55 protein-coding genes and 3 pseudogenes (1 of these 58 running past the window's edge) are annotated in these 55,463 nt (G+C 63.0%); 25 read left to right on the top strand and 33 right to left on the bottom strand.

Features of this window, described 5'->3' with window-relative positions; genetic code table 11:
• The 3 genes and pseudogenes from NKI61_RS13090 to NKI61_RS13080 form a co-directional block, all read left to right on the top strand.
• Nucleotides 1-1,223, top strand: partial view of a GMC family oxidoreductase gene (locus NKI61_RS13090; RefSeq protein ID WP_023740945.1) — the 3' portion only. It extends 406 nt beyond the left edge of the window; only the last 1,223 of its 1,629 coding nucleotides appear in the window; its start codon lies off the left edge, out of view; it ends in the stop codon at nucleotides 1,221-1,223.
• Nucleotides 1,224-1,243: 20 nt separating this feature from the next.
• Nucleotides 1,244-1,561 (top strand): Dabb family protein, encoded by a 318-nt coding sequence (locus tag NKI61_RS13085; RefSeq protein WP_352839708.1) that lies wholly within the window; start codon nucleotides 1,244-1,246, stop codon nucleotides 1,559-1,561.
• An 89-nt stretch (nucleotides 1,562-1,650) separates the two neighbouring features.
• Nucleotides 1,651-2,867, top strand: a pseudogene (locus NKI61_RS13080) (MFS transporter).
• Nucleotides 2,868-2,879: 12 nt separating this feature from the next.
• Here the strand turns inward: NKI61_RS13080 and NKI61_RS13075 are convergent.
• The 15 genes from NKI61_RS13075 to NKI61_RS13005 form a co-directional block, all read right to left on the bottom strand.
• Nucleotides 2,880-3,725 carry an EamA family transporter gene (locus tag NKI61_RS13075; RefSeq protein WP_023701015.1) on the bottom strand — a complete coding sequence of 282 codons (846 nt, stop codon included), beginning with the start codon at nucleotides 3,723-3,725 and terminating at the stop codon, nucleotides 2,880-2,882.
• Between the two features lie 7 nt (nucleotides 3,726-3,732).
• Nucleotides 3,733-4,641: an endonuclease/exonuclease/phosphatase family protein gene (locus NKI61_RS13070; RefSeq protein ID WP_023740943.1), complete on the bottom strand. Its 909-nt coding sequence runs from the start codon at nucleotides 4,639-4,641 to the stop codon at nucleotides 3,733-3,735.
• An 88-nt stretch (nucleotides 4,642-4,729) separates the two neighbouring features.
• Nucleotides 4,730-6,283 (bottom strand): cation:proton antiporter, encoded by a 1,554-nt coding sequence (locus tag NKI61_RS13065; protein WP_352536519.1) that lies wholly within the window; start codon nucleotides 6,281-6,283, stop codon nucleotides 4,730-4,732.
• Nucleotides 6,284-6,431: 148 nt separating this feature from the next.
• Nucleotides 6,432-7,496 carry an ABC transporter ATP-binding protein gene (locus NKI61_RS13060; RefSeq protein WP_352536518.1) on the bottom strand — a complete coding sequence of 355 codons (1,065 nt, stop codon included), beginning with the start codon at nucleotides 7,494-7,496 and terminating at the stop codon, nucleotides 6,432-6,434.
• 30 nt (nucleotides 7,497-7,526) lie between these two features.
• Entirely contained in the window at nucleotides 7,527-8,318 is a 792-nt protein-coding gene (locus NKI61_RS13055; RefSeq protein WP_023671171.1) for an ABC transporter permease, read from the bottom strand.
• Nucleotides 8,315-9,229: an ABC transporter permease gene (locus NKI61_RS13050; RefSeq protein WP_352839705.1), complete on the bottom strand. Its 915-nt coding sequence runs from the start codon at nucleotides 9,227-9,229 to the stop codon at nucleotides 8,315-8,317. The genes NKI61_RS13055 and NKI61_RS13050 overlap by 4 nt, the downstream gene beginning before the upstream one ends.
• 63 nt (nucleotides 9,230-9,292) lie before the next feature.
• Nucleotides 9,293-10,399 (bottom strand): ABC transporter substrate-binding protein, encoded by a 1,107-nt coding sequence (locus NKI61_RS13045; RefSeq protein ID WP_023671169.1) that lies wholly within the window; start codon nucleotides 10,397-10,399, stop codon nucleotides 9,293-9,295.
• A gap of 239 nt (nucleotides 10,400-10,638) precedes the next feature.
• Nucleotides 10,639-11,811, bottom strand: coding sequence for an iron-containing alcohol dehydrogenase (locus NKI61_RS13040; RefSeq protein ID WP_352536516.1), 1,173 nt, complete (start codon nucleotides 11,809-11,811; stop codon nucleotides 10,639-10,641).
• 18 nt (nucleotides 11,812-11,829) lie between these two features.
• Entirely contained in the window at nucleotides 11,830-13,215 is a 1,386-nt protein-coding gene (locus NKI61_RS13035) for an aldehyde dehydrogenase family protein (RefSeq protein WP_352536515.1), read from the bottom strand.
• Between the two features lie 13 nt (nucleotides 13,216-13,228).
• Nucleotides 13,229-13,648: a type II toxin-antitoxin system VapC family toxin gene (locus tag NKI61_RS13030; protein ID WP_031253200.1), complete on the bottom strand. Its 420-nt coding sequence runs from the start codon at nucleotides 13,646-13,648 to the stop codon at nucleotides 13,229-13,231.
• Nucleotides 13,645-14,100: a DUF7662 domain-containing protein gene (locus NKI61_RS13025; protein WP_352536514.1), complete on the bottom strand. Its 456-nt coding sequence runs from the start codon at nucleotides 14,098-14,100 to the stop codon at nucleotides 13,645-13,647. Before NKI61_RS13025 ends, NKI61_RS13030 begins: the two co-directional genes overlap by 4 nt.
• A gap of 90 nt (nucleotides 14,101-14,190) precedes the next feature.
• The gene (locus NKI61_RS13020; protein ID WP_023701008.1) at nucleotides 14,191-15,561 is read right to left on the bottom strand and encodes a glutamine synthetase family protein; all 1,371 of its coding nucleotides are present in this window, start codon (nucleotides 15,559-15,561) and stop codon (nucleotides 14,191-14,193) included.
• 78 nt (nucleotides 15,562-15,639) lie between these two features.
• Entirely contained in the window at nucleotides 15,640-17,196 is a 1,557-nt protein-coding gene (locus NKI61_RS13015) for an amino acid permease (protein WP_023691841.1), read from the bottom strand.
• Nucleotides 17,197-17,273: 77 nt separating this feature from the next.
• On the bottom strand, nucleotides 17,274-18,818 hold the full coding sequence (locus NKI61_RS13010) for an amino acid permease (RefSeq protein WP_023740938.1): 1,545 nt from the start codon (nucleotides 18,816-18,818) through the stop codon (nucleotides 17,274-17,276).
• Nucleotides 18,819-18,834: 16 nt separating this feature from the next.
• Entirely contained in the window at nucleotides 18,835-19,653 is an 819-nt protein-coding gene (locus NKI61_RS13005; protein ID WP_352536513.1) for an N-formylglutamate amidohydrolase, read from the bottom strand.
• Between the two features lie 147 nt (nucleotides 19,654-19,800).
• Here NKI61_RS13005 and NKI61_RS13000 point away from each other — a divergent pair, with 147 nt between their 5' ends.
• The 3 genes from NKI61_RS13000 to NKI61_RS12990 all read left to right on the top strand — a co-directional run bounded on the left by NKI61_RS13000 (nucleotide 19,801) and on the right by NKI61_RS12990 (nucleotide 25,088).
• A complete protein-coding gene (locus NKI61_RS13000; RefSeq protein WP_023671160.1) occupies nucleotides 19,801-20,625 on the top strand; it encodes a MurR/RpiR family transcriptional regulator in 825 nt (274 codons plus the stop codon).
• 171 nt (nucleotides 20,626-20,796) lie between these two features.
• Entirely contained in the window at nucleotides 20,797-21,960 is a 1,164-nt protein-coding gene (locus tag NKI61_RS12995; RefSeq protein ID WP_352839702.1) for an efflux RND transporter periplasmic adaptor subunit, read from the top strand.
• Entirely contained in the window at nucleotides 21,957-25,088 is a 3,132-nt protein-coding gene (locus tag NKI61_RS12990; RefSeq protein ID WP_023704042.1) for an efflux RND transporter permease subunit, read from the top strand. The genes NKI61_RS12995 and NKI61_RS12990 overlap by 4 nt, the downstream gene beginning before the upstream one ends.
• A 181-nt stretch (nucleotides 25,089-25,269) precedes the next feature.
• Here the strand turns inward: NKI61_RS12990 and NKI61_RS12985 are convergent, their stop codons facing one another.
• The 4 genes from NKI61_RS12985 to NKI61_RS12970 form a co-directional block, all read right to left on the bottom strand.
• Nucleotides 25,270-26,307, bottom strand: coding sequence for a zinc-binding dehydrogenase (locus tag NKI61_RS12985; RefSeq protein WP_023691846.1), 1,038 nt, complete (start codon nucleotides 26,305-26,307; stop codon nucleotides 25,270-25,272).
• Between the two features lie 11 nt (nucleotides 26,308-26,318).
• Nucleotides 26,319-26,621, bottom strand: a complete 303-nt coding sequence (locus NKI61_RS12980; protein WP_352839720.1) for a zinc-binding dehydrogenase — start codon at nucleotides 26,619-26,621, stop codon at nucleotides 26,319-26,321.
• Entirely contained in the window at nucleotides 26,524-27,765 is a 1,242-nt protein-coding gene (locus NKI61_RS12975; RefSeq protein ID WP_352560369.1) for an acyl-CoA dehydrogenase family protein, read from the bottom strand. The genes NKI61_RS12980 and NKI61_RS12975 overlap by 98 nt, the downstream gene beginning before the upstream one ends.
• 621 nt (nucleotides 27,766-28,386) lie before the next feature.
• Complete coding sequence (locus NKI61_RS12970) at nucleotides 28,387-28,554, bottom strand: YegP family protein (protein WP_352560367.1); 168 nt, start codon at nucleotides 28,552-28,554, stop codon at nucleotides 28,387-28,389.
• Between NKI61_RS12970 and NKI61_RS12965 the strand changes: the two genes are divergently transcribed.
• Nucleotides 28,553-28,786, top strand: coding sequence for a hypothetical protein (locus NKI61_RS12965; protein WP_352560365.1), 234 nt, complete (start codon nucleotides 28,553-28,555; stop codon nucleotides 28,784-28,786). The two genes, NKI61_RS12970 and NKI61_RS12965, sit on opposite strands and share 2 nt — an antisense overlap.
• A 7-nt stretch (nucleotides 28,787-28,793) precedes the next feature.
• On the opposite strand, the gene NKI61_RS12960 is transcribed toward NKI61_RS12965, so the two are convergent.
• The 3 genes and pseudogenes from NKI61_RS12960 to NKI61_RS12950 all read right to left on the bottom strand — a co-directional run.
• Nucleotides 28,794-29,186 (bottom strand): helix-turn-helix domain-containing protein, encoded by a 393-nt coding sequence (locus NKI61_RS12960; RefSeq protein WP_352560363.1) that lies wholly within the window; start codon nucleotides 29,184-29,186, stop codon nucleotides 28,794-28,796.
• Nucleotides 29,173-29,559 carry a type II toxin-antitoxin system RelE/ParE family toxin gene (locus tag NKI61_RS12955; protein ID WP_352560361.1) on the bottom strand — a complete coding sequence of 129 codons (387 nt, stop codon included), beginning with the start codon at nucleotides 29,557-29,559 and terminating at the stop codon, nucleotides 29,173-29,175. The genes NKI61_RS12960 and NKI61_RS12955 overlap by 14 nt, the downstream gene beginning before the upstream one ends.
• A 146-nt stretch (nucleotides 29,560-29,705) precedes the next feature.
• Nucleotides 29,706-30,142: pseudogene (locus NKI61_RS12950) on the bottom strand (transposase); the annotation flags it as partial.
• On the opposite strand from NKI61_RS12950, the gene NKI61_RS12945 reads away from it, so the two are divergent.
• The 5 genes from NKI61_RS12945 to NKI61_RS12925 all read left to right on the top strand — a co-directional run bounded on the left by NKI61_RS12945 (nucleotide 30,083) and on the right by NKI61_RS12925 (nucleotide 33,808).
• Complete coding sequence (locus tag NKI61_RS12945; RefSeq protein WP_352560359.1) at nucleotides 30,083-30,352, top strand: DUF6471 domain-containing protein; 270 nt, start codon at nucleotides 30,083-30,085, stop codon at nucleotides 30,350-30,352. The pseudogene NKI61_RS12950 and the gene NKI61_RS12945 sit on opposite strands and share 60 nt — an antisense overlap.
• A gap of 289 nt (nucleotides 30,353-30,641) precedes the next feature.
• Nucleotides 30,642-31,280 carry a hypothetical protein gene (locus NKI61_RS12940; protein WP_352560357.1) on the top strand — a complete coding sequence of 213 codons (639 nt, stop codon included), beginning with the start codon at nucleotides 30,642-30,644 and terminating at the stop codon, nucleotides 31,278-31,280.
• A gap of 169 nt (nucleotides 31,281-31,449) precedes the next feature.
• On the top strand, nucleotides 31,450-32,265 hold the full coding sequence (locus NKI61_RS12935) for an SDR family oxidoreductase (RefSeq protein ID WP_352758850.1): 816 nt from the start codon (nucleotides 31,450-31,452) through the stop codon (nucleotides 32,263-32,265).
• Complete coding sequence (locus NKI61_RS12930) at nucleotides 32,262-32,777, top strand: MaoC family dehydratase (RefSeq protein ID WP_280790513.1); 516 nt, start codon at nucleotides 32,262-32,264, stop codon at nucleotides 32,775-32,777. The genes NKI61_RS12935 and NKI61_RS12930 overlap by 4 nt, the downstream gene beginning before the upstream one ends.
• Nucleotides 32,774-33,808: a phosphotransferase family protein gene (locus NKI61_RS12925; protein ID WP_023686454.1), complete on the top strand. Its 1,035-nt coding sequence runs from the start codon at nucleotides 32,774-32,776 to the stop codon at nucleotides 33,806-33,808. The genes NKI61_RS12930 and NKI61_RS12925 overlap by 4 nt, the downstream gene beginning before the upstream one ends.
• A 249-nt stretch (nucleotides 33,809-34,057) precedes the next feature.
• Here the strand turns inward: NKI61_RS12925 and NKI61_RS12920 are convergent, their stop codons facing one another.
• On the bottom strand, nucleotides 34,058-34,555 hold the full coding sequence (locus tag NKI61_RS12920) for a hypothetical protein (protein WP_352762533.1): 498 nt from the start codon (nucleotides 34,553-34,555) through the stop codon (nucleotides 34,058-34,060).
• 452 nt (nucleotides 34,556-35,007) lie between these two features.
• Between NKI61_RS12920 and NKI61_RS12915 the strand changes: the two genes are divergently transcribed.
• Together NKI61_RS12915 and NKI61_RS12910 are read left to right on the top strand one after the other, a co-directional pair.
• Entirely contained in the window at nucleotides 35,008-35,652 is a 645-nt protein-coding gene (locus NKI61_RS12915) for a TetR/AcrR family transcriptional regulator (protein ID WP_352560355.1), read from the top strand.
• A gap of 186 nt (nucleotides 35,653-35,838) precedes the next feature.
• Nucleotides 35,839-36,072 (top strand): DUF680 domain-containing protein, encoded by a 234-nt coding sequence (locus NKI61_RS12910; protein ID WP_352560353.1) that lies wholly within the window; start codon nucleotides 35,839-35,841, stop codon nucleotides 36,070-36,072.
• Between the two features lie 140 nt (nucleotides 36,073-36,212).
• On the opposite strand, the gene NKI61_RS12905 is transcribed toward NKI61_RS12910, so the two are convergent.
• The 6 genes from NKI61_RS12905 to NKI61_RS12880 are packed head-to-tail and all read right to left on the bottom strand — an operon-like array spanning nucleotide 36,213 to nucleotide 42,059.
• Complete coding sequence (locus NKI61_RS12905; RefSeq protein ID WP_023671147.1) at nucleotides 36,213-36,440, bottom strand: hypothetical protein; 228 nt, start codon at nucleotides 36,438-36,440, stop codon at nucleotides 36,213-36,215.
• Between the two features lie 52 nt (nucleotides 36,441-36,492).
• On the bottom strand, nucleotides 36,493-37,077 hold the full coding sequence (locus NKI61_RS12900; RefSeq protein ID WP_023691852.1) for a sarcosine oxidase subunit gamma: 585 nt from the start codon (nucleotides 37,075-37,077) through the stop codon (nucleotides 36,493-36,495).
• On the bottom strand, nucleotides 37,070-40,063 hold the full coding sequence (locus NKI61_RS12895; protein ID WP_352560352.1) for a sarcosine oxidase subunit alpha: 2,994 nt from the start codon (nucleotides 40,061-40,063) through the stop codon (nucleotides 37,070-37,072). Before NKI61_RS12895 ends, NKI61_RS12900 begins: the two co-directional genes overlap by 8 nt.
• Nucleotides 40,060-40,371, bottom strand: a complete 312-nt coding sequence (locus NKI61_RS12890) for a sarcosine oxidase subunit delta (RefSeq protein WP_023683197.1) — start codon at nucleotides 40,369-40,371, stop codon at nucleotides 40,060-40,062. The genes NKI61_RS12895 and NKI61_RS12890 overlap by 4 nt, the downstream gene beginning before the upstream one ends.
• A 12-nt stretch (nucleotides 40,372-40,383) precedes the next feature.
• On the bottom strand, nucleotides 40,384-40,806 hold the full coding sequence (locus NKI61_RS12885; RefSeq protein WP_023671143.1) for a hypothetical protein: 423 nt from the start codon (nucleotides 40,804-40,806) through the stop codon (nucleotides 40,384-40,386).
• Nucleotides 40,806-42,059 (bottom strand): sarcosine oxidase subunit beta, encoded by a 1,254-nt coding sequence (locus NKI61_RS12880; RefSeq protein ID WP_023725217.1) that lies wholly within the window; start codon nucleotides 42,057-42,059, stop codon nucleotides 40,806-40,808. Before NKI61_RS12880 ends, NKI61_RS12885 begins: the two co-directional genes overlap by 1 nt.
• A gap of 202 nt (nucleotides 42,060-42,261) precedes the next feature.
• Here NKI61_RS12880 and NKI61_RS12875 point away from each other — a divergent pair, with 202 nt between their 5' ends.
• From NKI61_RS12875 to NKI61_RS12840, 8 genes are all read left to right on the top strand, one after another.
• A complete protein-coding gene (locus tag NKI61_RS12875) occupies nucleotides 42,262-42,630 on the top strand; it encodes a YrdB family protein (protein ID WP_023671141.1) in 369 nt (122 codons plus the stop codon).
• A gap of 133 nt (nucleotides 42,631-42,763) precedes the next feature.
• Entirely contained in the window at nucleotides 42,764-43,522 is a 759-nt protein-coding gene (locus tag NKI61_RS12870) for an SDR family oxidoreductase (protein ID WP_023671140.1), read from the top strand.
• 106 nt (nucleotides 43,523-43,628) lie between these two features.
• Complete coding sequence (locus tag NKI61_RS12865; protein WP_023740928.1) at nucleotides 43,629-44,015, top strand: SET domain-containing protein; 387 nt, start codon at nucleotides 43,629-43,631, stop codon at nucleotides 44,013-44,015.
• 176 nt (nucleotides 44,016-44,191) lie between these two features.
• On the top strand, nucleotides 44,192-44,470 hold the full coding sequence (rpsU, locus tag NKI61_RS12860; RefSeq protein WP_023671138.1) for a 30S ribosomal protein S21: 279 nt from the start codon (nucleotides 44,192-44,194) through the stop codon (nucleotides 44,468-44,470).
• A 203-nt stretch (nucleotides 44,471-44,673) separates the two neighbouring features.
• A complete protein-coding gene (locus NKI61_RS12855) occupies nucleotides 44,674-45,528 on the top strand; it encodes a tetratricopeptide repeat protein (RefSeq protein WP_023686462.1) in 855 nt (284 codons plus the stop codon).
• Nucleotides 45,529-45,785: 257 nt separating this feature from the next.
• Complete coding sequence (locus tag NKI61_RS12850; RefSeq protein ID WP_023671136.1) at nucleotides 45,786-46,259, top strand: DUF992 domain-containing protein; 474 nt, start codon at nucleotides 45,786-45,788, stop codon at nucleotides 46,257-46,259.
• Between the two features lie 89 nt (nucleotides 46,260-46,348).
• Nucleotides 46,349-46,828: a DUF992 domain-containing protein gene (locus NKI61_RS12845; RefSeq protein ID WP_023671135.1), complete on the top strand. Its 480-nt coding sequence runs from the start codon at nucleotides 46,349-46,351 to the stop codon at nucleotides 46,826-46,828.
• A 193-nt stretch (nucleotides 46,829-47,021) separates the two neighbouring features.
• A complete protein-coding gene (locus NKI61_RS12840; RefSeq protein ID WP_023740927.1) occupies nucleotides 47,022-48,458 on the top strand; it encodes an MFS transporter in 1,437 nt (478 codons plus the stop codon).
• 120 nt (nucleotides 48,459-48,578) lie between these two features.
• On the opposite strand, the gene coaBC is transcribed toward NKI61_RS12840, so the two are convergent.
• From coaBC to ubiE, 3 genes are all read right to left on the bottom strand, one after another.
• Nucleotides 48,579-50,045, bottom strand: a complete 1,467-nt coding sequence (gene coaBC / locus NKI61_RS12835) for a bifunctional phosphopantothenoylcysteine decarboxylase/phosphopantothenate--cysteine ligase CoaBC (protein WP_023744160.1) — start codon at nucleotides 50,043-50,045, stop codon at nucleotides 48,579-48,581.
• A 67-nt stretch (nucleotides 50,046-50,112) separates the two neighbouring features.
• On the bottom strand, nucleotides 50,113-51,687 hold the full coding sequence (gene ubiB, locus NKI61_RS12830; protein WP_023683189.1) for a 2-polyprenylphenol 6-hydroxylase: 1,575 nt from the start codon (nucleotides 51,685-51,687) through the stop codon (nucleotides 50,113-50,115).
• Between the two features lie 31 nt (nucleotides 51,688-51,718).
• Nucleotides 51,719-52,495: a bifunctional demethylmenaquinone methyltransferase/2-methoxy-6-polyprenyl-1,4-benzoquinol methylase UbiE gene (gene ubiE, locus NKI61_RS12825; protein ID WP_023747104.1), complete on the bottom strand. Its 777-nt coding sequence runs from the start codon at nucleotides 52,493-52,495 to the stop codon at nucleotides 51,719-51,721.
• 134 nt (nucleotides 52,496-52,629) lie between these two features.
• Here ubiE and NKI61_RS12820 point away from each other — a divergent pair, with 134 nt between their 5' ends.
• From NKI61_RS12820 to NKI61_RS12810, 3 genes are all read left to right on the top strand, one after another.
• Nucleotides 52,630-53,601 carry an adenosine deaminase gene (locus NKI61_RS12820; protein ID WP_023671130.1) on the top strand — a complete coding sequence of 324 codons (972 nt, stop codon included), beginning with the start codon at nucleotides 52,630-52,632 and terminating at the stop codon, nucleotides 53,599-53,601.
• 128 nt (nucleotides 53,602-53,729) lie between these two features.
• Nucleotides 53,730-54,359 carry a uracil phosphoribosyltransferase gene (upp, locus tag NKI61_RS12815; protein ID WP_023747103.1) on the top strand — a complete coding sequence of 210 codons (630 nt, stop codon included), beginning with the start codon at nucleotides 53,730-53,732 and terminating at the stop codon, nucleotides 54,357-54,359.
• 129 nt (nucleotides 54,360-54,488) lie between these two features.
• Nucleotides 54,489-55,052 carry a TIGR02281 family clan AA aspartic protease gene (locus NKI61_RS12810; RefSeq protein WP_023747102.1) on the top strand — a complete coding sequence of 188 codons (564 nt, stop codon included), beginning with the start codon at nucleotides 54,489-54,491 and terminating at the stop codon, nucleotides 55,050-55,052.
• A 9-nt stretch (nucleotides 55,053-55,061) separates the two neighbouring features.
• On the opposite strand, the pseudogene NKI61_RS12805 reads toward NKI61_RS12810, so the two are convergent.
• Nucleotides 55,062-55,463: pseudogene (locus NKI61_RS12805) on the bottom strand (thymidine phosphorylase); the annotation flags it as partial.

Here is a 55,463-nt window from a genome sequence, read left to right as displayed (position 1 = left end):
GCGACCAGGGGCCGCTCGGCGTGTCGAACCCGATTTCGCCGCTGCCGATTTGCGAGGCCTATTTCCGCGCCGGCCAAGAGATGGGCATCCCCTTCAACCCGGATTTCAACGGCGCTAGCCAGGAAGGCGTCGGCTACTACCAGCTCACCCAGAAGGACGCCCGGCGCTCATCCGCTTCGGTCGCCTATTTGAAGCCCATCCGCGCGCGCAAGAACCTGACGGTCCGAACCGATGTGCTGGTCACCCGCATCGTCGTCGAGAAAGGCCGCGCCATCGGCGTCGAGATCGCCGACAAACCCGGCGGCGAGAAGACCATCATGCGCGCCGAGCGCGAAGTGATCGTCTCGTCCGGCGCCATCGGTTCGCCGAAGCTGTTGATGCAGTCGGGCATCGGCCCGGCTGATCACCTGAAATCGGTCGGCGTGACGCCGGTGCATGATCTGCCCGGTGTCGGCTCCAACATGCAGGACCATCTCGATTTGTTCGTCATCGCCGAATGCACCGGCGACCACACCTATGACAACTACGCCAAGCTGCACCGCACCGCGTGGGCCGGCTTGCAGTATCTGCTGCTGAAGAAAGGGCCGGTCGCCTCCAGCCTGTTCGAGACCGGCGGCTTCTGGTACGCCGATCCGACCGCCGCCTCGCCCGACATCCAGTTCCATCTGGGACTCGGCTCCGGCATCGAGGCCGGCGTCGAGAGGTTGAAGAACCCCGGCGTGACCTTGAACTCGGCCTTCCTGCGCCCGCGCTCGCGCGGCACGGTGCGGCTGAGCAGCGCCGACCCGGCCGACCACCCGCTGATCGATCCCAACTATTGGTCGGACCCTTATGACCGCGCCATGTCGATCAAGGGCCTCAGGCTTGCGCGCGAGATCATGCGGCAGAAGGCGCTTGCACCTTACGTGTTGCGCGAGGTGCTGCCCGGACCATCGCTCGCCAGCGACGACGAGCTGATCGACTATGCCTGCCGCACCGCCAAGACCGACCATCACCCCGTAGGCACCTGCCGCATGGGCCATGACGATATGGCGGTGGTCACACCGGACCTGCGCCTGCGCGGCATCGAGGGCCTGCGCGTCTGCGATGCCTCGGTGATGCCGCGCGTGCCTTCTTCCAACACCAATGCGCCGACCATCATGGTCGGCGAAAAAGGCGCCGACATCATCCTCGGCCGCGAGCCGCTTCCGCCGGCGGTGTTCTCCGGCAATCGGGCCGCATAGCCACTTAGGAGAACGAACCAATGATCAGACACTGCGTCTTCGTACGCCTCCGCAGCGATGTGCCCGCCACGGAGCGCACGGCAATCCACGCCGATCTCGAAGCACTGCGCTCCGTTGTCGACGGCATGGACGCGGTCCACTTCAGCGCCAATGTCAGCCCGGAGCCGTTCGCGCGCGGCTTCAGCCATGCCTTCACCATCGACTTCCGCGATGCCGCCGCCCGCGACGCCTATCTCGTGCATGAAGCGCATCAGCGCGCCGGCGCCCGATTGGTCGCAGCGCTCGAAGGCGGCACCGACGGGCTGATGGTGTTCGATCTCGACATTACGAAAAAGTGACCGCGCTTCTTTCGAAAGCCGGCTGACGCCTGTTCTCTTTTGCGCCCCAAGGAACATATCGTTCCCCGGGGGCGTTTAGGAGGAACGTCGTGGCTCTCACCGCGCAGCAGAAGAAAACCGTCCTTGCCTCCTTCCTCGGCTGGACCCTCGACGCTTTTGATTTCTTCATTCTGACGTTCCTGCTCACCGATATCGCAACCGAATTCAACACTGACGTCCCGCAGTCTCCAAAGCGTTGTTCCTGACGCTGGCGACACGCTTCATCGGCGCCTTCTTCTTCGGCAGGCTGGCCGACAAATATGGCCGCAAGCCCATTCTGATGCTCAACATCGTCAGCTATTCGGTGGTCGGCGCGCTGGCTGCCTTCTCGCCCAATCTCGGCATTTTCCTGGCGCTGCGCGCTCTGTTCGGCATCGCCATGGGCGGCGAATGGGGGCTGGGCAGTTCGCTCGCCATGGAGTCCATTCCGCCCAGTGCCCGCGGCATGGTCTCGGGCATCCTGCAATGCGGCTATCCCACCGGCTACCTTCTGGCGGCCGTGGTTTACGGCGTGCTTTACGAGCAGACGATCGGTGGTTACACGATCGGCTGGCGCGCCATGTTCCTGCTCTCCTTCCTGCCGGCACTGATCGTGCTCTTCATCCGCTCGCATGTGCCGGAATCGCCGGCCTTCGTCGAGGCGCAGAAGTCCGTCAGACCTGGCGTTCTTGAAACGCTGCGGAAGCACTGGGGCGTCGCCGTCTATGCGGTCGTGCTGATGATGTTCTTCAATTTCTTCAGCCACGGCACGCAGGACCTCTACCCGACCTTCCTCAAGAAGCAGCATGGCTTCGACCCGCACACGGTGAGTTGGATCACCATCGTCGCCAATATCGGCGCCATCGTCGGCGGGTTGGCGTTCGGCGCACTGTCGGAGAAGATCGGCCGCGTCAGCGCGATAACGCTCGCCTGCCTGATTGCCTTGCCCTCGATTCCGCTCTGGGCCTTCAGCTCGACACCGTTCATGCTGGCCATCGGCGCCTTCGTCATGCAGGTCGCGGTGCAGGGCGCCTGGGGCGTCATCCCGGTGCATCTTAACGAGCTGTCGCCCGGCGCCGTGCGGGCAACCTTGCCCGGCTTCATCTACCAGGCCGGCAATCTCGCGGCGTCCTATGGCGGTCCCTACCAGGCCGGCATCGCCGAGACGTCTGGAGGCAGCTATGGCTACGCGCTGGCGCTGTTTGCCGGCGTGGTCGCCGTCTGCATCATCGTCGTCATCCGCTTCAGTCCGGAACGGCGCGGACAGGTGATGACGGTGCTCGGCTGAAGTATCAGGCTCTCAGCCCAGTCTGAGGGCCACGACACCGGCGACGATGCTGAGCGCGGCGGCGCCGCGCCAGCCTGTCATCTTCTCGCCGAGCGCGAAAACCGAGATCATCATGGCAAACAGGATCGACGTCTCGCGCAACGACGCCACCGAGGCGATCGGCGCCTTGGTCATCGCCCACATGACGATCCAGTAGGCCGCGCCGCTAAGCACGCCGGTGAACAGGCCTGCCTTCCAGTCGCGCGCCAGCACGGGCAGCGCCTTGGGCCCGCGAAAGATGAGGCACAGCACCAGCGCCCACGTGGCATCGCAGATGAACAGCCATGCGGCATAGCTCGTTGCCGTTGCGGCCAGCCGCGCGCCGCTGCCGTCGGAGAGCGTGTAGCTGGATATGAAGATCGAAGTGCCGAGCGCAAAGCCGACCGCCCGCACATTGATCCGCTCCAGATGCGCGCCGCCGCGAAACGACATCACCAACGTGCCGGCCGACAGCAGCAGGATGCCGAGGATGGCGAAAGGCGCCGGCATCTCCTGCACCACGACAACGCCGCCGAGGGCGGTCAAAAGCGGCGCCGTGCCGCGCGCCAGCGGATAGGTTTGGGCGAAATCGCCGGCCTTGTAGGCGCCGATCAGGAAAGTCCGGTAGCCCATGTGGAAAATCACCGAGGCGATGATGAAAGGCCACACTTCGGCCTTCGGAAACTCGACGAAGGGCAGCACGAAAAGCGCGGCAAACCCCATGCCCAGTGTCATCAGCGTGATCGACAGGAAGCGATCGAGATGGACCTTGACCAGCGCGTTCCAGATCGCGTGCATGGCGGCGGCGGCAAGCACCGCGAAGAAGACGAAAAGCGTCATCGAGGGCTCACCGATCTCCCGAGCTCAAAGGCGTTTCGAGATCGATATCGATCCGGACCGGAAAATGGTCTGAAGCGATCTCGCCTATATCGGCACTGACCGAGCGCACACGGTCGGCGAACATACCGCCGACGAAGCAATGGTCGAGCCGGCGTTTTGCCACTTTCCCGTCGATAGTTTTCACATGGGTGTGGTAATCGGCAGCCGGCTCGCTAGCGACGGCAGCGGCATCAACAAAGCCGTCGAGATAGGCCGCCCCGCGATGATAGGGCGTGCTGCCGACGATGCGGCTGTATTCGGCGCTGCCAGGCTCCATGTTGAAATCGCCCATCCAGATCGCCGCCGTCGGGTTCTCCGGCTCGGCCTCGCCGCTGGTCCAGTTGCGCGAAGGCTCATCGTCCGCGCCGCTCCACGGGCCGCCCTCGGACGGCGCGCGGCGATGCTCGGCCAAGAGATAGTCGATCTGCTCCAGACGCTCCTCCGCCGCGATATGGGCGAGATGCAGCGACAGGACCCTTACCGGTCCGGCCGGCGTGCGGATCATGCATTCGAGCGCGGCGTTACGCGTGTTGAGCGGCCGCAGCGTGCGGCGCATGGGCAGCGCGTGCAGCCGCGACCAGGCGATCGGCAGCTTCGACAGCAGCATGGTGCCGAACTGGCGGCGGCGGTTGACGACCCGGCCGTCGCGCTGCTCACTGGCGTCCATGTCGAAGGCCGGGCCATAGACCCAGTAATAGCTAGGCAGCAGCTTGGACAGGACCTCCGGCTGGTCGTCCTCATTGGTGCGCTGCCAATGCCGCTCGACCTCCTGCAGCGCGATGATATCGGCGCCGTCGACCAGCTTGGTGCAGCGCGAAAGATCGTAACGGCCATCGCCGCCGAACCCGTACTGGATGTTGTAGCTGACCAGCTTCATTGCTTATCCGGCTCAATTTCGCTTTGGCAGTAGCGGTTCGGCAGACGGGTTGCAATGTACCGGCACGACGGCGGAACTGGGCCAGCGTCTATGATGTGGTCAGCGGCTGGAACCGGCCCGCCGGCGATGCCGCCAGTTCGGCCCAGTCGATCTCTTCCTCCAGCCGGTGGTAGGCTTCGTCGCCGATCGTGCCGTTGCTGCGCAACTCCTCGAGCGTGTCGCGCTGGCGGTTGATGGCATAGAGGCGCAGCCGGTCGTATTCGGTCGCGGCCTGAGCGTCCTCCGGGTTTTCCGCAATCAGGCGCTGCGCTTCATACTGTTCGCGCACGACGGCGGCGGCCGCAGATGTCTTGCGGCTCAGCACGTCCAGTGCTGCCTGCATGATGGCGACGCGCGCCTGCGCCACCTCATTGTCGACGGTTCTATCGGGGTCGAAGTTGATCCAGCGCAGCAGCGGCTTCAGCGTCATGCCTTGCAGCACCAGCGTGCCCAGCACCACCGCGAAGGCGGCAAGCACGATCGGGTCGCGGCCGGGAAAATCGGCCGGCAGCGCAATGGCCACCACCAGCGTCACCAACCCACGCATGCCGCACCAGCCGACAATGACGGCGCCGCCGAACGTCGGCAATTCCCGCCTTGCCTCTTGGCTGCCGAAGCGGGCAAGCCACCGGATGATCGCGACGTAACTCGCCACCCAGACAAGGCGCGCGACGATAACGACGACCAGCACCGTTGCGGCGAAAAGGAATGCTTCGCCTTGCCCGTCGCCGGCCAGCCTGCCAACGATCGTGCGTGCCTGCAGGCCCATCAGCACGAAAGCCAGCACGTTGAGCACGAACACCGCCGACTCCCAGACCGAATAGGTGCTGACGCGGCGTCTCGCCGACGACTGGCGCGGCGCCCTGCGCGCAATGGTTATGGCATAGACGACGATGGTGATGATGGCGGAAAGGCCGAGCCTGTCGGCGATGATCCACACGGCGAAGGTTCCGGCAAACTGCACCACCGTGCTGCTCGCCGCATCCTCGATGCGGCCGAGCGCCAGCAGCGAGACGCGGCCAAACAGATAGCCCGCGATCACACTGCCGATCGTTGCCAGCAGGATCACCGGAACGGCGTTGCTGAGCATGATCGTGCCAAGCGCGGCCGAAACCGCCAGCCGGTAGATCAGCAGCGCCGTGGCATCGTTGAGCAGGCTCTCGCCCTGCAGGATGGCGGTGATGCGGTGCGGTACCTTGAACTGGCTGAGCACGGCGGATGCGGCCACCGCATCCGGCGGCGCGACGATGGCGCCAAGCGCGATTGCCGCCGCGATCGGCAGGCCGGCCATCTTCCAGCCGACCAAGGCAACCACCACGGTGGTGAAGACCACGGCGCCCAGCGCGAGCAACGCGAGCGACAGCCGGTAGCGCTTGAGGTCGCGCAGCGACGTGTCATAGGCGGCGTCGAGAAGCACCGGCGCGATGAACAGGGCAAGCGCCAGCTCCGGATCGATCTCGATCGTCGGCGCACCGGGTACGAAGGCAATCGCGACGCCGGCCAGAGCCAGCAGGGACGGATAGGGAATTTCCAGCCGCCGCGACAGCGCCGTCAGCGCGACGGCAGCCAGAAGCAGGATGAGGGTAAGTTCGAATAGCGCCATGGCCCATCGTAGCGGCGAAGCGGCATCATGGGCAGTGGCTGGATGGCAAGATGCTGTTGATTATCCAGCACTCGGGGTCCGGCAATGATACGGCCGTTCATCGCGCCAGCTCGAATCGACCGCCTCGGTCGCGCCAAAATGCTGCTTGCTAGTGCAGCACCAGCATATCGCTTGATGAGAACGATATGTCGGCCTTCTCGCCGACCGCGGGCGGTGGCGTTGCCGGGCTGTTGAAGGTGTCGAGCGACACTGTGTTGCCGCCGATGCCGACGCGAACGCGAATGACTGAGCCGAGGAAGTGCACTTCGGAGATTTCGCCCGACAGGCTTGAATCGCGCCCGGGTTGGCGTCCGAGCGAAATCGCCTCCGGTCGCAGCGCCAGCGACAGCGTGTCACCGGACTTCGAGCCGTTGAGCTTGCCCATTAGCGAGACTTCCTGCGTGTTGACGCGCACCTTGCCGGACGCGGCATCGGTGACAGTGCCTTCGAGCACGTTCAGCGTGCCGACGAAATTGGCGACGAACTTGGTCGCCGGCCGGTTGTAGATCTCGAACGGGGTGCCGACCTGCTCGGCCTTGCCGCCATACATCACCGCGATGCGGTCCGAGATCGACAGCGCCTCTTCCTGGTCATGTGTGACGAAGATGGTAGTGATGCCGAGCTTCTTCTGGATCGAGCGGATTTCCTCGCGCAGCGAGACGCGCACCTTGGCGTCGAGCGCCGACAGCGGCTCGTCGAGCAAAAGCAGCTTCGGCTTCGGCGCGATGGCGCGGGCCAGCGCGATGCGCTGTTGCTGGCCGCCGGAGAGCTGGTAGGGATAGCGGGCGGCCATCTGCGGCAGCTTGATGATGTCGAGCATCTCGGCGACCCGGGAATCGATCTCTGCCCTTGCCATGCCGGCGACCTTCAGGCCGAAGCCGATATTTTGCGCCACGGTCAGGTTCGGGAACAGCGCGTAAGCCTGGAACACCATACCGACATTGCGCTGGTTGGGCTTCAGCCTCGTGATGTCCTTGCCTGCGACGACGATCTTGCCCGCCGACGGCTCTTCGAAACCGGCGACCATGCGCAGCACGGTGGTCTTGCCGCAACCCGATGGCCCAAGGAAGGAAACGAACTCGCCCGGCTCGACATCAAGATTGAAATCTTCGACCACGGTGGTGGCGCCGAAGGATTTTCGCACATGCTGGATGGAGAGGAATGGTTCGGCCATGGCTTTTTCTTTCGATCAGTACTTTGTCGATCAGTTCGGGCGGTTCGCCGATCTCGGCGCGAAACGGGACAGGATCTGGATCAGCGACATACAGCCCCAGGTGATGGCGAAGGCGATGATGGCAAGCGCCGCCGGCTCATAGGCGCGGTTGGCGCCAACGTTTTGCAGATAGGGACCGAAGGCGGGCCGGTTGAGCAAGCTGGCCATGGTGAATTCGCCAATGACGATGGCGAAGGTAAGGAAGGCGCCCGACAGCACGGCGATCAGCACATTGGGCAGGATCACACGACCAATGATCGTGCCCCAACCGGCGCCAAGGATCTGCGCCGCTTCGGTCAGCGTCCTGACGTCGATGGTGCGCAGTCCGGTATCGACCGCGCGATACATGTAGGGCAGCGCCAGCATTGCATAGCCGATGACCAGCAAGGCATTTGTGCCCATGTCGGTCGCCAGGAACGGCAGCGGCGAATTCGAACCGTACATCCTGATATAGCCGAAGACGATGACGATGGCGGGAATGACCAGCGGCAGCAGCGTGATGAACTCTACGATCGGCCGCAGTTGCGGCAGGCGCAGTCGAATCCAGTAGGCGGCGGGCACCACGATCAACACGCCCAGAATGATGGTGAAGATGGCGGCAAGCACTGAGTAGCCAAAGGTCGCCTGAAAACGAGGGTCGCCAAGCACGATCTGATAGGCGTCGAAGGAATAAGCGCCGCGCCGCATGCGCAAGGAAAATTCCACCGTCGCGATCAGCGGAATGAAGAAATAGGCCGCGCCCAGCCCGAAGACGACCCAGGCCCAGAATTTTCCGGACTTCATTTCAGCCACCTCTCCGAGCGCGTCCGGAACCAGATGTAGAAGACATTGGCCAGCCCGGTGATGACGATCATACCGAAGGCGATCGCATAGCTGAGATGGGCATTGTGCAGCACGTCACCGCGGATCTGCGCATAGAGCAGGATCGGCACGATGTTGAGGGAGGAGCCGGTCAGCGCATAAGCGGTGGCGATCGCGCCGAAGGCATTGGCAAAGAGCAGGATGACCGTGCCGAGGAAGCTTGGCCAGATCACCGGGATCACCACCATGCGCCAGTATTGCGCCTGGGTGGCGCCGAGCGTCGCGGCGGCCTCGCCCCATTCCTTCTTCAAACCGTCGATCGCCGGCGTGATGATGACCACCATCAGCGGGATCTGGAAATAGACATAGGTCAGCGTCAGGCCCCAGAACGACAGGATGTTGAAGCCGTGTGCGTAGATGTTGAGGCCGAACACCGTGTTCAGAAGCACCGTCGCGAGACCGAGCCGTCCCAGTGTCGCGAGGAAGGCGAAGGCCAGCGGTACGCCGGCGAAATTGGAAGCAACGCCGGAAAAGGTTAGCGTTGCCGAGCGTATCCACTCCGGCAGGCCGCCGCGCACGATCGCGATGGCGATCGCAAGCCCGGCCAAGGCGCCGATCAGCGCCGAGGAAAGGCTGACCTTGAGCGAGATCCAGTAGGCGGCGACAATCGATGGCTGCGCCAGTGCTGCTATGTTTTCGAACGTGAATTCGCCGGCATCGTTCTGGAATGCACCCAGCATCAGATAGAGCGTGGGTAGGATCAGGAACATGATGGCGAAGATGAAGAATGGCGCAACGCCGAGCCATTGCGTCGGCAGTCGCATTGCACGCGCCTGGCTGGGGGGCGCGGTCTTCCCGGCAACTGCGTGATCGGAAAGCGAGATATCTGTCATGCGCCGGCTACCGTCTCCGAGGAACACCGGGCGGCCGCGAGGCCGCCCGGTTGGTTTCAAGCCTTACTTGACGTTGGCGCCGACGACGGCATCCCAGTTCTTGGTGACGGCTTCCTTTGCCTTGCCCTGCTCGTCCAGCGTCGGGAACACCGCGGCAGCGTAAGCCTCGGCCGGCGGCAGCTTGGCCATCACGTCGGCCGGGAGCTTGCCGTTCTTGGCAAGATCGTTGAAGCGGATCGGGTGGCAATAGCCCTTCAGCCAGCCGATCTGGCCTTCGTCGGAGTAGAGATACTCAAGCCAGAGCTTGGCAGCGTTCGGATGCGGTGCGAAAGCACTGATCGCCTGCACATAGACGCCGGCAACGACACCGGTCTTGGGCACGACGACGTCGACGGGCGGATTGCCCTTCAGCGTGTCGCGACCGGCAAGTGCATTGTAATCCCAGGTCACCAGGATCGGCGTCTGGCCTTGTGCCAGGGTCGCCGGTTTGCCGATGACCGGCACGAAATTGCCGGCGGCGTTAAGCTTCTTGAAGAAGTCGAGACCAGCAGTGCCAGCAGCTTCGCCGGCAGCCGCACCACCGGAAATGCCGGCCGCGTAGACGGCCTGGATGGCCTGGTTCGAGGCGCGCGGGTCGCCGGCAAGCGCCACGGTGTTGGCGAATTCCGGCTTCAGCAGGTCAGCCCAGTCAGCAGGCGCTTCCTTGACGAGGTCCTTGTTCACCAGGAAGGATAGCACGCCATAGTAGTCGCCGGTCCAGTAACCATCGGCATCCTTGGCGCTGTCGGGGATCGAGTCCCAGGTCGACACTTTGTAGGGCTGGATCAGGCCGTCAGCCTTGGCGGTCGGGCCGAAGGACAGGCCAACGTCGATGACGTCGGGCGCCTGCGGGCCCTTGTTGTCCTTGTTGGCCTTGATCGCCTCGACCTCGTCGCCGGAGCCGGCATCGGGGTTGAGTTCGTTGATGGTGATCTCAGGATACTTTGCCTTGAAGCCGTCGATGACGGCGCCGTAGCCGCACCAGTCATGCGGCAGCGCGATGGTGGTGAGCTGGCCTTCCTTCTTCGCAGCGGCAACCAGTTCATCCATGGACTGGGCCGACGAGATAGCAGAGGTCGCCATGAGGGCGACGGCCGAAAGGGAAAGCACTTTCCCTGTGAACTTGAACATGTGTTCTCTCCGTTGAACTGGCGTCCTGGACGCCTGCGATGCGGTATCGGTTTCATATGACAGCCAGATGAAAGCTTTTTGAAACTGGCCCCCGGCGGTACGAAAAGTTAACTCTTTTTAACCGGCTGTAGCAATTAGCCTCGACTTAATTTCCCGGCTAATGGTTTATTGGCTTGCTTTTTGCCCCCTTGCCCTTCCTTTCCCTTCGTTTTTAGATCACGTCCGGCGCAGAAACCGCCTCAGACAGTGCCGGCGATAGTGTTCTCGAGCAGCGTCAGCGCCGCCTTTTTGGTCAGCCTGACCGGGTTGCCGCCGGCGGTCGGATCGACCACCGCCATGTCGGCGATCAGCCCTTTGCGCTTCTTGTCCATGTCGAGCCCCTTGATCAGATCGGGCAGCGCATGCGGCACCTTCAATTCCTTGCGCAGCTTGATGATCGCTTTGGCAAAGCCGTCGAAGCCACCCTTGATGCCGCAATAGGCAGCGAGCCGGGCAATCCGCTCCTCGATGGAGTCGCGATTGAAGGCCAAGACATAGGGCATGAACACCGCATTCGTCATGCCGTGATGGGTGTCGTAGAGCGCGCCGATCGGATGCGACAGCGAGTGGATGGCGCCAAGACCCTTCTGGAAGGCGGCAGCACCCATGGCGGCCGCACTCATCATGTGGGCGCGCGCGACAAGGTCCTTGCCTTTGGCGTAGGCCCTGGGCAGGTTCTCGAACACCAGGCGCACACCTTCCACCGCAATGCCGTCGGCCATCGGATGGTAGCCCGGCGCGCAATAGGCTTCGAGGCAATGTGCCAGCGCATCCATGCCGGTGCCGGCGGTGATGAAGCCGGGCATGCCGACCGACAGTTCCGGATCGGCAATGACGATTGCCGGCAAAAGCTTCGGATGGAAGATGACCTTCTTGGTGTGCGTCGCCTCATTGGTGATGACGCCGGCACGCCCGACTTCCGAGCCTGTGCCGGCAGTGGTCGGCACGGCGATGATCGGCGCGATGGCATCCGAATTGGCGCGCGTCCACCAGTCGCCGACATCCTCAAAGTCCCAGATCGGTCGCGTCTGGCCGGCCTGGAACGCGATCAGCTTGCCGAGATCGAGCGCTGAACCGCCGCCGAAGGCGATGACGCCGTCATGCTTGCCCTTCTTGAACACGGCGATGCCGGCGGTGAGGTTGGAATCGACCGGGTTCGGCTTCACCTCGGAGAACACGCCATAGGATACCTTGGCGTCGTCGAGGATTTTCAGCGTCGAAGCGACGACCGGCAGTTTCGCCAACCCCGGATCGGTGACGAATAGCGGCCGCTTAATGCCGGTGGCAGCGAGCACCTCAGGCAGTTCCTTGATGCGCCCCGCGCCGAAGCGGACGGTGGTCGGGTAGTTCCATTTGGAGATCAGCTTGGACATGTCTTGTCTTTCAAAAAATCAGATGGCTTCGCGCAGATGGAAGGATTTCGGCCGGGTCAGATTGTCGTAGCCGAGCGCCGAAAGGGCGACGCCTTTGCCGGTGTCCTTGACGCCGGTCCAGACCAGCGCCGGATCGAGGTAGTCGCAGCGGTTCATGAACACGGTGCCGGTCTCGACGCGGTCGCCGATCGCCACCGCATGCTCGATATCGTCGGTCCAGATCGAAGCGGTCAGCCCGTAGGGGCTGTCGTTCATCAGCGCGATCGCCTCCTCGTCGTTGCGCACCTTCATGATGCCGACGATCGGGCCAAAACTTTCCTCGCGCATGACGCTCATCTGGTGGTCGACGCCGGTCAGCACTTCCGGCGCCAGATAGGGCGAGCCGGCCTTGTCGTTAGCCACCTTCATATTGATGTGTGCGATTGCACCCTTGCGCAGCGCCTCGGCCTTCTGCTCGCGGATCAGGTCGGCAAAGCGCGCCTGCGCCATCGGCCCCATTGTCGTCGCCTGTTCCAGCGGATTGCCGACGGCATAATTCTTCGTCTCGGCGATGAAACCTTCGACGAACTGGTCGTAGACCTTCTCATGCACATAGACGCGCTCGATGCCGCAGCAGCACTGGCCGGAATTGTAGAAGGCGCCGTCGACCAGATTGGCCACCGCATGGTCGAGCTTGGCGTCGGGCAGCACATAGGCCGGATCCTTGCCGCCGAGTTCGAGCCCGAGCGTCATGAAGGTGCCGGCCGCCGCCCTCTCGATGGCGCGGCCGCCGCCGACCGAACCGGTGAAATTGACATGGTCGATCTTGCCCGAGCCGAGCAGCTTCTCGGTCTGGGCATGGTTCAGCACGACATTCTGGAACACGCCCTTGGGCAGCCCAACCTTGTCGAACGCCTGCTGGAACCGTTCGCCAACCAGCAGCGTCTGCGCCGCATGTTTGAGGATAACGGTATTGCCGGCCATCAGTGCCGGCACGATGGTGTTGACGGCGGTCAGATAGGGATAGTTCCACGGCGCGATCACCATGACGACGCCGAGCGGATCCTTCTTCACATAGCGTCGGAAGCCGTCCTTCGGGTTGGATGCCGGCACGGATTTCAGCGCGGCTTCAGCGATCTCGACCATGTAATTGGTGCGTTCCCTGACGCCGCCGAACTCGCCGCCATAGCGCACCGGTCGCCCCATCTGCCAGGCGATCTCCGGCACGATCTCGTCGGTCATCGCGACCAGCGCTTCGAGCATCGCCAGCATAAATTTGCCGCGCTCGACGATCGGCGTCAGCGCCCACTTCTCCTGCGCCGCCTTGGCGCGCTCGACCGCGGCATTGATCGCCTGGTCGGTCGCGATCGGCCGCTCGGCGTAAATCGAACCATCGATGGGCGATTTGAGTTTTACGGTTTCCAATGGATACTCCAAGTTAGCAGGCTAGGGTGCGCAGATGGCCATTGCGGCCATAGCGAAGGATGGGCTCGTCACGCGTCACCAGAACCATGTCCAACGCTCTCGCACTTGCCATCAGTATCCGATCCGTGGGATCACCATGAGGCGGACCGGGCAGGTTGGATGACGCAATCAGAATGGCTGGTGAGATAGCGCTGAGCTTTGCCGACATTCGCTCGATGAATCGCTCCACGAAGTCGAGTGGCGCCAATGGCAGATTGAGCCGGCCCTTGGCTACGCCAATTCCGATCTCCCATGCCGACATCGGCGAAAGATACAGACGGCCGTCATAGGCCGCTTCCGAAATCTCCCGGCTTGCGTGCGGATCGATCAGACTATCGTTGGCGACAAAGATCATCGCACATGTATCCAGAAGCAGGTTTGGCCCTTCGCTCATTTACGCACCGCAAGTTTGCCGTGACGCGCGTCAGCCTCACCGCCCAGATAGCCCCCGTCCCATGGCTCGTCATCGAAAGGTTTGGTGATATCAAATCCGGCTTCGATTGTTATCAGGCCCTTCATGAAACCAAAACCGGGGTGGCGATCCGCGCGCGCCTCCTTTGGCGCGGCAGGCACGCTACCACTGGGCGGCGCCGAAATGGGTACTTTGCGAACGCGGCGAAATACCAGTTTCCCACTCCCTATATTGACGGATTCGGTCTCGAACCCAGCCTCAAGCCACTCCCTTGTCATGGGATTGTTGCTCGGATTGTTGCTCCACCATGCAGGGTATTGCTTCGATGCGGGCAGCGGCAGATTGAGCACTCTCTCGATTTCGGCGAATGACATCGGAATGCGATCGACATTTTGGGCAATGAGAAAGTCCTTGAGCGGCGCATATTTGGACATTGCAAACTCCTCAATGTAGCGCACTGCACTTTACAGGTACCATATGGTACTAACTTCACTACATTGTCAACATTAAAGCTGTATAAAGTTTTAATACCGCTCGAACCCCCTGTGCAGTTCCCAATCCGTAATGCGGCGGTCGTATTCGAACTGCTCCCACTTTGCGGTGTGGACATAATGTTCGAGCACATCGTCGCCGAGCGCCTGCTTCAGCATCTTCGACTTGGCCAGCGTCTCGGTGGCGTCGCGCAACGTCTTCGGGATCTCCGGCAGGCGCGAGGCCTGGTAGGCATCGCCGACGAACGGCTTCTGCAGTTCGAGCTTCTCGTCGATGCCGGCAAGGCCGGCGGCGATCAGCGCCGCGAAAGCGAGATAGGGGTTCAGGTCGGCGCCGCCGATGCGGCATTCCATGCGGATGCCCTTGGTGCCCTCACCGCACAGGCGGAAGCCGGCGGTGCGGTTGTCCTCGCTCCACATGATCTTGGTCGGTGCGAAGGTGCCGGCCTGGAAGCGCTTGTAGGAGTTGATGTAGGGCGCCAGGAACCAGGTAAACTCCCTGGCATATTTCAGTTGCCCAGCCGCCCATTGCTGGCCAAGCGTGGACAAAGTCCAGTCCGCCTTCTTGTCGAAGAACAATGGCGTCTTGCCATCGGCGCTCCACAGCGAATTGTGGATGTGGCTGGAATTACCGGCGAGCCCGTAATTGTATTTCGACATGAAGGAAATCGACTTGCCTTCGGACTCGGCAATCTCCTTGGCGCCGTTCTTCAGGATGACGTGGCGGTCCGCCATGTCGAGCGCCTCGGCATAGCGCACATTGATCTCTTCCTGCCCCGGGCCCCATTCGCCCTTGGAGTTTTCGATCGGAATGCCCGCCGCTTCCATCTCGTTGCGAAGCCGGCGCATGACGCCTTCTTCCTTGGTGGTGATGCCGATCTGGTAGTCGCCGATATAGGGCGACGCGGTGTCGAGCCCCTGCCAGTGCTTCTTGCGGGCGGAATCGTAGGTCTCGTTGAACAGGTAGAATTCGAGCTCGGAGGCGAAGTAGCCGATATAGCCGCGTTCGGTGAGCCGCTTGACCTGCTTTTTCAGCATCGCGCGCGGCGAATGCGGAAGGTCGTCATGGGTGTGGTGGTCGAGCACGTCGCAGATCACCAGCGCGGTCTTTTCCAGCCACGGAATCCGCCGCAGCGTCGCAAGGTCCGGCTTCATGACGAAGTCGCCATAGCCCTTCGACCAGCTTGCCGCCTTGTAGCCCGGCACCGGCTCCATATCGATGTCGGCGGCGAGCAGATAGTTGCAGCCATGCGTCTCGTCATGAGCAGAATCCACAAAGTACTGCGCCAGGAAACGCTTTCCCGCGAGCCGCCCCTGCATGTCGACGATGCAGGCCAGCACCGTGTCGATCTCGCCACTGGAGACCGCTTTCTTCAACTGATCGAACGAGAAATTTCCGGCCATTCCTTTGGCACTCCAGTGCTTGGTCGTTGAGGACGAACCATAGCCGGCTGCCCGCCGGCCATGGCCATGATCGTGACGTCAGTGGCCGGTTTCGCCGACAGCTTGTTCGGCAGCCTTGATCGCTGCCTGACGCGCCGCGATGATGTCGCCCAGCGGCGGGCCCTGGAAGCGATTGCGCTCGAAGGCGAACCAGACAATCGCCGTCAGGATGAAGAAGCCGACGGTGATGTACAGCGCCCAGTCGTTCGGCGGCTGGATGCCGATGATGAAGATCAGGATCATCGACACTATGGAAAGGACCCCGAACAGCATGAAGATGCCACGGCCCAGGTTCCACGGTCCCATCTTGTCCCACTTCGGCGTGCCCCAGGCCACCATGCCGAGCACGATCGGCACGGTGAAGGACAGGAACAGGAAGATGACGGTGCACGAGACGACGATGGTGTAGGCCGAAGTGCCGGCGACCGAAACCAGCGTCGAACCCCAAACGAACAGCACCGACAGGACCGACGCCGTCCAGATGGCCGCCACTGGCGTGCGATAGGTCGGGCTGACCTTGGCCAGTGCCGACGAGCCCGGCAGGCCGCCGTCACGCGAGAAGGCAAAGATCATGCGCGAAGCCGAGGTGACGGTTGCGAGGCCGCACAACAGCTGGGCGATGAACACGACGAGGTAGACGAACTCCTTGAGGCCGGGACTGACGCGCTGGTCGAAGGCCCAGAAGAACACGTTCCAACCCTGCTTGGCGGCGTCGTCCATGTTGGGGATCATCAGCACGAAGGCGGCCAGGAACAAATAGCCGAAGACCGCCGACCAGATAACCGACATCACCATCGCACGCGGCACCGATGAGGCCGCCTTGATGGTTTCCTCGGAAGTGTGTGCCGAAGCATCGTAGCCGGTGATGGTGTAGATCGGCAGCAAGAGGCCGAGAGCGAACACCCAGGCGTTCGAGACGGACGGCCAGACGCTGGCGCCGGCCTCACCCGAGTAGTTGTGGAAGGTGAAGAGCCGGCTGAAATCCCAGGTCTCGGCAGAGAACAGGCAGACGACCGCAATCAGGATCGAGCCGAAGAAGATCAGGTAGCCCGAAAAGTCGGTCAACTTCGCCGTCAGCTTGATGCCGAGATGGTTGATCAGCGCTTGGGCGCCGGTGATGATGACCAGGAAGATCATCTGATTGGTCAGCGTACCCTCGATGCCGAGCGTCGGCCCGAAGGCGCCGATGAAGAACGTCCAGGTGCCGACATTGATGGCGCCGAGCACGGTGATCAGGCCGAGCAGGTTGAGCCAGGCCGTCACCCAGCCGGTGCCGCGATTGCCGAGGATCGAACCCCAGTGATAGAGGCCGCCGGCCGTCGGATAGGCCGAGCTGATCTGCGACATGGCGACCGCGAAGGTGAGCGAAACGAAGCAGCCGACCAGCCAGCCGATGCCGATACCGATACCGCCGGCGCCCGACGTTGCCTGCGCTAGCGAATTGATGCCGCCCGACAGGATGCAGATGATGGAGAAGGAAACGGCGAAGTTGGAGAAGCGGCTTAGCCGCCGCTCAAGTTCCTGGGCGTAGCCCATGGAATGGAGGTGCTTTACGTCTTCCGCCTTGTCTGTGTCTGAATAACCCGGTGCTGCCATTGTAGTCCCCTTTTGCGTTCTTAGCTGGCCGGCCCTGCCCCGGCGGCTTGCGCCGGCCGGAGCATCTAGTCTTGCTGTTAGCCTGCCGTCTGGCCGACGGCTGCTTCCGCGGCCGCGATCTCCGAAGCGCGGCGAGCAATGTCGGCGCCGATCGGCGGGCCCTTGAAGCGGCGCGATTCGATACCGAACCACAGAACCACGAGCAGAACGATCAGGCCGATGGCATAGTTGATCAGGATGTCGAAGGGCGGCTGGATGCCGGCATACATCAGCACCAGAACGCCAAGCACCGTGATGACGGCGAACGGCTTGGACCAGATGCCAAGGCGGAACGGGCCGAATTCGGTCCAACTCTTGCCCTCGGCAAGCAGGCCTGCGGCCACCGGCATGGCGTAGGACACGTAGAGGAACAATGCACAGCCGGCCGCCAGTGCGGCGAAAGCCGGCGAGTACAATGTCGCTGCGACAGCGAGCACCGCTCCGAGCCAGATCGCCGCCACCGGCGTACGCCATGTCGGGCTGACGGTTTTCCACACCGACGAACCGGGCAGGCCGCCGTCACGCGCGAAGGCAAAGATCATGCGCGAGGTCGACGTCAGTCCGGCGAGCGCGCAGATGAAATTCGCCAGCACGATTGCGATGGCAATCATGCTCTTCAGCAGGAATGGTGCCGGCAGATTGTTGAAGAGATTGAACCAGGCATTGGCGCCATCCTTGGCCGTCGCTGCCAGATCGGGGCTGGCCAGTACGAACGAAACGGCCATGACGAAGCCGAACACCAGCGACCACAGAACCGAATGGATCATGCCGCGCGGCACCGCCACGCGGGCATTGTGGGTCTCTTCGGACGTGTGGGCCGAAGCGTCGAAGCCGGTGATGGTGTAGAGTGGGTAGAGCAGGCCGATCAGGAAGGCGACGAGTGCCGTCCGTGCGGTCGGAACGTAGCCTGCGCCTGGATCACCGGTGTTGTTGACGAAGGTGGTGAGCCGCGAGAAATCCCAGCTTGCGCCCCAGATCAGGAACATCGCGGTCAACACGACGGCGACGACCAGAATGAGGTAGCCCGAGAAATCCGTCAGCATGGTGGTGAGCCTGATACCGAAATGATTGATCAGCGCCTGCGCGACCGTGATGATCACAACGCCGATCACCTGCTCCTGATAGCCCCACGCGGAGACGTCGTTACCGAACACGCCGGACCAGACAAGGTCCTTGAACAGCGCGTAGACGCCGACATTGACCGAGGCGACGACGAAGACCAGGCCGAGCAAGTTGATCCAGGCCGTGGCCCAGCCCCAGCCGCGCCCGCCGAGAATTGACGACCAGTGGTAGAGACCGCCGGCCGTCGGATAGGCCGAGCCGATCTGGCCAAGGGACGCGGCAACGACAAGTGCAAAGACGCCGCCGATGACCCAGCCGACAGTCGCCTCGAAGCCGCTGCCGGTCGCCATGGCCAGCGGGAAGGACGTGATGCCGCCCGCCAGAATGCAAATGATCGAAAAGGAAATAGCGAAGTTCGAGAAGCCGCTCATGCGGCGAGCCAACTCCTGGGCATAGCCCATGCTATGGAGGGTTTTTACATCCTCCGATCTTTCAGCGTCTGATTTGTCCGGTCCTGCCATTTTCGTCCCCTGTTTTCTAGCTGGCCGATTGAACTGACTTTCCCATTGCTTGTCGCCGGGAACCCTTGGCCTCCTCGGGTTCCAGGTCAGAAAAAATGCCTGTGAGCAGATCCGCCCATTTCCGCTGCCCGGTCTCGCCGGAAATCTCGTCGTTGCGGATTTCGATCATTGCGCAGGCAAGGCCGCGCGAGCGTGCATGGCGCTCCAAAGTGAAATAGACGCGGTCGGCCGGCGAATAGGGCTCGTTGATGCCGACAGTGACGCCGGAGAGCCGCTGCAGCGCCGCTAACAGTGGCGACGCCAGCCGGCGGTCGTCATCATGGATGATGCCGATATGCCAGGGCCGGTTCTTGCCCTTGTAGACCGGGGTGAAGGAATGCACCGACACCAGCCGGGTCTCCTGCCCACGCGCCTGCCGGTCGTCGATGATCGATGCGATCGTGTCGTGGAACGGCCGCCACGACAAAGCGATGCGCTCGGCGCGCTCACTGTCCGACAGGCCGGCATTGCCCGGAATGGCCGTCGTCTCGCTGACCGGCGGCACCAGGTCCGGTGCGTCGAGCGGACGGTTGCAGTCGATGATCAGGCGCGAGATGCGGGTTTCGATGAGCGTCGCATCGAGGGCGGTCGCGATGCGGCGGGCCACCGGCAGCGCGCCGGGGTCCCAGGCGATGTGGCGGGAGAGGTCCTCGGCCGGCAGGCCAAGCGTGCCGAATTCGGACGGCAGGAAGTTGGAAGCGTGGTCGCAGGTCAGCACGAAAGGGCTGGACCCGCCGGGGTTCGTCACCCCTACGGTATCAGACGATGCAAGGCTGGCGGGCCGTGCTCTCTCCATAGTCTGCCGTCCCCTGGGGAGCGCTGTATCTTATGTTACGTATTTTGCCTCATTGCGTCCCTGTGGATGATTTCATACAGTTTGTCCGGCTTTGTCAAATGCGATTTCGGGGAAGCGGTCTGGACGGGCTCAGGGGTGGGGAAAACGATGATTTCCAGCATTGCCGAACTGATTTCGGACCGCATCGGCACGATGCCGGCCGGCGAGCGCCGCGCCGCGCAGACACTGATTGCGAACTATCCGCTGATCGGGCTGAAGACGGTCGCCGAGTTCTCGACCGCCGCCGGCGTATCGTCGCCGACCATCCTGCGCTTTGTCTCCAGGCTGGGGTTCCAGAACTATCCCGAATTCCAGTCGGCGCTGCAGGACGAACTGGCGGCGCAATTGCAGTCGCCGGCATCGCGCACGCTCAACCCGGCCTCCCCAAGCGGTGCAGTATCGCCAATGCTGGAGGCGACGCTGGACAATATGCGTGAGACCTTCAGGCATCTCTCCGACAGACAGCTTGCCGACATCGCCGCAAGGCTTGCCGACCGGCGCGGCAAGACATTCCTGATCGGCGGCCGCTTCACCGATCCGTTGGCACGCTACATGGCCGCCCATCTCGCCATCATCCAGCCCGATGTCTATCACCTTGCCGGCCAGGAGAGCATCTGGCGCGACCGGCTGATCGACATGGGCAAGCGCGACGTGCTGGTGATCTTCGACATCAGGCGCTACCAGGACAGTCTGGTCCGCTTTGCCCAGACCGCGCATCAGCGCGGCGTTCAGATCGTGCTGTTCACCGACCAGTGGCTATCGCCGATCGCCCGCTTCGCCCGCCATGTCATTGCCGGACGCACCGCCGTGCCTTCGGCGTGGGACTCTTCGGCCGCTCTGTTCGTTGTCGCCGAGACGCTGATCGGCGCCGTCACGAGGCAGCTCGAGGCCGACAGCGCCAGGCGCATCCGCGACCTCGAAAGCCTGCGCTGACACGTTCAATCCCCGCCGCAGGTGCGCAAAATTACGCAGATTTAATGTGCATGGAAGCGGCAGAATTGCCATAAAGCCATGATATTGCGGCGGCTTCGCACATACCGGGTGCGTCGCTGCGCGTTTTTTTGCTTGGCGAAACCCGTAGACGTTTTGCCAACCGGAGTGTCGATGGTCGCCTGGAAACAGATCGTTTTTGCGCTTGTGATCCTGGTCGCGGCTGTCCTCGCCTGGGCGCGATTCTTCCCGGGCGCGCCGGAGGTTCTGGCACGCTGGGGCATCGACTGGACCTATGCTTCGGCGCCCGCCACAACCGGCGCGGTCGACACGACGAAACAGGCAGGCGGTCGCAACGCTGCCGGCCGGCCGGCAAATGTCGTTGCCTTGCCGGCGGGCACGGCCACCATCAACGATCGCCTGCAGGCGATCGGCACCGGCCGCGCCAATGCCTCGGTGACGGTCAACCCGTACAGCTCCGGCCGGCTGGTTGAATTCCTCGTCCAGTCCGGTACCCGCGTCGACAAGGGGCAGATCATCGCTGTTCTCGATTCCGAGACCGAGGTGATCTCGCAGGATCGTGCCAAGCTCGCCTTGCAGGATGCCCAGGACAAGCTCGAGCGGGTGAAATCATTGAGGGCCTCCAACGCCGCGACCCCGGTCGCCGTCGCCGATGCCCAAGTGGTGCTGGCCGGCGCCAAACTGGCGCTGCAGGATGCCGAACTCGCCTTGCAGCGTCGTTCGATCGTCGCCCCTATCGCCGGCACGGTCGGCATCCTGCCGATATCGGCCGGCAATTACGTCACCAGCCAGTCGGCGATCGCCACGCTTGACGACCGCTCCTCCATCCTGGTCGATTTCTTGGTGCCCGAGCGCTTCGCCGCCGCCGTCAAGGTCGGCGCGCAACTGTCGGCGACGCCGATCGCCAATCCGAGCAAGGCCTATACCGGCACTGTGTCGGCCATCGACAACCACATCGACGAAAAGAGCCGCACCCTGCTGGTCAAGGCTGCAATCGCCAATCCGGCGGATTCGCTGCGCGCCGGCATGTCGTTCGGCATCACCATGCGCTTCCCCGGCGACACCTATCCGGCCGTCAGCCCGCTGGCAATCCTGTGGGGTTCCGACGGCGCCTATGTCTGGCAGATCGAGGACGGCAAGGCCAAGCGCGTTCCCGTGCGCATCATCCAGCGCAACACTGAGACGGTGCTGGTCGACGCTGAGATCGAGGATGGCGACATGGTCGTCACCGAAGGCACCCAGAGCGTCAGCGAAGGCGGCGCGGTCCGCATCGCCGGCCAGGATCAGCGCGCCGCGGAAGCTGCCGAAGGCTCATGACTGCACCCGTCAGCACCGCCAGCGAAACCGGCTTCACCGCACTCTTCATCCGCAGGCCGGTTATGGCCTTCGTGCTGAACACGCTGATCGCAGTGGCCGGCCTTGCCGCTTTCTATGGCGTCGAAATCCGCGAACTGCCCGATGTCGACCGCGCCGTGGTCACCGTGTCGACGGCCTTCGAGGGTGCCGCCGCCGAAACCGTCGACCGTGAACTGACCGACACCATCGAGGGCGCGGTCGCCCGCGTCTCCGGCGTCAAGTCGATCTCGTCGACCTCTTCCTTCGGCCAGAGCCGCGTCACCATCGAGTTCAACGACGGCGTCGATTTGAACGTCGCCGCCTCCGACGTGCGCGACGCGGTCGGCCGTGTCGCCAACATGATACCGGAGACCGCCGACCCGCCGCGCATCGTCAAGGCCGATGCGAATTCCGATGCCGTGATGCGACTGGCCGTCACCTCCGACACCATGTCGGTGCAGGACATGACGGTGATCGTCCAGGACCAGATCGAGGACGAACTGGCTGCCGTGCCTGGCGTCGCCGACGTTCAGGTCTATGGCGACCGCGACAAGATCTTCCGCATCGATGTCGACCAGAACAAGCTCGCCAGCCTCGGCTTCACTGTGGCCGATCTGAGGGCAGCGCTTGCCTCGGTCGCTTTCGATTCACCAGCCGGTTCGATCACCACCACCAACCAGGATCTCATCGTCCGCACCACGGCCGATGTGACGACGCCGGAAGAATTCGAAAACATCATCATCGGCGGCACGACGCGCATCCGCGACGTCGCCACCGTCACGCTCGGTCCCGACATCGGCCAGACCTCGTTGCGCTCCGACGGCAAGACCGGCATTGGCCTTGGCATCATCCGCCAGGCGGAATCGAACACGCTGGATATTTCCACCGGAGTGAAGGCAGCCGTCGCCAAGCTGCAGGAAAACCTGCCCAAGGGCATGTCGATCAAGATCACCAGCGACGACGCAGTCTTCGTCAACGGCGCCGTGCACGAGGTCGAGATCGCGCTCGGCCTGTCGATCTCCATGGTGCTGATCGTCATCTACATCTTCCTGCTCGACTGGCGCGCGACGCTGATCCCTGGTCTGTCAATGCCGGTCGCCATGATTGGCACCATCGCCGCCATCTATCTCGCCGGCTTCTCCATCAACATCCTGACGCTTCTGGCGCTGGTGCTGGCAACCGGCCTTGTCGTCGACGACGCCATCGTCGTTCTGGAAAACATCGTGCGACGGCGCAACGAAGGCATGGGGCCTCGTGCCGCCGCCGTGCTCGGCGCCCAAGAAGTGTTCTTCGCAGTCATCGCCACGACGCTGACGCTCGTTGCCGTTTTCGTGCCGATCTCCTTCCTGCCGGGACAGACCGGCGGCCTGTTTCGCGAATTCGGCTTCGTCCTCGCCATGTCGGTGCTGCTCTCCTGCGTGGTGGCGCTGACGCTGTGCCCGATGCTGGCCTCGCGCATGTTGACCGGCGCATCGCTCCACCATGAAGGCGGTCACGGCATTGGCGCGCGCGTCGGTGGCGCGCTGAACGCGGCCTACAAGCGCGCCCTGCATGCCTGCCTCGGCGCGCCGTGGATCGTGCTGCTGGTTGCGGTGCTGTTTGCGGGCGTCGCCTTCAGCCTGTTCGGCACCATCCGCCAGGAACTGACGCCGAGCGAGGACCGCGCCGTCGTGCTGTTGCGCATCAACGCGCCGCAAGGCGTCAGCCTCGATTACACCACGCAGCAGATGCAGAAGATCGAGAGGCTGATCCAGCCGCTGCGCGATTCCGGCGAGATCGTCTCGACCTTCGAAAACGCCGGCCAGAACGGCGCCTACAATTCCGGCTTCATGGTGATGACGCTGGCGCCGTGGGACGAGCGCACGCGCAGCCAGCAGGAGATCATGGCGCAGATAAGCCAGCTGACCCGGCAGGTGCCATCCGTGCGCATCTTCCCGGTGCAGGCCAATAGCCTCGGCATTCGCGGCGCCGGCAACGGCCTGCAATTCGCGCTGGTCGGCAACGACCGCAAGGCGCTCGGCGACGCGGCGGTGAAGATCATCGCCCGGATGCAGGCCGATCCGCGCTTCCAGACGCCGCGGCTTTCCATCGACCCGACGCAGCCGCAGCTGGCGGTGGCGATCGACCGCGAGCGCGCCTCCGATCTCGGCATCGATATATCGGGGCTCGCCAACACCTTGCAGGCGATGCTCGACGGCAACGATGTCGTCGATGTCTACATCGCCGACCGCAGCTATGGCGTGAAGCTGGTCTCGACCACCAACCCGATCAATGATCCGACCGATCTGGAAAACATCTTCCTGAAGACCGCCGACGGCCGCTTCGTGCCAATGTCGACCATCGCCACGCTGACCGAGCGCGCCGTGCCGCCGTCGCTGACCCGCGAACAGCAGCAGCCTTCGGTGGCGATCACCTCGAACCTGAACGGCAATTTCGCACTGGGTGACGCGCTCGGCGTTGCCGAGCAGATCGCCGCCCCGCTGCTGCCGCCGGGCAGCCGCGTCCTGCCGCTGGCCGAAGCCGCGACGCTCGGCGAGACCAACAGCGCCATGATCACCATTTTCGGCTTCGCGCTGGTCATCATCCTCCTGGTGCTCGCCGCCCAGTTCGAAAGCTTCGTCAGCGCCGTCATCATCATGGCGACGGTCCCCCTCGGCCTTGCCTGCGCAATCTTTGCGCTGCTTTTGTCAGGCACCAGCCTCAATGCCTACAGCCAGATTGGCCTCGTGCTTCTGGTCGGCGTCATGGCCAAGAACGGCATCCTCATCGTCGAATTCGCCAACCAGCTGCGCGACCGCGGCCTCGGCGTGCGCGAGGCGATCGAGCAGGCCTCGATCATCCGCCTGCGGCCGGTGATGATGACGATGATCTGCACCATCCTCGGCGGGGTCCCGCTGGTGCTGGCCGCCGGCGCCGGTGCCGAAGCGCGCATCGCGCTCGGCTGGGTCATCGTCGGCGGGCTGGGTCTCGCCACCGTCTCGACGCTGTTCCTGACCCCGGTCGCCTACCTCCTGCTCGGCCGCTTCGTCACGCCGAAGACGCATGAGGAAGCGAGGCTGAAGCGGGAGCTTGAGGAAGCGGCGTACGCCAATGTCGAGCCGGCGGAGTAGCTCCGCTTACCCTCCCCCTTGTGGGGAGGGTCGGACCGCAGGTCCGGGGTGGGGGTGCAGCGCCAACTAACGTCGGTCCAGCGCTCCCGCGAATAACAGAGGTGGAGCCAAGACCCCCACCCCGACGAACGAGCAAAATTGCTCTTTCGTCGACCCTCCCCACAAGGGGGAGGGTAGAAAGTCACGGCCTAATAAACACCTTCCCGTTCGGCTTGGCCAGCTCCGCCGGGGCCTTCGCCATCGCCTCATCCAGCGGTAGCACCGCCGTCACGTCGGTTGACCAGCGCCCATCCGAAAAGCGCTTCTGTGCTTCCATGATCGCCGGGCCGCGCTTGTCGCGGAACTGGCGCATCCATTCGACCAGCCAGAAGCCTTCAATGTGCTTGTGTTGGAAGATCATCTGGCCGGGCTCACGGATGACAGTGGTGTCCGGATCGAGCCGTCCATAGATGATCCAGCGCGAGCGCTTCGGCATGGCGTCGAAGATCGCCGAGGCCAGCGGCCCGGTCACGGCATCGAGGAAGATGCGCGGCTGCTCGGCCTTGACCACATCGCGTAGTGCTGCCTTGAAATCCGGCGCCTTCTCGTTGAGCACATGGGCAGCCCCGATCTCCTTCAACAGCGGAATCTGCTCGTCGCGGCGCACGGTGACGATCGGCCGGAACCCAGCCTCCTTGGCGAGACCCGCGATCAGCTTACAAAGCTGGCTGGCGCCGGCGGTCATGATGAAGGCTTTTTCGCCCGTCTCCTTGACGATGTCGAACATGGCGAGCGCCGTGAGCGGGTTGACGATCATCGCCGCGCCATCCTCGTCGCGGACCGTGTCGAGCAGCGGAATGCAGCCGGCAGCTTCGGCAACTGCATAGTCCGCCCACGCGCCCCAATTGGTGACGCCGGTGGTGAAGGCGATGCGCTTGCCGATCAGGCTTTTCGCATAGGGCTCGTCGCCGCTGGCAACGACCGTGCCGACACCCTCGAAGCCGGCCGGCTGGCCCTTGGCGCGCGGCTGACCGTACTGGCCCTTGATGAACATGACGTCGGACGGGTTGATCGAGGCGAGGCTGACCTTGATCAGAACCTGGCTCGGTCCGGGCGTCGGCACGCCGATGCTGCCAAGCTTGAGATACGGCTCCATCGCCTCCAGCGCACTGCCGGAGGGCGTCCTGGTGTAGCCGTCGCCGGTCAGCAGCAGTGCTTTCATGTCTGAGGGGATCGCCATGGCGGGGCTCCTTACAGTTTGAGGATGAGCTTGCCGGATGCGCCACGGCCAAGCACGCGCGTCACCATGGCGGCGGCATCGGCCAGCGGATAAGTGCCTTCGATGGCCGGCCGAACCTTGCCGGCGCGATGCCAGCCGACCAGCTCCTTCAGATTGTCGGCATGGACGAGCTGGTCGAGCGGCGCGAAATCGCGGGCGATGAGGGTTTTCATCCACTCAGACCCTTTCCTGCGTGTATTTCCTGAGCTCCGTGCGCGCCACCTGCCGGCGGTGCACGGCGTCCGGCCCGTCGGCGAGGCGCAGGGTTCGCAGATGCGTCCATGAGCGTGCCAGCGGCGTGTCCTGGCTGATGCCTTGCGCCCCGAACATCTGCACGGCCTCGTCGGTGACCTTGAGCGCGACGCGCGGTGCGATGACCTTGATCTGGCTGATCCAGGGCGCGGCTGCGCGCGCATCGCCCTGGTCGATCATCCACGCCGCCTTGAGGCAGAGCAGCCGCGCCATCTCGATCTCCATGCGGCACTCCGCGATGATATCGAAATTGGCGCCGAGCCTGGCCAAGGGCTGGCCGAAGGCCTCGCGGCGCACCGAGCGCTGACACAGCATCTCCAGCGCCATTTCGGCCTGGCCGATGGCGCGCATGCAATGGTGGATGCGGCCGGGGCCAAGCCGCCCCTGGGCGATCTCGAACCCCCTGCCCTCGCCGAGGATCAGGTTTCCGGCCGGCACCCGCACATTGTCGAAGCGAAGATGCATGTGGCCATGCGGCGCGTCGTCGTCGCCATAGACCTGCATCGGCCGCAGCTTGGTCACGCCCTTGGTGCCGGACGGCACCAGGATCATCGAGTGGCGGCGGTGCTGCGGCTCGGCTTCGCCGCCGGTGCGAACCATGACGACATAGATGGCGCAGCGCGGGTCCCCGGCCCCCGACGCCCACCATTTCTCGCCGTTGAGTACATAGTCGCCGGCTTGCTTTTCGCAGCGCATGGCGATGTTGGTGGCGTCGGAGGAGGCGACATCCGGCTCCGTCATCAGATAGGCCGAGCGGATTTTCCCCTCGAGCAGCGGCGCCAGCCATGCCTGCTTGTGGTCCTCCGAGCCATAGCGCTCCAGCACCTCCATATTGCCGGTGTCGGGCGCCGAGCAATTGAAGGTCTCCGCGCCGAGATGCGCCTTGCCCATCTCCTCGGCCAGATAGGCATATTCGACGGTTGACAGCCCATAGCCGCGCTCGGAGCCGGTCAGCCAGAAATTCCACAGGCCGCGCTCCTTGGCCGTTTTCTTCAACCCTTCGAGGATTTCGGTCTGCCGCGCGGTATAGACCCAGCGGTCGCCGCCCTTGCCGACCTCGCTCAAAAACTCATGATCGAGCGGCATGATCTCGTCGCGCACCATGGCGGCGACGCGGGCGTGGATCGGCTTCAGCCGCTCGGTCATGCCGAGATTCATGTCGTTCATCGCTCGCTAACCCTTCATGCTGGCCGGATATTTACGTTCTTATGTAGCAAACGCACCAACTTCCCGCGCGACCTAAAGGGTGGGATCCATATAATCTGGGGATGCCAAGAGTTGGCCCTATCGTCCGTTCGTCTCGAAAACGAACACGCCATCAACACCCTATTCGCCAAGCGCTCCGAACTATCTTGTCCGGTTCAAGGGTACGAACCTGGCTCACCAGCTTCCCCACATTGATCGGTGCTGCTGATCCTTGACCCGTCGCAGATCACGCCATTGCGACGCCAGCCAAGCCGCTTGCGCAAGGGAGAGCTTTGACGACTGATTCTGAAATGCGAGGCGGACGGCAGCAAGGTCAACAAAGAGACTGCCCAGCGCATTGTCGCAATGAAGGGTTGGGAACCGTCGTTGGTCGAGCGGGTCAGGCAGTGTGTCAACACCGCGAAAGTGCGCGAAGGCGGAAAGCCAAAGCTAGCGGAGAGCGTTAGCGGCGCGAAGAAATGGGCGAGGCGGCAGTGAGCAGCCGATCAGATAGTTGATTATTCATAATATCGCCCTACAATCAAAAAATCGACCCCGGTGCAAACGGGGCCGATTTCAGAAGTGCTTACAAATCGGGGTCAGTTACTCCTTGATAGGTGCTGACCCCGAACCTTTCGCGAGATTGATTGCTGAAAGGCAATCGCTCCGGTTCCAATAGCCTTCGCCTGAGTTGGCGATTTTCAGGTTATTGGCTGCATACAGGGTCCACCGGTATTGGCCGGCGACATCTTTATAAAGGTAGTACCACATGTCCGATTCATCCTTTTCTGGCTCGGACGTTGCGTTCAACCGATACTTGTTCGAGTACCGGCATGACGGCACGGAATGGGGTATCGAAGTTATGGCCCGCTCGCCCCAAGAGGCGAAAGAGCGCATCAAATCGCTGACGTGGGCTCGCTTTCAAGGCGAGGTTCAGGCCAAAATCCGCATCCCGACCGGCGGACTATTTCCGGAAATTGTCCGCCGATTATTGGGTAGCTAGTTTAAGCTTATCGGCAGCCCGCCGCGTTTGCATAAACCCTCACGCTACCTTCTCTGGGTTTCTCCCGAGACTCCTTAGATATGGAAACGATCTTCCCCTCGTTCTTCGTTGGCGATAGGTGGACATCGAAATCCGTACCCAAAGCCAGCAAAAAACGAAGTAGGCGCTCTATGGAAAAATCCTTGATTTTTCCTCTCAAAATGTTTGAGACCTTGGATTGGTCAGCTCCAATTATGGTCGCAACCTCGCGCTGGGTGTAATCTCGAGCGTTCACAATGCGAGTAAATTCAAGTGCCAGTTCGACCTTTAGTGTCTCTTCTGGGGTAAGTTCAATCCCCATATCACGATAGACGTCACCTGAACTTTCAACGACCTTTTCATCTCCTCTACGTGTCACCATTTTGCTGCCTCTCGATCTTCCTCACGAAATACCTCTGATAGTGCGCCTCGGCTTCTTTCAGCCTGCTGCGGATCAGGTTCATATCTGCACGTGGAGTCTCACTGCCCACCTTAGACTTCTTCATAAATGCATGCAGGACATACACGGCCTCTTTGAAGCGAACGGTATAAACGGCTCTGTAGGCGTCACCATTATGGTTCAAGATTATCTCCGGCACTGATGCGCCGTTAAAACCCACCATCGGGACTGCGTAGCGAGATTTGCCGCCGTCCTGCGCAACTCTAAGTGCGAACACAACCTCCTGTTTTACTTCAATTGGGAACTGATTCAGATCTTTTTCACTTGATGCGATATAGAGAACCTGCCTTTTCATGTGTCGTCCCCGTTGCTGTAATTTTCCAATATTGTTTTTTCAGCATTTGAGTATCCCCTTGCGTTTTAACTGGCCGCGAGTTTGCCCCCGCACTAACGCGAGATATCCTCGCGCTTCGAGCTTGATGCCAGAACTAGCATAAAATGTCAAGCAACGTTGCGCTGCCAGTATCCGGCGCAAACGGCTAACCGAATGATTGAGCGCGACACCAAGCAGGGCGAAGGCGTTGCCGCCATTCGACCGGCGACGGTGGTCTCCAAGCCATGCTGCCTGGTTGGCATATTGGTAGAGGTAGCGGTGTGAAACGTTGTGGTACTGCCCGGCGACCATGCGGCGAAGGCGGCTGAAATAGCTCTCCACCATGCTGGTATGCTTGCCGTGGCCGTCGCTGTAGCTTTCCGAGTGGTTGATGCGGGTCGAGGCAAACTCGCTTTCCAACACGTCCAATGGCTCGCCTCGTCTGCAAACAGCTTGAACCGGCCAGGATGCGAGCGCGGGCAATGTCAACGCCTTCACCTTCGCCGTGGCGGATGAACGTCAAGGTGCGGCCAGCGCGATCGCGCAGAGCGATGACAACGCGGCGGTGGCGACGCTGTGGCACGTAAGGACGACCCCCGTCGAATACGAGACGAGAGCAAAGAACCTTCTGAAGGCCGTATTGCCGCGGAAGGGTGTCACCTGTGCCCAGATGACGGAAAAGCTGGCGACTATGGACATTCACGAAACAGAGCGTAACTTAAACAACAAAATAAGCCGGGGGGCTTTAGTGCAACGTTCTTGGTGCAATGCTTAGAGGCTATCGGTGCGTCATCATTGCGGCTTGCGGAGTAGTATTACTCGGAGCGGCATTACCGCCAGACGAGCGCAAGGGTGCAGAACGCCAACGTCCCGAACAGCATCAAGAGACCGTAGGCAAGCCTGCTGAGGTAAGTCCGCCTCCAGTCCAACAAGCGAATGTGCCCGCCGGTTACACTGACCCATGCCAAGCAGGTCACGATGATCGCAGCTCCGATCTGTGCGCCCAATGGAAGGCTGCCGATGCCGCCCAACAGTCGGCGAACTGGACCACCATTGGGGCTGTGTTGGGTTTCTTCACCTTCGCTGCTGCTGTAGCCGCCGCCAAGTTTGCCAGAGACGCTGCCATACATACCGAGGAAGGCGCTATCGCCGCTAACAAGGCGCTTACCCAAGCGGAGGGAATCTCCAAACTTGAGCTTCGCGCCTATCTCACTGTTGAGCCCGACGGTGTCGACCAGTTGATCGGTAGGGCAGAAGTCATCGGGAAGGTGCGCCTCAGAAATGTGGGGCGGCTCCCCGCCCGCAAAGTCACCCTGGTTGTCAGGATGATTCGCTCGCATGGGGTTGAGATGATCGCGTCCCGACGGCAAAGTAACTTCTCTTTCCCGCACCCGTCGATATATTCGGATCGCGTCGTGCAGCCTGACGGAGAAATGCAGCAAGGCAGCGAAGACTACTTGGCTATCTCCGACCTTTGCCTGCCCCACCATAACGTCTACGTTTATGGGATTGCCATATACGAAAACGGCTACGGAGCGCAGTGCTTCACGCGGTTCTGTCACAGATATTCCACCGATGGCCGCGTGCGGGGCATCAACTGGAAAACGCTCACAACTAAGAGCCGGACTTTTATCGATACCGATAAGGCTCGCTATCACGCCTACGGCAATTCCGCCGAAGAGCCGGAAGCGCCGACGGGATAGCCAAACTAAGGCGGCGGCCCATTCCGCTCGCGCGATCACCGCGCCGCCTTTGGTGCGTTTGCTACATAAGATCCGACATTTATCCTGCAAGGATGACTGTACTTCGGATAGCCTTGTCAAACGCGAACTGTTTGCCAGACGGCAAAGGGGAAGGCGCGGAGGAACTGCGATGAGCTATCTCGAAGACCTGTTCTCAGTGGTCGGCAAGACCGCGCTCGTGACGGGAGCCGCGACCGGCATCGGCCGCATGGTGGCGACCGCTTTGGTCCAAGCCGGCGCCACCGTGATGATCGCTTCGCGCAAGGGCGAGGATTGCGTCAAGGTCGCCGCTGAGTTGAACGGGCTCGGCGGCTCCGGCAGTGCCGAAGGCTTTGCCGGTGACGTCTCGAGCGAAGCAGGCATTGCCGCGCTGGTCGGCGAGGTCAAGGCGCGCACCGAGAAGCTGCATATTCTGGTCAACAATGCCGGCATATCCTGGGGTGCCTCGCTGGAAGATTTTCCCTATAGCGGCTGGGCCAAGGTGTTCGCCGTCAACGTCACCGCCGTCTTCCATCTGACGCGCGAATTGCTGCCGCTGCTGGAAGCCGCCGCCAGCGATGCCGATCCGGCCCGCGTCATCAACCTGGGCTCGGTGATGGGCACGCAGCCGCTGGCCGACGACGCCTATTCCTACACCGCGTCCAAGGGCGCCGTTCACCACCTGACGCGCACGCTGGCGATCGAACTCGCGGCGCGGCGCATCACCGTCAACGCCTTCGCGCCCGGCCCCTTCCAGAGCCGGATGACCGCCTTTGCCACCGGCACCGAGGAAAAGGCCAGACATGTCGGCAGCCATGTCCCCATCGGCCGTATCGGCGTGGCGGATGACATCGGCGGCGCAACGCTGTATTTGTGCAGCCGCGCCGGTTCCTATGTCACCGGCGCCATCCTGCCGATCGACGGCGGGCAGTCGGTGCAGCATGGGCTGACATTGTTCAAGGAATGAGCCGCGGTCGGCGGCAAGGGGAGGACACCGCAGTGGAACCGATCAGTCTCGATGTGCTTCTGGCCAGCGTCGGCAAGGAAGTCGGCGTCTCGCCATGGCGCGAGGTCACACAGACCATGATCGACCAGTTCGCCGACGCCACCGACGACCACCAGTTCATCCATTGCGACCCCGAGCGGGCCAAAAACGAGACGCCGTTCGGCGGCACCATCGCGCATGGCTTCCTGTCGTTGTCGCTGCTTTCGGCGATGACCTTCGAGACCATGCCGCCGCTGGAAAAGGGCAAGATGGGCGTCAACCACGGTTTCGATTCGCTGCGCTTCCTGGCGCCGGTGAAGACCGGCGCGCGCATCCGCACCCGCTTCGTGCTGGCCGACGTCAAGGTCAGGCCGTCGGGCTGGGTGCAGACGGCGCATGACGTGACCATCGAGATCGAAGGCTCGAAGAAGCCGGCGCTGACGGCGCGCTGGCTGACGCTGACGCTGATCGAGCGTGAGCCGGAGACCGCATGAGTGGCGACGCCAACGCGCTGGACCAGACGCCACTAGCGCTCTATCTCGAGGGGCACATCCCGGGTTTTGCCGGGCTTTCGGCAATCGAAAAATTCAAATCCGGCCAGTCGAACCCTACCTATCTGCTGACCGCGGCCAGCGGCCGCTATGTCCTGCGCGCCAAGCCGCCGGGCCAGTTGCTGAAATCGGCGCATCAGGTCGACCGCGAATTCACTGTCATGAAGGCGCTGGCCGGCACCGCCGTGCCGGTGCCGGCGATGCTGCATCTGTCGGCGGAGGCGACGCCGATCGGCCGCATGTTCTACGTCATGGATTTTCTCGACGGCCGCATCTTTTGGGATCCGGCAGTGCCGGAGGCCGCTGGCAACGATGAGCGCGCCGCCCTCTACGATGCCATGAACGCCACCCTGGCGGCCCTGCACGATGTCGATGTCGAGGCGGTCGGGCTCGGCGATTTCGGCAAACCCGGCAATTACTTCGAACGCCAGCTGGCACGCTGGACCAGCCAGTACCGCGCCTCGGAGACCGGCACGGTCGCCGACATGGACCGGCTGATCGCCTGGCTGGAGACGCATATGCCGGCCGATGACGGCCGAAAATCTCTCGTGCATGGCGACTACCGGCTGGACAACATGATCTTCGCGCACAATGAGCCGAAAGTGCTGGCCGTGCTCGACTGGGAACTGTCGACGCTTGGCCACCCCTTTGCCGACATCGCCTACCAGTGCATGCAATGGCGCTTGCCGCACGCCTCGGGCTTTCGCGGTCTTGGCGGCGTCGACCGCGCCGCCCTCGGCCTGCCCTTGGAGGAAGCCTATGTCGCGGCGTATTGCCGTCGGCGCGGGCTGGCCGGCATCGACAATTGGAGCTTCTTCCTCGCCTTCTCCTTCTTCCGCTTGGCGGCCATCTGTCAGGGCGTCTACAAGCGGGCGCTCGACGGCAACGCCTCCAATCCCGAAAAGGCCAGGACCTATGGCGAAGCGGTGAAGCTGCTGTCGCACCTTGCCGCCAAGCTGATCGACCGAACCTGACTCGACAATGAGATATTGTGGTCGGCGCGATTTGATGACAGATCGGATCAGTTCCGTTCCCCGACCGGGGAGCAAGCCCATACGGAGGTGGTGGCAACCGGCCTGGAAACAGGACGCAAACCGATCACCGTCTGTAGAAAAAGCATGATGCCGAAAGTGTGAAGCGGTTTTCGGACGACATCATGCTCTATCAATTTGATTAGACCCGGATTCAGATTTCAGGTCAATTCGACCTGAAATCATCCTGCTCTAGCGCGCATCGCTGGAAATGAACTTCATGTGCCGGCTGACTTGCAGGGCGATGTAGACGACCAGCGAGCATCCGATCGGAAACACGATCTCAATGAGGCCGGTGGCGACAGCCTGCGGCAATGCCAGCGCAATGTCCTTGGCTGCGGCGGTCTCGATCGTCAGCGCCGTGATCCCGCCGCCGAACACCGCGCCGGCCAAGGCACCCGCCAGCATGAAATGCAGCGAGCGAGGTTCTTCCTTGGATGCCAGCGAAGCCAGCATCCAGCCCAGCAAGCCATACTCGATCGCCCGCAACATACCGAGCGTGGTGAGCGACAGGATCACGGGCTTTGCCGATACATCAAGCGCGCTCACCATCACCTTTTGCGTACCTTTGGCGATGCCCATGGCCAGCGGCCCCGAGATCATGGCGATAAGGCCGCCAAGCGAGGCTCGCACCTTGGTGATCGCCGTGCCGAGGCTGACGCCGGCGCAGACGAAGAATGACCAGGTCACGCCTTGCGCCAAGTCTATCAGAACCTGGGTTGGCGCCGGGTGCGAACCTGCCGCAAATCCGGCAGTCAAGATAAGCGCTTCCATGGCGAAGCCGATTGCGATCGCCAGCCATGCGACTATCACGACCCGCCTGAGCGCTAGCCTTGCGCCATGAGAAAGTGGATGTGCGCCCGGCAGCCCGGACGAAAGCTCTATCGCAGCCATAGAGGCCCCCCAAAACCGAAATTTCTTGCAGAGCCGCCAAATAGGCTTTGTTTGTAACAGTCCGATGTTGACTGCGTGCGCCCAGGTTACACATGCTGTGACATAGATGCTGGCGAAATGGACCAGAACGGGCACGACTATTCGAGAGAAAGCTTGAGGTCGCCTTTTGATGCCCCTGACAGCGCCCTTGCCCGTTTCCGTACAGCGTATATATTTAGTCATGCACAACCAACCAAAGGCACCGGATCTTGCCACTGAGCGTCCAGAAACGCCGCGAGAAACAAAAGGCCGAACTGCGTTCCGAACTGCTCGACGCAGCCCACAAGCTCGTCAAGGAAGAGGGCTATGAAGGGCTGACCATCCGCAAGTTGGCCAAGCGGGTCGGCTATGCTCCGATGTCGGTCTATTCCTACTTCGCCGACAAGCAAGACATCCTGTTTGCGCTGGCCGAGGATGCCTTCGAAACACTTGCCCGCCGCATCGAGGAGCACCCTTCCGACGATCCGATCGAGGCTTTGCGTGCGGTGATGACCGAATATTCTGCCTTCGGGCTCGGCAATCCCAACGAATACCGCACCGTGTTCATGACCGAAAAGACCAAGCTGCCGGAAGGCAGAAGCTATGAGGACATGGAAGAGGCCAACCCGGCGATGAAAGCGCTGATATCCAGGGTCGAGGCCTGCGTTGCCGCAGGCAAGCTGCAGGGCGATCCGCGCGCCATCGCCACCATGCTTTGGGCAGTCGGCCACGGCACCATCTCGCTTTTGATCACGTTCCCGTTCTACCCCTTCGGGGATCCGCAGGCTTTCGTGACGCGGATGTGCGATTTCACACTCGCCACGCTCAGCACTCAGAATGTGCCGCCGCTGACCGAGACCCCGGTCGACTGCTGAGCATCCCCGCCCCTCCAATTCAACGTCCGGCCTGACAGCTTCGGCTGTGTCAGTGCGCCGCAATTTTCGGCGTTCAAAAAGATTTTTCGTACGCGTACGTTTTCCGACTTGAAAACCCATCTCGGTGGACGTATGTGTACGTTGTATCGTACATGTACGAAAAAAATTTAACCGATGGAGACAGACATGAACAAGACCCTTCTCGCTCTCGCCACCGTGCTGGCTCTCTCCGGCTCGGCTTTCGCCGCCAACAACACACACCCGACCAAGCAGGCCCCCGCCGCCACCTGCGTCGACACCACGACCAATGCCAAGCTCGATTGCGCCGTGACCGGCTCGGTCGAAAAGTCCGACGTCAAGGCCAAGAGCCCGCGTCTCGGCATCGAGATCAACCCATGGATCGTGCCGAGCACGTTCTAAGTTGATCGGGCTCGACCACAGCACAACCACTAATTTAAGGGCGGCAGGATAATCCCGGCCGCCCGTTTTTTCCTCAGCGCCCCCATTTCCTCAGCGCAAGTCGGCTTTTCCTGAGTTCAAACCTGGCGTAGCCCAACGGGTTATTTCTTGCGCGGTTTGCGACCCGGCACCGTCTTAGCCTTGCCGGGTCTTGCCGGCGCGCCTGGGATGGCGGTCGAGGTGATCGACACCGGATCGCTGGCCGGAAACGTGTCCTCGAGGCCTTCCTCGAGTTCCTCTTCGGCAGTCACCTCGTGATGCTGCTCATGTTCGAGTGAGCGCACGGCGGACGTCTTGCCAGCTGACTTCGGCGGCGCTTTCGACGGCATCGTATGTTCTCCCTGATGGGGGAAGCAGAACGGCTTGACCCGTCAAACGTTCCTACGCCGCCGCGTCGCTGGCTGCTTCCGACAGGAAAGTAAAGACATAGTCCGAGAAGGAACGCCAGCACTCGACCCGGAAAGCGTCGGCTGCCGTGCGCAACAGCAGGATTTCGCACTTGCCGAGAATGGTGCGCGACGCCGCGCCCACCGGAAAAGCCTCGAGCGACAAATCCTGCGGGCAGCCTGCATTGATCGCGGCGGCAGCCGCCGGGCCGGTGACGGCGAAGGCGACGTTGCGGTGCGAGATGCCGACCGCCGAATGCAATGCGGCAACCCCAGCACGATCGGCCAGCGGATCCTTGCCAGCCTCATCGATAACCAGCCACTCGTCAGGGCCAAGCCACAGCGCCGTGCGCCCTGTCTTCGACGCCGAAGTTTTCGGCTGCTTCGGCAAGGTCAGGCCGAGCGCCTTCGACAGCGCCGCGACGGAAGCCTCCGGCGCGCGCAGCGACATGCGCTCCGCCGGCGGCAGCACCTCGACCTTGACATCCGTTGCGGAAACGACGCGTTCAGCCAGGGCCGGGCGGCGCTCGACCGACGGCGCTGCAGCTGGGGCCGTCTTCTTTGCAGCAGCCTTAGCCATTGAGGCGCCCTCCCGTCTCGTCGAAGAACACCATGCCGGTAACCTCCACTTCGATCATCCCGTTCGGCATCGGCACATAGAGCGTGTCGCCCATCCGGTCGCGCCCGCCGGCAACCAGCGCCAGCGCGATCGAGCGACCGCAATTTTCCGACCAGTAGCTGGATGTGACGTGACCGATCATCTTCATCGGGATCGCCTGCTTCGGGTCGGCGACGATCTGCGCGCCTTCCTCAAGCACCACTTTCGGGTCCTTGGTCTTCAAGCCGACCAGCTGCTTGCGGCCCTTGGCGACCAGATCGGGCCGCGTCAAGCCGCGGATGCCGACGAAATCGGTCTTCTTCTTGCCGACCGCCCAGTCGAGCCCGGCATCGTTCGGCGTCACCGTGCCGTCCGTGTCCTGGCCGACGATGATGTAGCCCTTTTCTGCGCGCAGCACGTGCATCGCCTCGGTACCGTAAGCAGTCGCGCCATGCTTTTGGCCTTCGGCCCACAGCGCTTCCCAAACGGCCTGCCCGTAGTCTGCCGGCACATTGACCTCGAAGCCGCGCTCGCCGGTGAACGACATGCGAAACAGCCTGGTCGGCACGCCGCAGATCTTGCCTTCGCGCACCGACATATGCGGCAGCGCCTCGTCCGACATGTCGATGCCTTCGACCAGCGGTGCAATGATGTCTCGCGACTTCGGCCCCTGCACGGCGATGACCGCCCATTGCTCGGTTATCGAGGTCAGCCAGACATTCAGATGCGGGAACTCGGTCTGGAGATAGTCCTCCATATGGTTCATGACGCGCGGCGCGCCACCCGTCGTGGTCGTCACATGAAAACGGTCCGGCGCCAGCCTGCCGACGACGCCGTCATCATAGATGAAACCATCCTCGCGCAGCATGATGCCATAGCGGCAGCGGCCGGGCTCAAGCTTCTCCCACGGATTGGTGTAGAGCAGTTCCATGAACCTGGCCGCATCCGGTCCGACCACTTCGATCTTGCCCAGCGTCGAGGCATCGAACAGGCCGGCATTGGTGCGCACAGCGACGCATTCGCGGTCGACCGCCTTGTGCATGTCCTCGCCGGGTTTGGGGAAATACCAGGCGCGCTTCCACTGGCCGACATCTTCGAACACCGCGCCTTGCGCTTCGGCCCAGGGATGGATCGCGGTCTTGCGTGTCGGGTCGAACAGCGGACCGCGCGAATGGCTGACGATCGCGCCGAAAGTGACAGGCGTATAGGGCGCGCGGAACGTGGTCAGCCCGACCTCGGGGATCGGCTTGCCAAGCGTCTCGGCGGCAATCGCCAGGCCGTGCATGTTGGAGGTCTTGCCCTGGTCGGTCGCCATGCCGTTGGTGGTGAAGCGCTTGACGTGCTCGATCGAGCGCATGCCTTCATGTACCGCCTGGCGGATGTCCTTGGCGGTGACGTCGTTCTGGAAATCGACGAAGGCCTTGACCGTCTTGTCCGGCCCGGCGCCGGGCGCCGCGCCCAGCATGCCGCGCGACCAGCTTTCCGACGCGTCGACCTTCGGCTTAACGCCCTTGGCCACTTTGCCGCCCGCATCCTTCGCCGCCTTGGCGCCGGCCGCATAGGCTTCGTCGATCGACGCCGACAGCCCATCCGTGCCGTTGCAGGCGCCGACCGAAACGCAGTCCTGCGCATAGATGCCCGGCACGAAGCGCTTGGTCTCGTCATTGAACGCGACCTTTCCGCGCGACTGCGAGAACAGATGCACCGATGGCGTCCAGCCGGCCGACATCAGGATGGCATCGACCGGAATGGTGCGCTCGCCGCCCCCATTCTTCGGCTGAACCGTCATCGAGGTCACGCGCAACTTGCCGCCGGCGCGGATCACCGCGCGGCCGAAATTGACCTCGATGCCGAGCGCTCTCGCCTCGTCGATCACAGGTCCGGTCGGATGGTCGCGCAGGTCAACGATCGCCGCCACGTTGACGCCGGCCTTCTTCAGGTCGATCGCGGCGGAGTAGGCCGAGTCATTGGCGGTGTAGACGCCGACATTTTTGCCGACCGCGACACCGTACTGGTTGAGATAAGTCCGCGCCGCCGAGGCCAGCATGATGCCGGGCCGGTCATTGTCGGCAAACACGATATGGCGTTCGATGGCGCCGGTCGCCAGCACCACGCGCTTGGCGCGTACCTGCCATAGGCGCTCGCGCGGCAAATCGCGGCCGGGGTTTTGCAGATGGTCGCTGACCCGCTCGACCAGGCCGACGAAGTTCTGCGCGTAGTAGCCGAACGCCGTCGTGCGCGACAAAACGCGGACATTGTCCAGGGCGGTGAGCTTGGCCACCGCGCCTTGCGCCCAGGCATAACCGTCCTGGCCGTCGATCTTCGCCCCGCTCTCGAAGCGCAGGCTGCCGCCGAAGCTGGCCTGTTCATCGGCGAGGATGACACGCGCGCCGGTTTCGGCAGCGGCGAGCGCTGCCGCAATGCCGGCCGCACCGCCGCCTAGCACCAGTACGTCGCAATGCGCATAGCGCGACGAATAATGGTCGGGATCTGGCTTGTCAGGCGAAACGCCGAGGCCGGCCGCGGCGCGGATCTTCGGCTCGTAGAGGCTCTTCCAGGCTGCCTTCGGCCACATGAAGGTCTTGTAGTAGAAGCCGGCCGAAAACAGCGGCGATGCCAGATCGCTGACCGCGCCGACATCGAAGGCGAGCGAGGGCCAGCGGTTCTGAGATTGGGCGACAAGCCCGTCATAAAGTTCCTGCACGGTGGCGCGGATGTTCGGCGCCTTGCGCGCGGCGTCGCGCTTGACCTCGACCAGCGCGTTTGGCTCTTCCGCTCCGGCCGACAGGAAGCCGCGCGGACGGTGATACTTGAACGAACGTCCCACCAGATGCACGCCATTGGCAAGCAGCGCCGAGGCCAGCGTGTCGCCTTCGATCCCGGTGTAGGCCTGGCCGTCGAAGCTGAAGCGCGCGGTCTTGGCCTGGCTGAGCCGGCCGGCGCTCGGAATGCGGAACGCGCCGCTCATTTGGAAGCCATTTCGTTGGAGTTTTTGGGCAGCTTGGACGGTTTCGGCTCGCCGGCCTTGTAAGTCATGACGAACTTGTCGGTGACGGTGTCGCGCACCGCATTGAAGAAGCGTGCGCAGCCATGGATGTGGCGCCAGCGCTCATAGATGATGCCCTTGGGGTTCGAGCGGATGAAGAAGAACTTTTCGAAGTCGTCGTCGCTCTCGCCCGCCATGTTGGCCGAACGCGCAATATGCGCCTCGCCGGCGTTACGGAACTCGAGCTCCGGGCGCTCTTCCTCGCAATAGGGGCAGCGGATGAGAAGCATTATCGTTCGTTCCTACAATTCGCCGTGGCCGACATGCGCGCCGGCCGGTTGGTTGCAAAGCCTCTGGCCCATCGCCGCAAAAGGCGCGACGAGCCGAATGCGCTCCTCTACGCTTGCGGCGGGGCGAAACAGCTCGCGATACGCCATGTTGCCGATCGTGAGCTGAAACGGATCGGTCGTCACGATGACGCTGCGCGGCTCGAATGTGTCGTCCTCGCCGAGATCGGAGGGCCTGTTCTCCATGAAGATGACCACCTTCTGGCCACCACTCCACACGCATCCCAGAATGCCGGCGTCGATCGAAAACGGCCAATTGGCTTCGTTGCCGGCGCGGCTGATCGGCTGCGTGCGCACTTCGTCCGGTGACGGAAAGTGGAACAGGTCCTGCTCCCCCGCCAGCACCAGCGGCACCGCTACAGCCAATTCCACCATCATCAGTGCGCCACCGCCGCCGCCGCTGCCTCGTCGATGAGGCGGCCGGTACGGAAGCGCTCGATGGTGAAGGGCGCGTTGATAGGATGCGGATCGTCCTTGGCAATCGTGTGGGCAAAGACATGGCCTGAGCCGGGCGTTGCCTTGAAGCCGCCCGTGCCCCAGCCGCAATTGACGTAGAGGCCGGGCACCGGCGTCTTGGCCAGGATCGGCGAACGGTCGGGCGTCACGTCGACGATGCCGCCCCACGAGCGCAGCATCTTCATGCGGGTGAAGATCGGGAACATCTCGCAGATGGCGTCGAGCGTGTGCTGCAGGATATGCAGGCCGCCGGTCTGCGAATAGGAGACATACTGGTCGGTGCCGGCGCCGATCACCAGCTCGCCCTTGTCGGACTGCGAGATATAAGCGTGCACCGTGTTCGACATAACCACGCACGGCACCACCGGCTTGACCGGCTCCGACACCAGCGCCTGCAGCGGATAGCTTTCCAGCGGCATGCGCACGCCGGCCATGTTCATGATCACCGAGGAGTGGCCTGCAGCCACCACGCCGACCTTCTTGGCGCTGATGAAGCCGCGCGTCGTGTCGACGCCCATGACCGCGCCATTGGCCGCCCGCTTGACGCCGGTGACCTCGCAATTCTGGATGATGTGCACGCCGCGCGCCGAAGCGCCGCGCGCATAGCCCCAGGCCACCGCATCGTGACGCGCCGTGCCGCCTCGCCGCTGCAAGGCAGCGCCGACGACGGGATAGCGCGCCTGCCTGGAAATGTTGAGCGGCGGGCAGAATTCCTTCGCCTGCTCAGGCGTCAGCCATTCATTGTCGATGCCATTGAGACGGTTGGCATGGACATGGCGCTTCAGCACCTGGATGTCGTGCACATTGTGCGCCAGCATCATGACGCCGCGCGCCGAATACATGACGTTGTAGTTGAGTTCCTGGGAGAGCCCATCCCACAGCTTCAGCGCATGGTCGTAAATGCCGGCGCTCTCGTCGTAAAGGTAGTTGGAGCGGATGATGGTGGTGTTGCGCCCGGTGTTGCCGCCGCCTAGCCAGCCCTTTTCCAGCACCGCGACATTGGTGATGCCGTGAACGGTGGCGAGATAGTAGGCGGTGGCCAGGCCATGACCGCCGGCGCCGACGATGATGACGTCATATTCCTTCTTCGGTTCCGGCGAGGACCATTGTTCCTCCCAGCCCTTGTGGCCGCGCATGGCCTCGCGGGCGATGGCGAATACCGAATATTTTTTCAACGTTCCAGCCTCGCAAATGGCGGTGGGGTATTTTACGCAGCCCCGGCGCGCGAGGTGTATCACTAGCGAAACGGCGCTTCCACCCTTGCGCTGTTTGCGACGGCGCTTGCCGTTTTGCGCCGCGGTGGAAAAGACCTGCCCGGGCTGGCAGGCATGGCTGCGTTCGGACACACTGGCGATCGCGAGACTCTGGAGGACGGATATGGGCAACGCCTGGTGGAATCTGACGTTGCGTTTCCTGCTGGAACTTGCCGCCTTGCTTGGCCTCGGCTTTGCCGGCTGGAGCCTCTCCGGCGGATGGTGGCGCTGGCTCTTCGCCTTGGCCTTGCCGTTCATTGCAGCTGCGCTGTGGGGAACCTTCGCGGTGCGCGGCGATCCGAGCCGGTCCGGACGCGCGCCGGTTCCTGTACCAGGCGCAGTCAGGCTGGTGCTTGAACTGGCCATCCTGTTTGGCGGTGCAGCCGGATTCTATGCCGCCGGTCACACAACCACGGGCGTTGTCATCACGCTGCTCATCGCCATCAGCTACGCATTTTCGCTCGATCGCCTCGGCTGGCTGCTGAAGCAATAGTCCGGCGCGCGGCGCTTGTGCCGCTGCGAAGCCATTCAGCAAGTCGAGCACGTATCGGGTGGCTAGCACCGTCCCGAACTGCGATCAACATCCCGGTTGCCGGCACAGCCGGCGCGATGAAAGGATGTAAAAAATGTTCGCACTCACCAATAAAATAGCGATCGTCACCGGCGCCAGTTCCGGCATCGGCCGCGCCACCGCAAAACTCTTTGCCGAAGAAGGCGCCAGGGTCGTCATCGCCGCCCGCCGCCAGGCCGAACTCGATGCGCTGGTCGTCGAAATCGAGGACGCCGACGGCACGGCAGTCGCGCTTGCCGGCGATGTCCGCGACGAAGCCTATGCAAAAGCCCTCGTCGATCTCGCCGTCGAAAAATTCGGCGGGCTCGATATCGCCTTCAACAATGTCGGCTCCGTCGGAACGATGGGTCCGATTTCGGAACTGTCGCTGGACGGATGGCGCGAGACGCTCGACGCCAATCTGACCAGCGCCTTTCTCGGCGCGAAATACCAGGTGCCGGCGATGGTCGAACGCGGCGGCGGATCGCTGATCTTCACCTCGACCTTCGTCGGTCACACAGTCGGCATGCCGGGCATGACCAGCTATGCCGCGAGCAAGGCCGGACTGATCGGCCTGACGCAGGTGCTGGCCGCCGAATACGGCCCCAGGGGCGTGCGGGTCAACGCGCTGATGCCGGGTGGCACCGACACGCCGTCGGCAACATTCAAGACGCCGGAATCACGCGCTTTCGTGGAAAACCTGCATGCCTTGAAACGTGTCGCTGTGCCTGAAGAGATCGCCCGCGCTGCGCTCTTCCTGGCATCGGATGCGTCGAGCTTCACCACAGGATCGGCGCTGTTTGCCGATGGCGGCGTCTCGATCACCCGGACGTGAAGCATTTCGCGGGTCATCGCCCGCGCCGATCCAGCCATAGAACCCGAAACCGGACTTGCTTTTTCCACGCGATTTGGCGATTCGGTTTCGGGTGAGGAGGACGGACATGCTGCTGATCAGGACCTATGTCGCCCAGAGCGCAATCGAAGGCGTCGGCGTGTTCGCCGCCGAGCCGATCAGGAAGGGCGCCTCGATCTGGCGGCTCGATCCGGATTTCGACCGGCTGATCCCGATGGACAAATACGAGGCGGCGCCGCCGCACCTCAAGGAATTGCTCGACCGCTATGCCTATCCGAGCCCCGACCGTCCCGGCTTCATGGTCTATGAAGTCGATAATGGCCGCTTCATGAACCACGCCGAGCGGCCGAACACGGATTTTTCGCAATATGGCGGCGCCACCGCCACTCGAGATATATCAGCCGGCGAGGAAATTACCTGCGATTACGGCGAATTCTTCGAGGATTTCGCACGGCTCCATCTGGCCAACGCCTAGTTGGCGCCCTATCTCGGGGCTGCCGTGGCAAATTGGCGGTTGTCCTTCATTTCCAGTGTGGACAGCGCGGCCTGATTCTGCTATCAGCCGCCACAATTCGTGGTGTAAAGCGCCGCGGAGGCATGTGGCTATGGTCACTTGCCTGTTGATATCAAACCCGAAAGACAGGATTGCCCGTGCAGGTACTCGTCCGCGACAATAACGTTGATCAGGCGCTTCGCGCTCTCAAGAAGAAGATGCAGCGCGAAGGCATTTTCCGCGAAATGAAGATGCGCGGCCATTACGAGAAGCCTTCCGAGAAGCGCGCCCGTGAAAAGGCCGAAGCCGTTCGCCGCGCCCGCAAGCTGGCCCGCAAGCGCGCCCAGCGCGAAGGCCTGCTGCCGATGACGCCGCGCCCGGTTGCTGCCGGCGCCGCCGGTGGTCCTGGTGGTGCTCCGCGTCCGCCGCGGTTCTGACGCCAATTTTTCGTCCTTTTCGAAGGATACTCTGAGGTGGCGCGATGCGGAATCGCCGCCACCTTTTTGTTTGGAGCGCCGCCATTCTGTTGGAGGCCGTTCCCTTGAACGCGCAAACGGCGTTCTAGATTTTGTTACGACAATCTGTGACCCGGCCCGGAGGGGGACCTGGACGGCGCGGCTGAAGTGAGGACAGGGCAGACATGAACGCAATCGGCGTAGAGCGCAAAACCACAATGCGCGGTTTGGCCCTGGCGGCAGCCCTGATGTCCGGCCTGGTGCTGGCCGGTTGCCAGAGCGTTCCGACCGGCGAATTCAACAACATCGACAAGGCGCAAGGCTCGAGCGAGAACATCTCCTCGCTGTCGGCGGTGATCCAGCGCAATCCGCAGGATCCGGAAGGCTACAATGTGCGCGGCTCGGCCTATGGCCGTGGCGGCCAGTATCAGGCGGCGCTGAAGGATTTCGACACCGCCATCCAGCTCAACCCGAATTTCTACCAGGCCTATTCGAACCGGGCGCTGATCCAGCGCTTCCTCGGCAACCAGGCGGCCGCCCTTGCCGACTACAACCGCTCGATCCAGATCAATGCAAATTATGACGCCGCCTATATCGGCCGCGGCAACCTCTATCGCAAGGCCGGCCAGACCCAGCAGGCCTTCAACGATTTCCAGAAGGCGATCCAGCTTGATACGACGGATGCGCGCGCGTACCACAATCGCGGCCTGATCTATCAGAGCCAGGGCCAGCACAAGTTTGCCATCGAGGATTTCTCGACCGCCATCTCGCTGGCGCCGGACGCCGCCGAACCCTACAACGGCCGCGGCCTCTCCTATCTCGCCATGAATGACGAGGACAACGCCTTCTCCGACTTCAACATGGCCATCAAACTCGACGGCAAGAACGCCGAAGCCTGGTCCAACCAGGCGCTGATCTACGAGCGCCGCGGCGACAAGGTCAAGGCCTCGAAGGCCTACCGCGAAGCCGTCCATCTCGACCCGACCTACCAGCCGGCCAAGGACGGCCTGTCGCGCACATCGGGCGCCACCGCCGGCTGAGATGCGGCCGCGCGCCGCCATCGGCGGCCTTTTATAACAACGTTCCATTCCTGATGCAGTGCGCCGCGTGAGCGGTTTCTCCCCGGGAAAGCGCAGAGCCCGTCCCCTAGGGATTGCGTATCCAGAAAACCCCACTATCACCCAATCTTAACCACCGGGGGCAAAGCGTTAACCCTTGCCTTGATCGCGCCAAGTTTTCAGCGGAACGCTCCGGGCCATTCAACCGTTGTTGAAGGCATTTTCGAAAGGACTGACCCATGATCAAGAAAATCATCTGTGCCGCGGCACTTGCCACGACGCTGCTTGCCGTTCCCGCCAGCGCCGGCAAGCTTCAGCTCGGCACGCTCGATTGCACCATCGACGGCGGCGTCGGTTACGTCATCACGTCGAACAAGGGCGTCGACTGCACGTTCCGCCCTTATCACCATGGGCCGTCCGAGAAATACACGGGGATGATCTCCAAGCTCGGCGTCGATCTCGGCCAGACGCATCAGGGCCAGCTGGTGTGGGCGGTTCTGGCCGCCACCCGCGGCCATGACGAGGGCGACCTTGCCGGCCATTATTACGGCGTCAACGCCGAGGCGAGCGTGGTGACCGGCGGCGGCGCCAATCTGCTGGTCGGCGGGCTCGACGGCGCCTTTGTGCTGGAGCCGCTCAGCGTCCAGGCGCAGACCGGCGTCAATGTAGCGGTCGCCGTGACCTCCCTGGAACTGATCCACTCGTTCAAATAAGCATCGGCAAATAAGGATCGACTGATCCCTCTACGCGCGGCGCGGAACAGGTTACTGTTTCGCGCCGTATGCTTTTTGGGGGATCCGCCGTGCTGAAACCAGCCATCGCCGCCGCTATCACCATCATCTGTACCGCCCAGGCCCAAGCGCAAGGCCAGGGTATCGAACTCGGTGTGCTCGATTGCGCCATCGGCGGCGGCACCGGCTTCATCTTCGGCTCCAGCAAGGATCTGAGCTGCACCTTCACGCCGGCCGACAAGAGCTTTTCGCCGGAAGCCTATTTCGGCGCCGTCAACAAATACGGGCTCGACATCGGCACCACCAAGCAGACCGTCATGCAATGGCTGGTGCTGACGCCGCTGAGGAACATCTATGCGCCCGGCGCGTTGGCCGGCGACTATATCGGCGCCAGCGCCGAAGTGACCGCGGCGGTCGGCGCCGGCGCCAATCTCCTGGTCGGCGGCTCCTCGCAGGCCTTCACCCTGCAGCCGCTCAGCCTGCAGACGCAGACCGGTATCAACATTGCGATCGGCGTCAGCCAGTTTCAGCTGCGCAGCATTGAGAACTGACCGGCGCATCAAGCGGAGAGGCTTCCGGCCAATCTCGACCGTTTGCACTTCGATAAAAAGCCACTTGAGCTCAACTGCGCTTGAGGTTTTACAACTCGCCTGACTGAAACAGCGCGCATGGCCCCGCCGGAAAGCGCGACTGGCTTCTGGCGCCATGCGCCGGCATCGAGATATGCAAAGGCAGGGTAAAAGAATGACTGAAATCACCAGCAACAAGGTCGACTGGCGGGCATTGTGGGCAAGCGGCGACCTCGCGCGCTTCTGCTTCATCAGCCTCGGCATCCTGCTGCACGCCACCAACGAGACGATGGTGGCGACGGTCATGCCGGCCATGGTCGGGGACCTCGCCGGTGTGCAGTTCGTCGGCTGGTCGCTGGCCGTCTACGAGCTCGGCGCCATTGTCGCCGGCGCAGCGGCCGGGCGGCTGGTCAGCTATGTCGCTCTACGCTCCAACGTCACGGTCGCCGCCCTGCTCTATGCCGTGGGCGCACTGATCTGCGCCACCGCGCCGTCCATGCCGGTGTTTCTTGGCGGCCGTCTGGTCGAGGGTCTCGGCGGCGGTGCGCTGGTGTCGCTGGCCTTCGTCTCGGTCGAGCGGCTGTTTAACCGCAGCATCTGGCCACAGCTGTTCGGCATCATGTCGGCGATCTGGGGCGTCGCCGCCTTCAGCGGCCCGATGCTCGGCGCGATCATGGTCGAACTCCTGTCCTGGCGCTGGGCCTTCGGCGTCTTCGTGCTGGGTGGCATCGCCATGGCATCGGCAAGCTTCATCGTCCTGAACACGCCGGAAGCGACGAAGCCGCAAGCCGCCGCCGGCACCTCGCCGCCCTTCCCCTTTGCAGCACTTGGCTGCCTCGCCATCGCCGTCGTGCTGATCGCCACCGCAGGCGTCGACGTCGCCTTGCTTCGATCGTCGCTGCTGCTGGTCCTCGGCCTCGCCGGCCTGGCGCTGTTCGTTTTCGTCGACGCCATGAAGCCGCAATCGCGACTGTTCCCGTCGGGCCTGTTCTCATGGCGCTCGCCGGTCGGCAGCGGCATGAGCATGGTTGCCGCCTTCTCGGTGGCGACAGTCTCTTTTTCCATCTACGGGCCGCTTCTGCTTACCACGCTGCACGGCATCCCGATCCTGACCACAGGCTACATCATCGCCGCCGAATCGATCGCCTGGTCAATCCTGTCGATCGCCGTCGCCAATGCGCCGCTGCAGCGCGAACGGCAGATCCTCGTCATCGGCGCGCTGATGATTGCAGCCGGCCTCGCCGGTTTCGCCTATGCCATCCCCGCCGGCTCGATCCCGGTGATCCTGCTCTGCGCTTTGTTGCAAGGCGGTGGCTTCGGCGTGTCATGGCCCTTCCTGACCCGCATCATCGTTGCCTCGGCCCGCGACGGCGAGCAGACGATCGCCTCGGCCGCCGTGCCGACCATGCAGCGCATCGGCTACGCCGTGGGCGCCGCCATGGCCGGCATCATCGCCAATGCCAGCGGCTTTTCGGACGGGCTGAACCGCGAGGCAGCAGCGCACGTCGCCGGCTGGCTGTACCTGGCCTTCGTGCCACTTGGCATTGTCGGTTGCCTGGCGGCGTTGAAGATGGCTTTGGCGGCACGCCGGCCGCAATTGGCGACAGGCTGAGGGCACGGCGGATCGAGAATTTGGCGACAGCATTCCGCCGGCGCTGTCGGCGTCAAATGCCCTCGGCCACAAGGCTGCCTGCAAGACCATGGCCTGCCCGATTGCGGAACCGGCGGCCGCTCAGGCTTGCAAACGCTCGGCGATGAGCGCGGCGAGCCGCGCCGCCACCTCGTCCTTGCCCATCTCAGGCCATTCCTCGACGCCGTCCTTCGAGACGATGCGCACCTTGTTGCGGTCGCCGCCCATGACGCCAGTGGGGCCGACGCCGCTTTCATGCGAGACATCGTTGGCGACAATGAAATCGGCGCCCTTCTTCTTCAGCTTGGCCTCGGCATTGGCAATCAGGTCCTGCGTCTCGGCGGCGAAGCCGACAACCAGCCCCGGGCGTTGCCCGTGATGACCGACGCTGGCGAGAATGTCGGGGTTTTCGACCATTTGCAGCGCCGGTGGGCCCTGGCCCGCCACCTTCTTGATCTTCTCGCCGGCCGTGCCAGCGGTGCGCCAGTCGGCGACGGCAGCTACGAAGACCGCGGCGTCCGCCGGCAACAACTGTTCGACGGCCGCTTTCATCTCGGCCGCGGTCTCCACATGCGTCGTCACAACGCCGGCCGGATCGGCAATGCCAACCGGACCGGAGACCAGGCGTACATCCGCGCCCAGTCTTGCCAGCGCTGCCGCAATCGCATGGCCCTGCTTGCCCGAAGAGCGGTTGGCGATGTAGCGCACCGGGTCGATCGGCTCATGCGTCGGCCCCGAGGTGACGATGATCCTGCGGCCGGCCAGCGGCTTCGGCCTGCTGTCGAGCAGTGCCTCGATCACTGCCACGATCTCCAGCGGCTCGGCCATGCGGCCCTCGCCCGCCTCGTTGCTTTCCGCCATCTCGCCCTTGGCCGGGCCGACGAAGGCGATGCCATCCTTGGCGAGCGTCGCCCGGTTGCGGCTCGTCGCGGCATGCGACCACATTTTCGGGTTCATCGCCGGCGCCATCAGCACCTTCTTGTCGGTGGCGAGCAGCACCGTCGAGGCCAGATCGTTGGCATGGCCGTTGGCGAGCTTGGCCATCAGATCGGCAGTGGCCGGCGCCACTACCAGAAGGTCGGCCTCGCGCGACAGGCGGATATGGCCGACATCGTGCTCGTCATTGCGGTCGAACAATTCGCTGAAGACATGGTCGGCCGAAAGCGCGCCGACCGAAAGCGTGGTGACGAACTCCTGCGCCGCCGATGTCATCACGACGCGCACCGCCGCACCGCGCTCGCGCAGCCGGCGGATCAGGTCCAGCGCCTTGTAGGCGGCGATGCCGCCGCCGATGATCAGCAGGATGCGCTTGCCGTCGAGGGTTTTGTGCGTTTTTGTGGATTGACCTCGCTCGGGCAGATCGATGTCAAAGCCTCCATGAGGCTCAACCAAGCGGCGGATTGTTGCATAGAGGGTTTCGCTCTCGGGCATGCCGGCTTCCGCCGACAGCACGCTTTTGGCAAGCGCATCACGCGCCTCTTCCTCCATCGACACCCCGCGCGCCGCAGCGCGCTCACGCAATTTCTGCTTCACGTCGTCAGCTAGATTGCGGACAGTAATGGTGCCCATGACTTGCTCCGCGACATCAATAGCGCGACTGCAACGCTAGCACCACAGTTGCTAGCGTTGCAAGCGATCAGAGCAGCTTCCACGCGATATACACCAGCGTCAGCGCGATGACCCACAGCGCCATGCGGCCGGAGCGGGTGTAGCGCGCTTCGGCCTTACCGATGGCGCGCGATGTCGCTTCGTCGAAGCGCAGGCCGTGTTCGGCCATAAAATCGATCTCGCGCGACAGCCGTTCGGTGCGGGCGGCAAGATCGGGCGCTTGGCGGGCCAGCGCCAGCAGCGCCTTGGCGCCGTCGCGCGCGTCCATCAGCAGGCCGCTCGGGCCGAGATTGCCGGCGATCCACTGGCCGACCACCGGCTCGGCCGTCTTCCACATGTTGAAGGCCGGGTCGAGCGTGCGCGCGACGCCTTCGACCACCACCATGGTCTTCTGCAACAGGATCAGTTCCGACCGCGTGGCCATATCGAACAGTTCGGTGACCTCGAAGAGCAGCGTCAGAAGCTTCGCCATCGAGATGGTTTCAGCCGGCTGGCCATGGATCGGCTCGCCGATCGCGCGAATGGCCTGCGCGAAAGCCGCGACATTGTGCTGACGCGGCACGTAGCCGGCCTCGAAATGCACCTCGGCGACGCGCAGATAGTCGCGCGTGATGAAGCCGTAGAGGATTTCGGCGAGGAACCGGCGCTCCTTCTTGCCGAGCCGTCCGGCAATGCCGAGATCGACGGCGACGATATTGCCATTGGCCTCGACGAACAGATTGCCTGGATGCATGTCGGCATGGAAGAAGCCGTCGCGCAGCGTGTGACGCAGGAACGACTGGATCAGGTTGGTGGCGATCGCCTTCAGATCGTGCCCCGCCGCCGCGAGGCCGGCGATGTCGTTCATCTTGACGCCGTCGACCCATTCCATGGTCAGCACATCGCGCCCGGTGCGCTCCCAGTCGACCGACGGCACGCGGAAGCCCGGATCGTCCTTGGTGTTTTCGCCCAGTTCCGAAAGTGCGGCCGCCTCGAGGCGAAGATCCATCTCGATCTTGGTGGTCTGCGCCAGCGTCTCGGTCACCTCGACCGGCCGCAGCCGGCGCGACGACGGGATGTATTTCTCCTGCAGCCGAGCGGCGAGGAAATAGCTTTCGAGATCCTGGAAGAAGCGGCGGCGCACGCCAGGCCGGATCACCTTCACCGCCACCTTGGTATCGACACCGTCATGCATGGCTTGCGCGGGATGAACCTGGGCGATGGAGGCCGCCGCGACCGGCCCGCCGAACTGCGTATAGAGTTCGCCGATCTTGCGCCCGAGCGAGCCCTCGATCGCCGCCACCGCTTCCGCCTGCGAAAAAGTGTGCATCTTGTCCTGCAGCATGGCGAGGTCGAGCGCCATGTCGTTGCCGACGACATCAGGCCGCGTCGCCAGGAACTGGCCGAGCTTGACGTAGGAGGGTCCGAGCCGGACCACCGCCTTGGCCAGCCGGTCGCTGCGCTCATAAGCGAGCGCGCGGCGGCGGGTGAAGAGCCGGGCCATGCGCCAGCCGAATTTCGGCAGGCCGCCGAGTTCGTCGCCAGGCAATGCTGCGATCACGCCTTCGCGAACCAGCACCCAGCCGGCCCGTGCGAGCCGAAAGGCGGCGCCGACGCTGCTCATCGCCTACCCTGCTGCTGCAAACTGTGGTGCCTCAAAGCTTCCAGCCCGAATGCAGGGCGGCAATGCCGCCGGAATAGTTGCGGAACGACACGCGCTCGAAGCCCGCGCGGGTGATCATGGCAGCAAAGTTCTGCTGATTGGGAAATTTGCGGATCGATTCGACCAGGTAGGAATAGGGTTCGCCCTCGCCCGTCACCATCTTGCCGATCTGCGGAATGGCGTTGAACGACCAGGCTTCGTAGACCTTGTCCAGCAGCGGCATCTCGACCTCGGAAAACTCCAGGCACAGGAACCGTCCGCCGGGCTTCAGCACGCGAAAGGCTTCCGTCAGCGCGACATCGATGCGCGGCACGTTGCGGATGCCGAATGCGATGGTGTAGGCGTCAAAGGTGCTATCGGTGAAAGGCAGTTCCTCGGCATTGGCCTCGACGAAATCGGTGTTGCCGGACAGGCGCTTTTTCTCCGCGCGGTCACGGCCGACGCTGAGCATCGAGCCGTTGATGTCGAGCACCGTGGCATGCGTGTTGCCATGGCTGGCGTCTACAATGCGGAAGGCGATGTCGCCGGTGCCGCCCGCCACGTCAAGCACTTTCCAGCCCGGACGTTTCGGCGGATTGAGCCATGTCACCATGGCATCCTTCCACAGCCGGTGCAGCCCGGCCGACATCAGGTCGTTCATCAGGTCGTAGCGGTTCGCCACCTTGTGGAAAACATCGTTGACCAGAGGCTGCTTGTCGCCTGGCCCTACCTTCTTGAAACCATAGGAGGTTTCCATGCCGCCCGCGGCCGTGGTTCTCTCAACTGACATTATTTTGATCCGTCATAAAACCGGCGGGACCATAGCCGATCGATGGTGCGGGCGCTATTGTTTAAGGCGCGGTGTTCGGCCGCGCTTCCAGGTGGTGGGCTTTACGGCCTGGACTGATGAGACGGGATAACTGCATGCCTTTGAAAGCAGAACTGCACTGCCACATCGAGGGGGCAGCGGCGCCCGAACTCGTCATCCGTCAGGCGCAGAAATACGGCAAGGACACCTCGCCCTATATCCAGAACGGCTCCTTCGTCTGGCATGATTTCACCTCGTTCCTGGCGGCTTATGATTTTTCCGCCGACCTGTTCCGCACCGAGGAGGATTATGCCCGCCTCGCCGACCATTATCTGACCAGCCTTGCCCGCGACGGCGCCATCTATTCCGAGGTCTTCACCTCGCCCGACCATGCCGTCAGGGCCGGCCTGTCGCCCAAGGCCTATACCGATGCGCTCGGCGAAGGCATGCTGCGCGCCAAAGCCAAGACCGGCATCGAGGGCCGCATGATCGTCACCGGCGTACGCCATGTCGGCGTCGAATCGATCGAGCAGGCGGCGCGCTTTGCGGCGCGCTGCGGAAATCCGCTGGTCACCGGCTTCGGCGTCGCCGGCGACGAGCGCATGGGCGAGATGGAGGATTATGTCAGGGCCTTCGAGATCGCCCGCGAAGCGGGCCTCGGCATCACCATCCATGCCGGCGAGTTGACCGGCTGGGAGACGGTGCAGGCCGCACTCGACCACATCCGCCCCTCGCGCATCGGCCATGGCGTGCGCGCCATCGAAAATCCCGACCTGGTGCGCCGCATCGCCGATGAGGGCATCGTGCTCGAATGCTGCCCCGGCTCCAACATCGCGCTCAAAGTCTACGACAGTTTCGCCGATCACCCTTTGCCTGCCCTGCAGGCGGCCGGCTGCAAGGTGACGCTGAACTCCGACGACCCACCCTATTTCTGGACCTCGCTGAAGCGCGAATACGACATCGCCGCCGAGCATTTCTCCATGAATGAAAAAGCTTTGACCGCCGTCACCAGGACGGCGATCGAAGCGGCTTTCGTCGACAGGAAGACGAAAAGCGCGCTGCTTGCCCGGCTCGATGCGAAGAGGTGACTGGTGACTGGTGACTGGTGATTGGTTTGCCGGCGGTTCGGCCTGTCAACGGCAATGATCGATCCATCGGGACTCGCAAACCTGCTCACTATTCACTATTCACTATTCACCATTCACTGGAGCAACCCATGCAGGGCGTCACCGTCGTCGACCACCCGCTTGTCCAGCACAAGCTGACCATCATGCGCAAGAAGGAGACGTCGACCGCCGGCTTCCGGCGACTGCTGCGCGAGATCTCGCTGCTGCTCGGCTACGAGGTCACCCGCAACCTCGAACTGACGACGACGACCATCGAAACCCCGATGGAAACCATGGAAGCGCCGACGCTGGAAGGCAAGAAGCTGGTCTTCGCCTCGGTGCTGCGCGCCGGCAATGGCCTGCTCGAAGGCCTGCTCGACCTGGTCCCGGCGGCCCGCGTCGCCCATGTCGGCCTCTACCGCGATCACGAAACGCTGGAGGCGGTGGAATATTTCTTCAAGGCGCCGAGCGATCTCGCCGACCGGCTGGTGATCGTCGTCGATCCGATGCTGGCGACCGCGAACTCGGCCATCGCGGCCATCGACAAGCTGAAGGAGCGCGGAGCCACCAACATCCGCTTCCTTTGCCTGCTGGCGGCGCCAGAAGGCATCGAGCGCTTCACCAAGGCGCATCCGGATGTCCCGATCTTTACCGCTTCCATCGACCGCCAGCTCAACGAGAAGGGCTACATCATGCCCGGCCTCGGCGATGCCGGCGACCGCATGTACGGAACCAAATGACGGCAGCTGGCAAGGCCAGCTGGCATCCAGTCGTTTACCGCCCGTTTACGCAAAGCCGCGGTTTCGGGTTGGCGTTAAAGCGGCACACACCATACGTGGGCAAGAATGGGCCTTCACGAAGGTCCATTCATGCTGCGCAAGCTTGTCATTCTGGGCGTGTTCGCCGGAACGTCGGCATCGATCCCGATCGTCTATCAGTCGAATCCGCAGATTCTCGACAACCTGTTGAAGTCGACCGTCGCCGGCAAGCCGTCCGCGCAGCCTCAGCCCGAACTGAACATGGCCTCGGTTCCCGGCAAGCCGGCCGCACCGCTGCCCACTGGGCGCAAAGTATTGGTGGCGGCTGACGAGCGCGGCCATTTCACCTCCGCCTTCAAGCTCAACGGCCGCCAGGTCGACGGCATGATCGACACCGGCGCCACTTTGGTCGCCATCAACACCTCGACGGCGCGCCGCATCGGCATCTCGCTCAACCCGTCGGACTTCAACCAGCAGGTCAACACCGCCAATGGCGCGATCAGGGCCGCTGTGGTCAACATCGACCGCCTGCAGATCGGCAAGATCAGCGTCGACAACATCCAGGCCGTGGTCCTCGACGACAAGGCGCTGCGCACCAACCTGATCGGCATGAGCTTTTTGCAGCGGCTGGCAAAATACCAGGTCGAAAACGGCACACTGTTGCTGGTGCAGTAGCGCCTTCCGCTACCCGCGCGGCAGCACGCGCCGGATGACAGTCTTGTCGGCGGCTGGTTTCGACGCCCCGATCGTATAGGCCGAAAGCACGGCGGCTGCGGCCGCTTCGGCCTCCGCTTGCGTGCGGGCGTGGACGAGCGCCAGCGGCTCGCCGGTCCGCACCTCGGCGCCGAGCGGCAGCAGCCTGGTGATGCCGACCGCATGGTCGATCCTGTCGTCCGGCCGCGTACGCCCGCCACCGAGCCCGACCACGGCAAGGCCGATATCGCGGGTGGCAATGCCGGTGGCAAAGCCGTTGCCTGCCGCCTTGACCGCAAACTCCACCGCCGCTTTCGGCAAATATTTTTCCGGCTTCTCGACGAAATCGGCGGGACCGCCAAGGGCTGCGACCATACGTGCGAAGGCGGCCGC

Source organism: Mesorhizobium sp. M0514 (assembly GCF_040321145.1).
In the GTDB taxonomy this organism is placed as follows: Bacteria; Pseudomonadota; Alphaproteobacteria; order Rhizobiales; family Rhizobiaceae; genus Mesorhizobium.
This window is presented reverse-complemented; position numbering and strand designations above follow the sequence as displayed.

What these genes read in the sequence shown, in the direction of transcription:
- ubiB (WP_023683189.1), bottom strand. Translation starts at nt 51,687, where the DNA reads ATGAGCAGCGTCGGCGCCGCCTTTCGGCTCGCACGGGCCGGCTGGGTG.
- NKI61_RS12865 (WP_023740928.1), top strand. Translation starts at nt 43,629, where the DNA reads ATGCTGCTGATCAGGACCTATGTCGCCCAGAGCGCAATCGAAGGCGTC.
- NKI61_RS12890 (WP_023683197.1), bottom strand. Translation starts at nt 40,371, where the DNA reads ATGCTTCTCATCCGCTGCCCCTATTGCGAGGAAGAGCGCCCGGAGCTC.
- NKI61_RS12975 (WP_352560369.1), bottom strand. Translation starts at nt 27,765, where the DNA reads ATGAACGACATGAATCTCGGCATGACCGAGCGGCTGAAGCCGATCCAC.
- NKI61_RS12905 (WP_023671147.1), bottom strand. Translation starts at nt 36,440, where the DNA reads ATGCCGTCGAAAGCGCCGCCGAAGTCAGCTGGCAAGACGTCCGCCGTG.
- NKI61_RS12960 (WP_352560363.1), bottom strand. Translation starts at nt 29,186, where the DNA reads ATGGTGACACGTAGAGGAGATGAAAAGGTCGTTGAAAGTTCAGGTGAC.
- NKI61_RS12875 (WP_023671141.1), top strand. Translation starts at nt 42,262, where the DNA reads ATGGGCAACGCCTGGTGGAATCTGACGTTGCGTTTCCTGCTGGAACTT.
- NKI61_RS13060 (WP_352536518.1), bottom strand. Translation starts at nt 7,496, where the DNA reads ATGGCCGAACCATTCCTCTCCATCCAGCATGTGCGAAAATCCTTCGGC.
- NKI61_RS13020 (WP_023701008.1), bottom strand. Translation starts at nt 15,561, where the DNA reads ATGGCCGGAAATTTCTCGTTCGATCAGTTGAAGAAAGCGGTCTCCAGT.
- NKI61_RS13065 (WP_352536519.1), bottom strand. Translation starts at nt 6,283, where the DNA reads ATGGCGCTATTCGAACTTACCCTCATCCTGCTTCTGGCTGCCGTCGCG.
- NKI61_RS12910 (WP_352560353.1), top strand. Translation starts at nt 35,839, where the DNA reads ATGAACAAGACCCTTCTCGCTCTCGCCACCGTGCTGGCTCTCTCCGGC.
- NKI61_RS12925 (WP_023686454.1), top strand. Translation starts at nt 32,774, where the DNA reads ATGAGTGGCGACGCCAACGCGCTGGACCAGACGCCACTAGCGCTCTAT.
- NKI61_RS12820 (WP_023671130.1), top strand. Translation starts at nt 52,630, where the DNA reads ATGCCTTTGAAAGCAGAACTGCACTGCCACATCGAGGGGGCAGCGGCG.
- NKI61_RS13070 (WP_023740943.1), bottom strand. Translation starts at nt 4,641, where the DNA reads ATGAAGCTGGTCAGCTACAACATCCAGTACGGGTTCGGCGGCGATGGC.
- NKI61_RS13010 (WP_023740938.1), bottom strand. Translation starts at nt 18,818, where the DNA reads ATGGCAGGACCGGACAAATCAGACGCTGAAAGATCGGAGGATGTAAAA.
- NKI61_RS12810 (WP_023747102.1), top strand. Translation starts at nt 54,489, where the DNA reads ATGCTGCGCAAGCTTGTCATTCTGGGCGTGTTCGCCGGAACGTCGGCA.
- NKI61_RS13075 (WP_023701015.1), bottom strand. Translation starts at nt 3,725, where the DNA reads ATGACGCTTTTCGTCTTCTTCGCGGTGCTTGCCGCCGCCGCCATGCAC.
- NKI61_RS12935 (WP_352758850.1), top strand. Translation starts at nt 31,450, where the DNA reads ATGAGCTATCTCGAAGACCTGTTCTCAGTGGTCGGCAAGACCGCGCTC.
- NKI61_RS13045 (WP_023671169.1), bottom strand. Translation starts at nt 10,399, where the DNA reads ATGTTCAAGTTCACAGGGAAAGTGCTTTCCCTTTCGGCCGTCGCCCTC.
- NKI61_RS12930 (WP_280790513.1), top strand. Translation starts at nt 32,262, where the DNA reads ATGAGCCGCGGTCGGCGGCAAGGGGAGGACACCGCAGTGGAACCGATC.
- NKI61_RS12990 (WP_023704042.1), top strand. Translation starts at nt 21,957, where the DNA reads ATGACTGCACCCGTCAGCACCGCCAGCGAAACCGGCTTCACCGCACTC.
- NKI61_RS12995 (WP_352839702.1), top strand. Translation starts at nt 20,797, where the DNA reads ATGGTCGCCTGGAAACAGATCGTTTTTGCGCTTGTGATCCTGGTCGCG.
- NKI61_RS13050 (WP_352839705.1), bottom strand. Translation starts at nt 9,229, where the DNA reads ATGACAGATATCTCGCTTTCCGATCACGCAGTTGCCGGGAAGACCGCG.
- NKI61_RS13055 (WP_023671171.1), bottom strand. Translation starts at nt 8,318, where the DNA reads ATGAAGTCCGGAAAATTCTGGGCCTGGGTCGTCTTCGGGCTGGGCGCG.
- NKI61_RS12900 (WP_023691852.1), bottom strand. Translation starts at nt 37,077, where the DNA reads ATGGCTAAGGCTGCTGCAAAGAAGACGGCCCCAGCTGCAGCGCCGTCG.
- NKI61_RS13040 (WP_352536516.1), bottom strand. Translation starts at nt 11,811, where the DNA reads ATGTCCAAGCTGATCTCCAAATGGAACTACCCGACCACCGTCCGCTTC.
- NKI61_RS12985 (WP_023691846.1), bottom strand. Translation starts at nt 26,307, where the DNA reads ATGGCGATCCCCTCAGACATGAAAGCACTGCTGCTGACCGGCGACGGC.
- NKI61_RS13085 (WP_352839708.1), top strand. Translation starts at nt 1,244, where the DNA reads ATGATCAGACACTGCGTCTTCGTACGCCTCCGCAGCGATGTGCCCGCC.
- NKI61_RS12870 (WP_023671140.1), top strand. Translation starts at nt 42,764, where the DNA reads ATGTTCGCACTCACCAATAAAATAGCGATCGTCACCGGCGCCAGTTCC.
- NKI61_RS12840 (WP_023740927.1), top strand. Translation starts at nt 47,022, where the DNA reads ATGACTGAAATCACCAGCAACAAGGTCGACTGGCGGGCATTGTGGGCA.
- NKI61_RS12970 (WP_352560367.1), bottom strand. Translation starts at nt 28,554, where the DNA reads ATGTGGTACTACCTTTATAAAGATGTCGCCGGCCAATACCGGTGGACC.
- NKI61_RS12885 (WP_023671143.1), bottom strand. Translation starts at nt 40,806, where the DNA reads ATGATGGTGGAATTGGCTGTAGCGGTGCCGCTGGTGCTGGCGGGGGAG.
- NKI61_RS13030 (WP_031253200.1), bottom strand. Translation starts at nt 13,648, where the DNA reads ATGAGCGAAGGGCCAAACCTGCTTCTGGATACATGTGCGATGATCTTT.
- NKI61_RS13005 (WP_352536513.1), bottom strand. Translation starts at nt 19,653, where the DNA reads ATGGAGAGAGCACGGCCCGCCAGCCTTGCATCGTCTGATACCGTAGGG.
- ubiE (WP_023747104.1), bottom strand. Translation starts at nt 52,495, where the DNA reads ATGTCAGTTGAGAGAACCACGGCCGCGGGCGGCATGGAAACCTCCTAT.
- NKI61_RS12895 (WP_352560352.1), bottom strand. Translation starts at nt 40,063, where the DNA reads ATGAGCGGCGCGTTCCGCATTCCGAGCGCCGGCCGGCTCAGCCAGGCC.
- NKI61_RS13015 (WP_023691841.1), bottom strand. Translation starts at nt 17,196, where the DNA reads ATGGCAGCACCGGGTTATTCAGACACAGACAAGGCGGAAGACGTAAAG.
- NKI61_RS13025 (WP_352536514.1), bottom strand. Translation starts at nt 14,100, where the DNA reads ATGTCCAAATATGCGCCGCTCAAGGACTTTCTCATTGCCCAAAATGTC.
- NKI61_RS12965 (WP_352560365.1), top strand. Translation starts at nt 28,553, where the DNA reads ATGTCCGATTCATCCTTTTCTGGCTCGGACGTTGCGTTCAACCGATAC.
- coaBC (WP_023744160.1), bottom strand. Translation starts at nt 50,045, where the DNA reads ATGGGCACCATTACTGTCCGCAATCTAGCTGACGACGTGAAGCAGAAA.
- NKI61_RS12855 (WP_023686462.1), top strand. Translation starts at nt 44,674, where the DNA reads ATGAACGCAATCGGCGTAGAGCGCAAAACCACAATGCGCGGTTTGGCC.
- NKI61_RS12955 (WP_352560361.1), bottom strand. Translation starts at nt 29,559, where the DNA reads ATGAAAAGGCAGGTTCTCTATATCGCATCAAGTGAAAAAGATCTGAAT.
- NKI61_RS13000 (WP_023671160.1), top strand. Translation starts at nt 19,801, where the DNA reads ATGATTTCCAGCATTGCCGAACTGATTTCGGACCGCATCGGCACGATG.
- upp (WP_023747103.1), top strand. Translation starts at nt 53,730, where the DNA reads ATGCAGGGCGTCACCGTCGTCGACCACCCGCTTGTCCAGCACAAGCTG.
- NKI61_RS12850 (WP_023671136.1), top strand. Translation starts at nt 45,786, where the DNA reads ATGATCAAGAAAATCATCTGTGCCGCGGCACTTGCCACGACGCTGCTT.